55 protein-coding genes, 1 tRNA gene and 1 pseudogene (2 of these 57 running past the window's edge) are annotated in these 57202 nt (G+C 67.8%); 37 read left to right on the top strand and 20 right to left on the bottom strand.

Annotation, left to right across the window (positions count from 1 at the left end; translation table 11 throughout):
• The 6 genes from VN461_05800 to VN461_05775 all read left to right on the top strand — a co-directional run.
• Nucleotides 1-757, top strand: part of the annotated coding region (locus VN461_05800; GenBank protein ID HXB54275.1) for an AMP-binding protein (this coding region is incomplete at its 5' end). The annotated region extends 1608 nt beyond the left edge of the window; 757 of its 2365 annotated nt are in view.
• On the top strand, nt 757-1710 hold the full coding sequence (locus VN461_05795; protein HXB54274.1) for a pyridoxal-phosphate dependent enzyme: 954 nt from the start codon (nt 757-759) through the stop codon (nt 1708-1710). The genes VN461_05800 and VN461_05795, both read left to right, overlap by 1 nt.
• Nucleotides 1707-2603 (top strand): zinc-dependent peptidase, encoded by an 897-nt coding sequence (locus VN461_05790; GenBank protein HXB54273.1) that lies wholly within the window; start codon nt 1707-1709, stop codon nt 2601-2603. Before VN461_05795 ends, VN461_05790 begins: the two co-directional genes overlap by 4 nt.
• 119 nt (nt 2604-2722) lie before the next feature.
• Nucleotides 2723-3628: an RluA family pseudouridine synthase gene (locus VN461_05785; protein HXB54272.1), complete on the top strand. Its 906-nt coding sequence runs from the start codon at nt 2723-2725 to the stop codon at nt 3626-3628.
• A gap of 50 nt (nt 3629-3678) precedes the next feature.
• Nucleotides 3679-5700: a S9 family peptidase gene (locus VN461_05780; protein HXB54271.1), complete on the top strand. Its 2022-nt coding sequence runs from the start codon at nt 3679-3681 to the stop codon at nt 5698-5700.
• A gap of 57 nt (nt 5701-5757) precedes the next feature.
• The gene (locus tag VN461_05775; protein HXB54270.1) at nt 5758-7542 is read left to right on the top strand and encodes a serine/threonine-protein kinase; all 1785 of its coding nucleotides are present in this window, start codon (nt 5758-5760) and stop codon (nt 7540-7542) included.
• A gap of 59 nt (nt 7543-7601) precedes the next feature.
• On the opposite strand, the gene VN461_05770 is transcribed toward VN461_05775, so the two are convergent.
• The gene (locus tag VN461_05770) at nt 7602-7943 is read right to left on the bottom strand and encodes a PilZ domain-containing protein (protein HXB54269.1); all 342 of its coding nucleotides are present in this window, start codon (nt 7941-7943) and stop codon (nt 7602-7604) included.
• A 52-nt stretch (nt 7944-7995) separates the two neighbouring features.
• Between VN461_05770 and VN461_05765 the strand changes: the two genes are divergently transcribed.
• Genes VN461_05765 through VN461_05755 form a run of 3 tightly spaced genes read left to right on the top strand, consistent with a single transcriptional unit; the run spans nt 7996 to nt 9698 of the window.
• On the top strand, nt 7996-9105 hold the full coding sequence (locus VN461_05765) for an SGNH/GDSL hydrolase family protein (protein ID HXB54268.1): 1110 nt from the start codon (nt 7996-7998) through the stop codon (nt 9103-9105).
• 51 nt (nt 9106-9156) lie between these two features.
• The gene (locus VN461_05760; protein ID HXB54267.1) at nt 9157-9375 is read left to right on the top strand and encodes a hypothetical protein; all 219 of its coding nucleotides are present in this window, start codon (nt 9157-9159) and stop codon (nt 9373-9375) included.
• A complete protein-coding gene (locus tag VN461_05755) occupies nt 9372-9698 on the top strand; it encodes a PilZ domain-containing protein (GenBank protein HXB54266.1) in 327 nt (108 codons plus the stop codon). Before VN461_05760 ends, VN461_05755 begins: the two co-directional genes overlap by 4 nt.
• A 2-nt stretch (nt 9699-9700) precedes the next feature.
• Here the strand turns inward: VN461_05755 and VN461_05750 are convergent, their stop codons facing one another.
• On the bottom strand, nt 9701-11035 hold the full coding sequence (locus VN461_05750; protein ID HXB54265.1) for an acetyl ornithine aminotransferase family protein: 1335 nt from the start codon (nt 11033-11035) through the stop codon (nt 9701-9703).
• Nucleotides 11036-11047: 12 nt separating this feature from the next.
• A complete protein-coding gene (locus VN461_05745; protein ID HXB54264.1) occupies nt 11048-12379 on the bottom strand; it encodes an aspartate aminotransferase family protein in 1332 nt (443 codons plus the stop codon).
• A gap of 178 nt (nt 12380-12557) precedes the next feature.
• Between VN461_05745 and VN461_05740 the strand changes: the two genes are divergently transcribed.
• On the top strand, nt 12558-13127 hold the full coding sequence (locus tag VN461_05740) for an HDIG domain-containing protein (GenBank protein HXB54263.1): 570 nt from the start codon (nt 12558-12560) through the stop codon (nt 13125-13127).
• A 31-nt stretch (nt 13128-13158) separates the two neighbouring features.
• Nucleotides 13159-13776 carry an alpha/beta fold hydrolase gene (locus VN461_05735; protein ID HXB54262.1) on the top strand — a complete coding sequence of 206 codons (618 nt, stop codon included), beginning with the start codon at nt 13159-13161 and terminating at the stop codon, nt 13774-13776.
• A 116-nt stretch (nt 13777-13892) separates the two neighbouring features.
• On the opposite strand, the gene VN461_05730 is transcribed toward VN461_05735, so the two are convergent.
• Nucleotides 13893-14642, bottom strand: a complete 750-nt coding sequence (locus VN461_05730; protein ID HXB54261.1) for a YihY/virulence factor BrkB family protein — start codon at nt 14640-14642, stop codon at nt 13893-13895.
• Between the two features lie 43 nt (nt 14643-14685).
• Nucleotides 14686-16083 carry an amino acid permease gene (locus VN461_05725; GenBank protein ID HXB54260.1) on the bottom strand — a complete coding sequence of 466 codons (1398 nt, stop codon included), beginning with the start codon at nt 16081-16083 and terminating at the stop codon, nt 14686-14688.
• 65 nt (nt 16084-16148) lie between these two features.
• Here VN461_05725 and VN461_05720 point away from each other — a divergent pair, with 65 nt between their 5' ends.
• Nucleotides 16149-16982, top strand: coding sequence for a GNAT family N-acetyltransferase (locus VN461_05720; GenBank protein ID HXB54259.1), 834 nt, complete (start codon nt 16149-16151; stop codon nt 16980-16982).
• 2 nt (nt 16983-16984) lie between these two features.
• Complete coding sequence (locus VN461_05715) at nt 16985-19795, top strand: hypothetical protein (protein HXB54258.1); 2811 nt, start codon at nt 16985-16987, stop codon at nt 19793-19795.
• 71 nt (nt 19796-19866) lie between these two features.
• Here VN461_05715 and VN461_05710 read toward each other — a convergent pair whose 3' ends face one another.
• Together VN461_05710 and VN461_05705 are read right to left on the bottom strand one after the other, a co-directional pair.
• Nucleotides 19867-20682, bottom strand: a complete 816-nt coding sequence (locus tag VN461_05710) for a sulfurtransferase (GenBank protein ID HXB54257.1) — start codon at nt 20680-20682, stop codon at nt 19867-19869.
• Between the two features lie 28 nt (nt 20683-20710).
• A complete protein-coding gene (locus tag VN461_05705) occupies nt 20711-21484 on the bottom strand; it encodes a DUF4412 domain-containing protein (GenBank protein ID HXB54256.1) in 774 nt (257 codons plus the stop codon).
• 96 nt (nt 21485-21580) lie between these two features.
• On the opposite strand from VN461_05705, the gene VN461_05700 reads away from it, so the two are divergent.
• A complete protein-coding gene (locus tag VN461_05700) occupies nt 21581-21907 on the top strand; it encodes a (2Fe-2S) ferredoxin domain-containing protein (GenBank protein HXB54255.1) in 327 nt (108 codons plus the stop codon).
• Between the two features lie 7 nt (nt 21908-21914).
• On the opposite strand, the gene VN461_05695 is transcribed toward VN461_05700, so the two are convergent.
• Nucleotides 21915-22274 (bottom strand): MerR family DNA-binding transcriptional regulator, encoded by a 360-nt coding sequence (locus tag VN461_05695; GenBank protein ID HXB54254.1) that lies wholly within the window; start codon nt 22272-22274, stop codon nt 21915-21917.
• Nucleotides 22275-22369: 95 nt separating this feature from the next.
• On the opposite strand from VN461_05695, the gene VN461_05690 reads away from it, so the two are divergent.
• Together VN461_05690 and VN461_05685 are read left to right on the top strand one after the other, a co-directional pair.
• A complete protein-coding gene (locus VN461_05690; protein ID HXB54253.1) occupies nt 22370-22963 on the top strand; it encodes a hypothetical protein in 594 nt (197 codons plus the stop codon).
• 39 nt (nt 22964-23002) lie between these two features.
• Nucleotides 23003-23078: transfer RNA gene (locus VN461_05685), tRNA-Ala, on the top strand.
• A 92-nt stretch (nt 23079-23170) separates the two neighbouring features.
• On the opposite strand, the gene VN461_05680 is transcribed toward VN461_05685, so the two are convergent.
• The 7 genes from VN461_05680 to VN461_05650 all read right to left on the bottom strand — a co-directional run bounded on the left by VN461_05680 (nt 23171) and on the right by VN461_05650 (nt 28682).
• Nucleotides 23171-24259, bottom strand: a complete 1089-nt coding sequence (locus VN461_05680; protein HXB54252.1) for a cytochrome D1 domain-containing protein — start codon at nt 24257-24259, stop codon at nt 23171-23173.
• A 78-nt stretch (nt 24260-24337) separates the two neighbouring features.
• Nucleotides 24338-25237, bottom strand: a complete 900-nt coding sequence (locus tag VN461_05675) for a hypothetical protein (GenBank protein HXB54251.1) — start codon at nt 25235-25237, stop codon at nt 24338-24340.
• Nucleotides 25238-25260: 23 nt separating this feature from the next.
• Nucleotides 25261-25911 carry an NAD(P)-dependent oxidoreductase gene (locus VN461_05670; protein HXB54250.1) on the bottom strand — a complete coding sequence of 217 codons (651 nt, stop codon included), beginning with the start codon at nt 25909-25911 and terminating at the stop codon, nt 25261-25263.
• Between the two features lie 74 nt (nt 25912-25985).
• Nucleotides 25986-26423 (bottom strand): Rrf2 family transcriptional regulator, encoded by a 438-nt coding sequence (locus VN461_05665; protein ID HXB54249.1) that lies wholly within the window; start codon nt 26421-26423, stop codon nt 25986-25988.
• A gap of 317 nt (nt 26424-26740) precedes the next feature.
• Nucleotides 26741-27523, bottom strand: coding sequence for an SDR family oxidoreductase (locus VN461_05660; GenBank protein ID HXB54248.1), 783 nt, complete (start codon nt 27521-27523; stop codon nt 26741-26743).
• Nucleotides 27520-27852, bottom strand: coding sequence for a nuclear transport factor 2 family protein (locus VN461_05655; protein ID HXB54247.1), 333 nt, complete (start codon nt 27850-27852; stop codon nt 27520-27522). Before VN461_05655 ends, VN461_05660 begins: the two co-directional genes overlap by 4 nt.
• The gene (locus tag VN461_05650; GenBank protein ID HXB54246.1) at nt 27849-28682 is read right to left on the bottom strand and encodes an SDR family oxidoreductase; all 834 of its coding nucleotides are present in this window, start codon (nt 28680-28682) and stop codon (nt 27849-27851) included. Before VN461_05650 ends, VN461_05655 begins: the two co-directional genes overlap by 4 nt.
• A gap of 209 nt (nt 28683-28891) precedes the next feature.
• Between VN461_05650 and VN461_05645 the strand changes: the two genes are divergently transcribed.
• The gene (locus VN461_05645) at nt 28892-29809 is read left to right on the top strand and encodes a LysR family transcriptional regulator (GenBank protein HXB54245.1); all 918 of its coding nucleotides are present in this window, start codon (nt 28892-28894) and stop codon (nt 29807-29809) included.
• A gap of 332 nt (nt 29810-30141) precedes the next feature.
• Here the strand turns inward: VN461_05645 and VN461_05640 are convergent, their stop codons facing one another.
• Nucleotides 30142-31167, bottom strand: a complete 1026-nt coding sequence (locus VN461_05640) for an alcohol dehydrogenase catalytic domain-containing protein (protein ID HXB54244.1) — start codon at nt 31165-31167, stop codon at nt 30142-30144.
• Nucleotides 31168-31369: 202 nt separating this feature from the next.
• On the opposite strand from VN461_05640, the pseudogene VN461_05635 reads away from it, so the two are divergent.
• From VN461_05635 to chrA, 17 genes and pseudogenes are all read left to right on the top strand, one after another.
• Nucleotides 31370-31762 (top strand): annotated as a pseudogene (locus VN461_05635) (nuclear transport factor 2 family protein).
• Nucleotides 31739-32200 carry an ester cyclase gene (locus tag VN461_05630; protein HXB54243.1) on the top strand — a complete coding sequence of 154 codons (462 nt, stop codon included), beginning with the start codon at nt 31739-31741 and terminating at the stop codon, nt 32198-32200. Before VN461_05635 ends, VN461_05630 begins: the two are co-directional and overlap by 24 nt.
• 202 nt (nt 32201-32402) lie before the next feature.
• Nucleotides 32403-33029, top strand: a complete 627-nt coding sequence (locus VN461_05625; protein HXB54242.1) for a TetR family transcriptional regulator C-terminal domain-containing protein — start codon at nt 32403-32405, stop codon at nt 33027-33029.
• A 424-nt stretch (nt 33030-33453) separates the two neighbouring features.
• Nucleotides 33454-34539, top strand: a complete 1086-nt coding sequence (locus tag VN461_05620) for a CocE/NonD family hydrolase (GenBank protein ID HXB54241.1) — start codon at nt 33454-33456, stop codon at nt 34537-34539.
• A gap of 1105 nt (nt 34540-35644) precedes the next feature.
• Nucleotides 35645-36643, top strand: coding sequence for a hypothetical protein (locus VN461_05615; protein HXB54240.1), 999 nt, complete (start codon nt 35645-35647; stop codon nt 36641-36643).
• Between the two features lie 490 nt (nt 36644-37133).
• Complete coding sequence (locus VN461_05610; GenBank protein ID HXB54239.1) at nt 37134-37715, top strand: dihydrofolate reductase family protein; 582 nt, start codon at nt 37134-37136, stop codon at nt 37713-37715.
• Nucleotides 37716-37749: 34 nt separating this feature from the next.
• Nucleotides 37750-38103 carry a YciI family protein gene (locus VN461_05605; protein ID HXB54238.1) on the top strand — a complete coding sequence of 118 codons (354 nt, stop codon included), beginning with the start codon at nt 37750-37752 and terminating at the stop codon, nt 38101-38103.
• A gap of 6 nt (nt 38104-38109) precedes the next feature.
• Nucleotides 38110-39330 carry a sigma-70 family RNA polymerase sigma factor gene (locus VN461_05600; protein ID HXB54237.1) on the top strand — a complete coding sequence of 407 codons (1221 nt, stop codon included), beginning with the start codon at nt 38110-38112 and terminating at the stop codon, nt 39328-39330.
• Between the two features lie 142 nt (nt 39331-39472).
• A complete protein-coding gene (locus VN461_05595; protein HXB54236.1) occupies nt 39473-39748 on the top strand; it encodes a DUF2277 domain-containing protein in 276 nt (91 codons plus the stop codon).
• A 174-nt stretch (nt 39749-39922) separates the two neighbouring features.
• A complete protein-coding gene (locus VN461_05590; protein HXB54235.1) occupies nt 39923-40195 on the top strand; it encodes a GIY-YIG nuclease family protein in 273 nt (90 codons plus the stop codon).
• A 135-nt stretch (nt 40196-40330) separates the two neighbouring features.
• A complete protein-coding gene (locus tag VN461_05585) occupies nt 40331-40786 on the top strand; it encodes a chromate resistance protein ChrB domain-containing protein (protein HXB54234.1) in 456 nt (151 codons plus the stop codon).
• Nucleotides 40783-41805, top strand: a complete 1023-nt coding sequence (locus VN461_05580; GenBank protein ID HXB54233.1) for a chromate resistance protein ChrB domain-containing protein — start codon at nt 40783-40785, stop codon at nt 41803-41805. Before VN461_05585 ends, VN461_05580 begins: the two co-directional genes overlap by 4 nt.
• Complete coding sequence (locus VN461_05575; protein ID HXB54232.1) at nt 41802-42698, top strand: DUF1259 domain-containing protein; 897 nt, start codon at nt 41802-41804, stop codon at nt 42696-42698. The genes VN461_05580 and VN461_05575 overlap by 4 nt, the downstream gene beginning before the upstream one ends.
• Before the next feature lie 25 nt (nt 42699-42723).
• The gene (locus tag VN461_05570) at nt 42724-43389 is read left to right on the top strand and encodes a family 16 glycoside hydrolase (protein HXB54231.1); all 666 of its coding nucleotides are present in this window, start codon (nt 42724-42726) and stop codon (nt 43387-43389) included.
• A gap of 156 nt (nt 43390-43545) precedes the next feature.
• A complete protein-coding gene (locus VN461_05565; GenBank protein ID HXB54230.1) occupies nt 43546-44538 on the top strand; it encodes an ornithine cyclodeaminase family protein in 993 nt (330 codons plus the stop codon).
• 101 nt (nt 44539-44639) lie between these two features.
• Entirely contained in the window at nt 44640-46046 is a 1407-nt protein-coding gene (locus VN461_05560; GenBank protein HXB54229.1) for a M20/M25/M40 family metallo-hydrolase, read from the top strand.
• Entirely contained in the window at nt 46043-47242 is a 1200-nt protein-coding gene (gene chrA / locus VN461_05555; GenBank protein ID HXB54228.1) for a chromate efflux transporter, read from the top strand. The genes VN461_05560 and chrA overlap by 4 nt, the downstream gene beginning before the upstream one ends.
• A gap of 51 nt (nt 47243-47293) precedes the next feature.
• Here chrA and VN461_05550 read toward each other — a convergent pair whose 3' ends face one another.
• From VN461_05550 to VN461_05535, 4 genes are read right to left on the bottom strand one after another with little or no spacing between them, the layout of a single operon-like run.
• Complete coding sequence (locus tag VN461_05550) at nt 47294-48163, bottom strand: ABC transporter permease (protein HXB54227.1); 870 nt, start codon at nt 48161-48163, stop codon at nt 47294-47296.
• Entirely contained in the window at nt 48156-49088 is a 933-nt protein-coding gene (locus VN461_05545; GenBank protein HXB54226.1) for an ABC transporter ATP-binding protein, read from the bottom strand. Before VN461_05545 ends, VN461_05550 begins: the two co-directional genes overlap by 8 nt.
• Before the next feature lie 20 nt (nt 49089-49108).
• Complete coding sequence (locus tag VN461_05540) at nt 49109-50095, bottom strand: hypothetical protein (protein HXB54225.1); 987 nt, start codon at nt 50093-50095, stop codon at nt 49109-49111.
• Nucleotides 50092-50628, bottom strand: coding sequence for a sigma-70 family RNA polymerase sigma factor (locus VN461_05535; protein ID HXB54224.1), 537 nt, complete (start codon nt 50626-50628; stop codon nt 50092-50094). The genes VN461_05540 and VN461_05535 overlap by 4 nt, the downstream gene beginning before the upstream one ends.
• Before the next feature lie 207 nt (nt 50629-50835).
• Here VN461_05535 and VN461_05530 point away from each other — a divergent pair, with 207 nt between their 5' ends.
• From VN461_05530 to VN461_05520, 3 genes are all read left to right on the top strand, one after another.
• Nucleotides 50836-53937: a hypothetical protein gene (locus VN461_05530; GenBank protein HXB54223.1), complete on the top strand. Its 3102-nt coding sequence runs from the start codon at nt 50836-50838 to the stop codon at nt 53935-53937.
• A 242-nt stretch (nt 53938-54179) separates the two neighbouring features.
• Nucleotides 54180-55250, top strand: coding sequence for an efflux RND transporter periplasmic adaptor subunit (locus tag VN461_05525; protein ID HXB54222.1), 1071 nt, complete (start codon nt 54180-54182; stop codon nt 55248-55250).
• 18 nt (nt 55251-55268) lie between these two features.
• Nucleotides 55269-57202: the 5' portion of a multidrug efflux RND transporter permease subunit gene (locus VN461_05520; protein HXB54221.1), read on the top strand. It continues 1177 nt past the right edge of the window; the window shows 1934 of its 3111 coding nt (coding positions 1-1934); its start codon is at nt 55269-55271; the stop codon falls past the right edge of the window.

The raw sequence follows: 57202 nt of genomic DNA, 5'->3' as shown, positions 1-57202 counted from the left end.
GCTCCGCCGGGCCGGGCGGGGCCTCTATCTCGCCTGGCTGGCCGTGACCTTCCCACTCGTCATCCTGCCCCTGTGGCTCCTCGTGGCCCTTTTGCCCAGCCGACGCCTGGCCTTCGCCCTCGGGCGCTTCACCGTCCGCGCCTGCCTTCGCCTGGCCGGCTGTCGCCTCTCCACCGAGGGCTTCGAGGCCCTCCGCCAGGAGGGCCCCTTCATCCTGGCCGTGAACCATGCCTCCTACAGCGATGTGCCCGCGCTCATGGCCCTGCTCCCCTTAGACTTTGTCTTCGTGGCCAAGCGGGAGGTGCTCTCCTATCCCGTGGTGGGGACGTACGTGAGGAAGGCCCGACACCCCACGGTGGACCGCTGGGACGTCCAGCAGAGCCTGGCCGACGCGGGCCAGGTGGCGGGCGCGCTGGCCGCGGGCGAGTCCGTGCTGTTCTTCCCGGAGGGAACGTTCGCGGCCGCCACCGGGTTGCGCCCGTTCCGCCTGGGTGCCTTCAAGGCGGCGGTGGAGGGCGGGGTGCCCGTGCTGCCCATGGCCCTGCGCGGGACCCGCCGCGTCATGCGCGGCAGCTCGTGGCTCCCCCGGCCCGGACCCATCCACCTTTGGGTGGGGACGCCCCTACGCCCCGAAGGAGAAGGGTGGGGGGCGGTGGTAGACCTGCGCGACCGCGCGGCGAGCGAGATCGCGGCCCATTGCGGGGAGCCGCGGCTCGACCTGGTGGCGGGCGGCCCCGTGCGCCCTCCCCCGTCCTGATGCTGACCCTCGAGGATGTGCTGCGGGCGCGCGACGTGCTGCGTCCGCATCTCAAGCCCACGCCCCTCCGCCGCGCGCTCTGCGCCCCCGCGACGCCCGTGTGGCTGAAGCTGGAGTGCTGGCAGCCCACCGGCTCGTTCAAAGTGCGCGGGGCCACGAACGTGCTGGCCTCCCTGAGCCGAGAGGAGCGGGCGCGGGGGGTGGTGGCGGCCTCCGCGGGCAACCACGCTCTGGGGGTGGCCTTCGCCGCTCAGGCCCTGGGCGGGGTGCCGGCCGCCCTCTTCGTGCCGGAGACCGCCCCCCGGGCCAAGCTGGAGAAACTTCGGCGCTTCCCGGTGGTCCTTCACGAGGTGGGGCGGACCTACGACGACGCGGCCGCCGCCGCCCTCGCCCACCAGGAGCGCACGGGGGCCACCTACGTCCACGCCTTCGACGATTCCCGAACGGCCGCCGGTCAGGGCACCTTGGGCCTGGAGATTCTTGAGGAGCTGCCCGAAGTGGGCACGATCGTCGTGCCCGTGGGTGGGGGCGGCCTCGTGGCCGGGATCGCGGTCGCGGTGAAGGCCTCGCGGCCGGGCATCCGTATCGTGGCCGTACAGCCCGAGGCCTCCCCCGCCTTGCGCGAGTCCCTCCGGCGTGGACAAGCCCTTCTCACCTATCCGGCCGCACCCACGCTGGCGGACGCCCTCGCGGGGGGAATCGGGGAGATTGTCTTCGTCCACCGCCATCTCCTCGACGATGTGGTCACCGTCTCCGAGGCAGAGATCGAGGACGCGATCGTGGCCCTCCTCGCAGAGGACCAGGTGGTGGGCGAGGGCGGGGGCGTGGTCGGGGTGGCGGCGGTGCGCGCGGGGCGGGTGCGGGGCCTCGACTCCCGCCCCCTGGCCGTGGTCGTGACCGGAGGCAACATCGACGTTCACGTCCTGGCCCGGCTGCTCGCGGCAAGGGCTTGAGGATCGACCGCCCCCCCGAGCGCACCTTCGTGCGCGTGGTGGGCGGGGTCGTGGTGCTGGCCGCGGCCGGCCTGGGTGCGGCGGCGGGGGGGACCACGGCCGCCCTGGCGGGCGGCGTCCTGGGCCTGGCCGCGGCCCTCGTCCTCGCCCACGCGGGGCGGCGGCGGGAGCGGCGGCGCCGCGACCTCCTCCACCGGCCCTTCCCCGGGCCCTGGCGGGAGATCCTCCGGACGCGGTACGACCACTATTGCCGGCTCCCCGAGGACTGGCGGGCCCGCTTCGAAGACGACCTTCGGATCTTCCTGGCCGAGAAGCGCATCACCGGAATCGAGGTCGCCGTCACCGAGGAACTGCGGCTGCTGGTGGGCTCCTCCGCCGTCACCCTGAGCGTGGGCTGGCCGGATTACGAATGGGACCAGCTCGCGGAGGTCCTTCTCTATCCGCAGGACTTCGATCGCGACTACACCTTCGGGAAAGACGACTTGGCCGGCCAGACCCACCCCTGGGGAACGGTCATCCTCTCCGTCCCCGCCCTCAAGGAGAGCTTCGAAGACCCCAGCGACGGCTACCACGTGGGGATCCACGAGTTCGCGCACCTTCTGGACGTCGACCAAACCCGCTTCGACGGGATCCCGGGGGGGCTGGACGAAGCCCGGAGCCGGCGTTGGCTGCAGATCCGCGAGAAGGAGATGGAGCGGCTGCGGCGCGGCAAATCCGCGCTCGACCCCTACGGTGCCCACGACCCCGTCGAGTTTCTGGCCGTAGCCGTGGAGGCCTTCTTCGAGACGCCCCTCGCCCTGCGCGACCGTCACCGTGAGCTATATGCGATGCTTTGCTCGTACTTCGGCCAGGACCCGGCGGCCTGGGACGACGCCCGCGGCTTCCTGGAGTAGGGGAGGGTCGAGACCGGCGGCTCGGGAGGCGGCGGGCCCTTAGCCCCTCCTCCCGAGGCTCCCCCTGCGGTAGGCTCAGGGTCGCGGTCGCGCGCTACCCGCCCGACCCGCCCAAAGGCATGCGCTTGGACGTCGCCCTCATCCTCCGGTACCCCGGGCTCTCGCGCCGCAGGGCCCGGGAGGCAATTGAAAAGGGGCAGGTGTCCCTCGCGGGCCAGATTGTGCGCGCGGCGGGCCATCGCGTGGAGGAGGCCGCGGCCATCCATTGGGACCCGAACCGACGGGCCCTGCCGCGCGCGCGGCTCTCGTTGCCCCTTCTCTACGCGGACGAGGCCCTCTTGGTGGTGGACAAGCCGGCGGGGCTGCTCACCGTCCCCACCGCCCCGGGGGCGGAGGGGGAGGATACGGTCTTCGCCCGGGTCCGGGACTACGTGCGCCATCTCCGCCCACGGCGCCCCTACGTCGGCGTCGTCCACCGGATCGACCGTGACACCTCCGGGGCCGTGGCCTTCGCCCTCTCCCCCGTCGTCCGCGAGGCTCTGCGCGTCCTCTTCCGCGCGCACCGGATCGAGCGGCGCTACCTCGCCCTCGTTGCGGGCCGGCCCCCCGCCGACCTGGGCGTGGTGGACCTTCCCCTGCATCACGCCTACGAGGGGGGCAAGCGCCGTGTGGCTCGCGCGGGCGAACCGTCGCGGCCGGCCCTGACCCGTTGGGCGGTGACCGAGCGCTTTCCGGGGGCGGCCCTCTTGGAGGTAGAGCTGGAGACGGGCCGCCAGCACCAGATCCGCGTCCACCTCGCCCATGTTGGCCTGCCCATCCTCGGCGACCCCGTGTATGGAGGAGGCGCCGCCTCCGCTCCGGTGGCCGTCCCGCGCCAGATGCTCCACGCCCGCCTTCTGGCCTTCGATCACCCCCTCGGGGGTGCGCCCGTGCGAGCGGAGAGCGCTCCGCCCGCGGACTTCCAGAAGGCGGTCCTCGCCCTGCGTCGCGCCGCGCGCAGGGCGGAGCGGACGTCGCCGAAGTAACCATTCGAGCCCCGAAGTAGTATTCCGGGATTGTCCAAAGGGAGGACGGGATGCGCGTGCGCTTGTTTCTGACCCTGACCCTCACGGCTTCGACGGTCGCCGCCAGCGACCCCAAGCCCATGACCGTCGACGACCTCTGGGCCGTCCGGAGGGTGGGAGCCCCGGTGCTCTCTCCCGACGGTCGGTTCGTCGCCTACACGGTCACGGGCTACGACATGGAGGAGGACCGCGGCAACGCGGACATCTGGATCTCGCCTTTGGCGGGGGGGCCCGCACGCCAGCTCACCACCAACCGGGCCTCGGACACTTCGCCCGCCTGGAGCCCGGATGGGACGCGCATCGTCTTCGTCTCCCGTCGAGAGGGAGATGGGGCCAAGCAGCTCTACGTCATCCGCGTGGACGGGGGCGAGGCGGAGCGGGCCACGGACATGCCGCTCTCCGTCTCCGACCCCAAATGGCTTCCCGACGGCAAGCGCATCGCCTTCGTCTCCCCCGTCATCGCAGGGGCGGAGGCCCCGGAAGCCACCAAGAAGGCGCTCGCGGCCCGGGACAAGAGCAAGGTGAGGGCGCACGTCACCGACAACCGGCTCTACCGCTTCTGGGACCGCTGGCTCACGGAGGGCGAGTACCCCCACGTCTTCGTCCTCGATCTGGAGACGCGGAAGGTGACGGACCTGCTGCCGGGGTCGAAGCGCTACTTCGAGCTCATGGACGGTTCGGGCGCCTTCGACGTCAGCCCCGACGGAAGCACGATCGTTTTCTCCGCCAACCGCACCCCCGAGCCTTACCCCACCCTCGACTACGACATCTTCTCGGTCCCGGCCGGGGGGGGCGAGGTCAAGGATCTCACCCCCACCAACCCCGGGGATGACGTGCGGCCGGTGTTCAGCCCCGACGGCAAGCGCGTCGCCTACGGCCTCCAGCGGCGGGGCGACGGCTGGCCGGACTACACGCGCCTAGCCGTCCTGGACATGACCACCGGGAAGACCACGGTCCTGACCGAGGGCTGGGAGAACTCGGTCGCGGACTGGGCCTGGACCGCGGACGGGGAGAACCTGGTCTTCCACGCCGAGGTCCGCGCCCGCGCGAACCTCTATCGGATCCCCGCCCGCGGCGGTTCTCCCCAGGAGGTTCACCACGGAGGCACCACCTCGGGGGCGGCGCCCACGCGCGACAGGCAAGTCGTCTTCTCGGAAACCACGCTGAGCCGGCCCCCGGAGCTGGCGGTGGTGGGCCTGGACGGAAGCCGCTTCCGCAGCCTCACCACCCTCAACGATGCCCTCCTCGCGCGGATGAGCCTAGGACGGGTCGAAGAAGTGACGTTCGCGGGCGCGAACCGCGACGAGGTGCAGATGTTCCTGGTCTATCCCCCGGGGTACGAGCCGGGCCGGAAGTACCCCCTGCTCCAACTGATCCACGGCGGGCCCGTGGGCACCTTCGGCGACGCCTTCCACCTCCGCTGGAACGCCCACGCCTTCGCCGCCCCCGGCTACATGGTGGCCCTGGTCAACTTCCACGGCTCCTCGAGCTTCGGCCAGCCGTTCGTGGAATCGATCCTGGGGGCGCATCCCGACAAGCCCTTCACGGACGTGATGATGGCCACGGACTTCCTGATCGCGCGCGGCCAGGTGGACCCCGACCGCATGGCAGCGGCGGGGGGCTCCTACGGCGGCTTTCTCGTGAACTGGATCGCCGGTCATACAGATCGCTTCCAGGCCTTGGTGAGCCACGCGGGCGTGTACAGCCTCCTGGGACAGTCGGCCTCGGACACGAGCTACGGTCGCCAGCATTCCTACGGGGGCTACCCGTTCACCGACCTCGCCAACGTGGAGCGGTGGAGCCCCAACCGCTTCGCCGCCGCTTTCCGAACGCCCATGCTGATCACCCACGGGGAACGCGACTTTCGGGTCCCCGTCACCCAGGGCCTGGAGCTCTACGGCGTTCTCACCGCCAAGGGTGTTCCCGCCCGACTCGTGGTCTATCCGGACGAGAACCACTGGGTCTTGAAGGGGCAGAACTCGCGCCACTGGTACGGAGAGGTCCTGGCCTGGCTCGCCCACTACCTGAAGTGATGGGATCGCCCGGCCGTGAGAACATAGGCCGCCTCCGCCGCCGCCCCGGGAGAGAAAGTGACAACGGAGAAGATCCCCAGCAAGATCGGCCGCTACGAGATCCGCCGGGAGCTCGGCCGCGGAATGATGGGCGTGGTCTACGAGGCCGCTGACCCCTCCCTCAACCGCACCATCGCCCTCAAGGTCATCCGGCTGATCTTCGCTGTCTCCGACGAAGAGCAGCAGAGCTTCGAGCGGCGCTTCCTCTCCGAGGCCCGCATCGCGGCCCGTCTCACCCACCCCGGGATCGTGGTCGTCCACGACGTGGGTCGCGATCCCGACACCGGGGTCCTCTACATCGCCCTCGAGCGTCTGGCCGGCCACACCCTGGCCGAGAGCACCGCCGACGGGCGCCAGCTCCCCTGGCGGGAGGCCCTGCGGATCGTGGCCCGGGTGGCGGAGGCCCTCCACTATGCGCACGCCCAGGGCATCGTCCACCGCGACATCAAGCCCGCCAACATCATGGTGCTACCCGGGGGCGAGCCCAAGATCATGGACTTCGGCCTGGCCAAGCACGAGGCCGGGCACGAGCTCACGGCCAGCGGCCAATTCGTGGGAACGCCCCTGTTCATGGCCCCCGAGCAGGTTCTGGGCCTGCCCGTGGATGGGCGCACCGACCTCTTCTCCCTGGGTTCCGTGGCCTACACGATCCTGACCGGGACCCGGCCCTTTGCGGCGGAGAGCGTCCCCCGCATCATGACCCGGGTGGCACACCAGGACCCGCTGCCTCCCTCGCGGTCCGTCCCTGACCTGCCCCCGGACATCGATTACTTGGTGGCCCGGGCCATGGCCAAGGCTCCCTCCGACCGCTACCCCGACGGCAAGGCCATGGCCGAGGATGCGGAGGACATCCTGGCGGGCCGGACGCCCCGCCACCGGGCCGGCTGGACGCTGCCCCCGGCCGCGGAGGGCACCCTCGTGGCCGCGCGTCCCAACGGCGAGGCCTCGGCGGTGCTGGACTTTGAGCCTATCGGGGAGGATGGCGCCGGGCGGCCCCCCGCCGCGTCGTCCAGCGGCGCCGGAGCGGCCTCCGCACCCGTGCGCCGCCGCGGCCACCGCGGCCTCCGTATCCTGGCCCTGGGCATGCTGCTGGTGGGTCTCGGCGTCTACTACTCGGCGTTCTACGAATCCGACCGCCTGGCCGACGCCCTGCGCCCCCTGGTCGAGGTGCTGGGCCCCTGGCTCGAGCCCCCCGCGCTCCCCGCCGGGCCCGCCCCGGGAACACCGCCCCGGCCCGGAAGCGACCCGGTCCGGCCGAGTTCGGCACCTCCCGAGGGCCCTGACCCGAGCAAGCCGTCGCCGGCCGCGGACGCGGCCGCGGCCCCGACCGCACCCCCAGAAAGTCCGCTTCCCTCGCCGCCGTCAACGGAGCCGTCGGCACCGCCCCCGACCCCCTCCCGGCCCTCTCCCGAACCCTCGGCCCCCTCGCCTTCCCCCTCGCCCTCTCCGGAGTCGGGCAAGAAGACCCCTCCCGCCGCCAAGCCCCCGGGCCAACTCGCCGTCCACATGGAGCACCACCTCAAGAGCGGGACGGTCCGGGTCTGGCTGGACGAGAAGCTGGTGGTGGAGGAGGTGCTCGACGCCCGCGTCACCAAGAAGATCCTCTTCTTCAACCTTCGCAAGGGCGTGGTCCAGGAGGTGCTGAAGGTCAGCCCCGGGAAGCACGACCTGAAGGTCCAAGTGAAATGGGACGACAACGCGGAGACGCGCCGGATCTCGGGGACCTTCAGGTCCGGCGCCACCCGGCACCTGGAGATCTCCATCAGCCGTCTGGGGGGGGACGTCGCGGTGGCCTGGAGGTGAATCCTGGCGTCCGGGCCCCGGCGGGTCGCGGCGGCCTCCCCACCCAAGCCCTGGACGTCTCAGGCCAGAGCGGCTAGGACCTCCTCGAGCTCGACGGGAGCCACGTCGAAATGGACCCCGGCCTGGTAGGACAGCCCCTCGTGGCGCGACCAGGTCACCACCCCCGGTACCTCGACGGAAAGAGCACGGGCCCCGTCCCGGAGGGGGGCCTCGAAGAGCACGCTCAGATGGGTCTCCCGCGGCAGGTCTTCGCCCACCCGCAGGCGACAGCCGTTCGGGGAGAGGTCCATGGCGGTGGCGGGATGCCACTCGCTCTTCGACTTGTACCTCACGGTGAGACGGCAGGCTTTGCGGGCCGTGATCCGGCGGTTGCCGCCGCTCGAGACCGCACCGTTTGTCATGGGTTCAGGCCCTGAGGGTAGCAGAGTCCGGGCCGGGGAAGAAGCCGCATCCGTGCTAGAGTTGCCCCCTGTGACCAGCCGCCGTGCCCTCCCCATGCTTTTGCTCGCCGCCCTGGCCGCGTCCTGCGGAGGCGGAAGCACCCCCGCCGGCCCCAGCCCGCCCGCCGTGACCTACCCGGTCCCGGTCGTGGTCTTCTACGACGAGAACGCCAACGGCGTTCTGGACCCGGGCGAGGGGGCCCGCGTACCGGGGGTGGAGGCGAACATCGGGGGCCACACCGCGCGGTCGGACAAGGTCTCCGGACTCGCGGTCGTGCCGGGGGTCCCGGCGGGGGCAGGGACGGTCACGGTACGTCCCGATACCCTTCCCCCCTTCTATCGGCCTCCGGCCGCCGCGGTCTCGGTCCAGGTACCTCCGAGCAGCAACACCAACGTCCCCCTCACCCTGCCCATCGGCTCCAACACACCAAATCTCTACATGGGCTTTGGGGATAGCATCACGGTGGGAGACGGCTCCAGCGACGGGACCGGCTACCGGGACCAGTTGCAAGGCCTCCTGCAGGGTTACTTCGGTCGCGGGGTGTTGAATGACCAGGGCATCTCGGGGACCCGTAGCAACTTTGGCGCGGAGCGTATCGCGGACCTCTTGCGCCATGTGCGGCCCGCTTACACGCTGATCATCTACGGCACCAACGACTGGAACACCCCCGCGTGCAAGCAGTCCGCCCCCTGCTTCACGGTTGACAGCCTGCGCAGCATCGTACTGGACGTGAAGGCGGCGGGCAGCCTCCCCGTGCTCGCCACCATCCCTCCCGCCAACCCCGGCTGGCCCAGTTTCGTTGCGGAGCGAAACGCGTGGGTGAGCCAGGAGGACGTTCTCATCCGCGCCCTGGCCCGCGAGCAGGGCGCCGCGCTCGCCGACATCGAAGGGGCCTTCCAAAGCGCCGCCGGCAGCGACCTGAGCCAGCTCTTCTCCGACCACATCCACCCTAACGATCGCGGCTATGCCATCATCGCCACCACTTTCTTCGCGGCCATCAGCCAGCCAGGGGGGACCGCCGCGAGCGGGGCCTACCCAACGCCCTCCCTCCTGAGAGAGCCCGTGCGCGGCCCCGCGCCCCTCCCCCACCCCCACGCCTCCCACGGCGGCGGAGGGTGGTGATCCCGGCCACGCTCGCCGCCCACCCGCTCGTCGTATGATCTCCCCCGCGCCATGAAGACGGGAAGGCTTCTGAAGTTCAATCGCCCGGGGGGGGAGATCCACGCCTACTTCTATCGGGAAGGGAGCCTGGTGCGGGCTGCGGTCTACGCGATGTCGGCCGGACGCGATGAGGGGGCCGAGCCCATGCACGCCATCACCGGACCCAGCGAGGCTCACGTGGAGGCAGAGGTGCGGGCCTGGGTGGAGGCTCACTACCCGAAGCTCCGGTGAAAGCCAGCGATCGCTATGCCGTGGAGGGCGTGACCTGCCGCCTCGACGGCCGGGTCCTGCACGTGACCAACCTGAGCGTGAGCGGACTGTTCGTGGCCAGCGACCGCCCTCCCCTGCCCGGGCAGGCCGTGTCGTTGGAGCTGGTCTTCGACGGAAGGCCCTGGTTTCCCATCGTGGGGACGGTCACCTGGATCAACACCCCCGTCGAGCCCAAGGCCCCCGAGCTGCCGCCTGGCTTCGGGGTGAAGATCGCGAGCATTCCCCTTCCCGCCAAACTCGCCATCCTGGACGCGCTGCGCCGGGCCCGACCGGACAAGCCCTAAGCTCAGCCCCCCGCCCTCGCGACGGCGCGGATCGACTCCTCGAGGATGGTGACGGCGATGTCCGCGTCCTCCCCGTCGATGACGAGGGGAGGGGCCAGCCGAATCGTGCTCTTCCCGCAGCCGAGCAGGAGCAGGCCCCGCCGGAAGGCCTCCTTCAGGATGCGCTCGCGCAGCTCGGGCGCGGGCTCCCGGCCCCCCTCCACGATCTCCACCCCGATCATGAGGCCGAGGCCGCGGATGTCCCCGACCGCGGGGTGGGAGGCGAGCCGGTCGCGCAGGCGACCCATGAGGTGAGCCCCCACCGCATCCGCGTTCGCCACCAGCCCGCCCTCGAGCAGCTTGAGGGTGGCCAGGGCGGCGGCCACGGAGACGGGGTTGCCGCCGAATGTGGAGCCGTGGCCCCCGCTCTCCCACTGCATCACGTCCGCGCGCGCGATCAGGGCTCCGAGGGGCATCCCGGAGGCGATACCCTTGGCCACCGCGACGAGGTCGGGCTCCAGCCCGAAGTGCTGGCTCGCGAAGAAGCGACCCGTGCGCCCCATCCCGCACTGCACTTCGTCCGCGATGAGCAGGATGCCGTGCTCGCGCGTGACCTCGCGCAGCCGCTTCAGGAAGCCGGGATGCGGCACCACGTAACCGCCCTCGCCCTGGATTGGCTCCACGATCACCGCCGCCACCTCCCGGGGGTCGACGGTGCTGCCGAACATGGTCTGGGTCAGGAGATCCAGGCACTCTACGCGGCAGGTCTTGGGTTCGCGGTTCACCGGACAGCGGTAGCAATAGGCGTAGTGGGAATGCAGCACCTCGGGCAGGAGGGGCCCGTAACCTTTCCGCTGCACGGGCTTACTGGCGGTGAGGCTCAGTGCTCCGTACGTGCGGCCGTGGAAGGCCCCGTAGAAGGCCACGATCTTGGCCCGCCCCGTGCGCAAGCGGGCCAGCTTGATCGCCGCCTCCACCACCTCCGCCCCTGAGTTGGCGAAGAAGACCCGCCAGGGGCCGGGGCCGGGCGCCTGCCGGGCGAGGCCCTCGGCCAGGGCCACCAGGTTCTCGTAGTAGAAGTCGGTGGCGCAGATGTGGAGCAGGCGCTCGGCCTGGGCCTTGATCGCGGCCACCACCTCGGGGTGGCAGTGGCCGGTGGCCACCACCGCGATCCCGGCCGCGAAGTCCAAATAGCGGTTTCCGTCCGCGTCCTCCACCACCGGCCCCCGTCCCCGCGCCGCCACCAGGGGGTAGTCCTTGCGGTAGTTCTGGGACATGACCCCGGCGTCGCGGTCAATGACGGCCCGGGCCCGCGGGCCCGGGGGCGGGATCGTGATCGACGGGTAATCCTTGGCCATTGCCGGCCCTCCCTAGAGCCCGAGCTCCGTCAGCGCACGCTCCAGAATCTCCACCATCTCCTCGAGTTCCGCCTCGCTCACCACCAGGGGCGGGGCGAGCATGACCGCGTCTCCATCGGTGCCGGTCGCGCAGCCCCCGCTCGGGTAGAGCAGAAGGCCGGACGCGAAGGCGGCGGCGGCCAGGGCCTCGGCCCTGCCCTCCGCACGGGGGAAGGGTCGGCGCGTGGCCTTGTCCGCCACCAGTTCGATCCCGAGCATGAGGCCGCGACCCCGCACGTCCCCCACGTGGGGGTGATCCCGGAGGGGCCGAAGGAGGGCGAGCGCTCGCTCGCCCAGCCCGCGGGAGCGCTCGACCAGGCCTTCCGCTTCCAGGATCTCCAGCGTCTTCAGGCAAGCCGCGGCCGTGACCGGGTTGTGCGAGTAGGTAAAGCCGTGGGTGAAGCCACCCGCGCGGGCCAGAACCTCAACGATCCGATCGCCGGCCAGCACCCCCCCCACCGGCATGTACCCGCCGCTCATCCCCTTGCCGCAGGTCACGATGTCCGGCTCTACCCCGCTCCATTCGATGCCGAACCACTTCCCGGTGCGGCCAAAGCCGGTCATGATCTCGTCGTCAACGAAGAGGACGCCGTAGCGGGTGCAGATTTGGCGCGCCCGCCGGGCATGGTCCTCAGGGGGGACGGCCGCTCCCGCGGAGGCCCCCAGGATCGGCTCCGCGATGTAGGCGGCCACGCTCTCCGGACCCTCGCGCCGGATCACCGCCTCCAAGTCGTCGACGCAGGCCACCCCGCAGTCGGGATACGCCTTGTCCAGCGGGCAGTGGTAGCAGAAGGGCGCGATCGCCTCCGGCGACGCGGACAGGAGCGGGCGGTAGGGAGCCTGCAGGTTGGGACGGCCGGAGAGGGAGAGCATGGACAGGGTGTTGCCGTGGTAGGAGACGGCGCGCCTCACGACCTTGTGGCGTCCGGGCTGGCCCGTGGCCAGGTGATAGGCACGGGCCAGCTTCACCGCCGTCTCGTTCGCTTCCGAGCCTCCGGACACCAAGTAGAGGCGGTGGCAGTCGCCGGGCGCATGCGCGGCCAAGCGACGGGCGTATTCCTCGAGGACGTCGCTCGTGAAATGCGTGCCGTGGACGTAGGCCGCGGCCCGGGCCTGTCGACCCATGGCCTCCGCCACCTCCTCGCGTCCGTGCCCGATGTTCACGACCACCGCCCCCCCCGAGCCGTCCAGGTAGCGCTTTCCGTCGCGGTCCCAGAGGACCGCCCCCTGGCCGCGCGCGATCGCGGGGAGCTCCCGGCCGAGCGAGCGATGAAAGACGTAAGAGGATGGGTAGCGGTAGGCCAAGAGCTCAGGTCGCGATCGTCCGCGACCGCTCGCGAGAATCGGGACGACCGTGGGCGTGCTTCCGATCGGACTCCAGCGGGGGAGCGGCGACGGGGTCGGCTCCGCTCGGTCGCCTCACGCCTCCGCCCATGGCCCCCCCACCCGACCGATCCCGCCGATTGTAGGCTATCCTTCGGCCATGAGCGTAGACCGGGCGACGGCCGAGGCCCTGCTCTTCGAGTTCACGCAATCGGAGGCCTTGCGCAAGCACGGCCGGGCGGTCGAGGAAGCCATGCGGGCCTACGCGCGCTGGTTCGGCGTCACCGACCCGCCAGAGATGGAGATGTGGGGGATCGTGGGCTTGCTCCACGATTTCGACTACGAGCAGAACCCCACCGAGGACACTCATCTGCACGTGGGCGGTCGTATCCTGCGCGAGCGGGGCTACCCGGAGGTGGTGGTGGAGGCTATCTGCTCGCACGCCGACTACATGAAGATTCCCCGCGACACGTCGCTCAAGAAGGCCATCTACGCCTGCGACGAGCTGGTGGGCTTCATCGGGGCCTGCGTAAAGGTGCGGCCCAGCAAGAAGCTGGCCGACCTCCCGGTGGAATCGGTGATCAAGAAGCTCAAGGACAAGGCCTTCGCCCGCTCCGTGGACCGCTCCTACGTCTATGGGGGAGCCGAGGCCATAGGCCGGCCCCTGGCCGAGCACGTGGCCTTCATCATCGAAGCGCTCAAGCCAATCGCGGAGGAGATCGGGCTCTAGGGGTCGGGTTAAGATTCCGCGGAGCGGAATCATGGCCAGCCTGTTCCAGGACGTTTGGCTGGGAGCCACGCCCCGCCTGCGGGGGCGGCGGCTCGCCCCCTACGAGGACGCCCGCGTACGGGTCGTCTTCCAGCCCGACCTCGGAAACACCCTGGACGACCCGGACCTGGCGGGCTTCCTGGAGGCCCTGGCCAGCCGCGTGGACGTGGTCGCCTTCGAGCCCCGGGGCCAGGGCGGGAGCGGGGGCCACTTCGGGCCGGAGGCCCTCGACGACTTTGTGGAGCTCCTGGCTTCGGCGCCGCGCCGCTGGCCGGACGGCCTCCCCCTCATCGTGGCCGGGCACGGCCTGGGAGGGACCCTGGCCCTCGCCGCGGCCGGGAGGGCCACCGCGGCCGCCGCCCTCGCCCCCTCGCTGGGAGGCTTCCTCGGTCCCACGGAGCTGGCGCGGGAGCTCGAGGTCGTTCGGGTCCCGCTCTTGGCCCTCATCCCGCGCAGAGACGCGGCCTCCGCCCCCGTGGCCAAGATCCTGGAGGGGGTCGAAAGCGCGGCCATCCTCGCCGTTCCCGGCGACGGGCGCGCCGTCCTCCGCCCTCCCTGGGCCGAGGTCCTGGCCGCGTGGGCGCGGCGCCCGCCCGCGGCCCCGCCTTGAGGATCAACCGGTTCCTGCTCGCCCTCTGCGTGCCCGTCCCCCTGGTGGCGGCGGGCACGACGGGTTACCAGCAGCTGGACCAGCTAGAGGCGATGGCCGGGCCCTGAAGACGGGGCCTATTTCTTGACCGGCGCCCCCGCGTTGACGGGCGCCATCAGCGCCCCGAAGACCAAGACCAGGCTCGACACGTAGGCCCAGAGGACGAGGGAGACCGAGAAGGCCAGGGGGCCGTAGAAGGCCTGCAGGTTGACCCGACCCAGGTTGAACACGAAGAGATACTTCGCCGCCTCCCAGGCCGAACCCGCCCACAGCGAGGCCCTCAGCGCCACCGCCGTTCCCACCGCGGCATCGGGGATCACGCGGTAGATGATGAAGAAAAGGAGGCAGGTCAGCAGGAGGGCGCTGACCTTGACTCCATAGCCGCCCAGGCCCGGCCAGGCCTTGCTGTAGCCCCGGGCGGCCACGGTCAGAGCTACGGAGAACAGCGCGATCACGCCGCCCGCCATGGTCATGAGAAAGGCCAGGCCGCGGCTCTTCCAGAAGTTTCGGTGCGGCCGTCCCCCCCAGGCCTTGTTCAGGGCCATCTCCACGGGCATGAAGATCCCCGAGGAGCCCCAGACGATCAAGACCAGGGACATCGCCTCCAGGCCCCGAGCCAAGCGGCTGAGGCTGCGCACCGACTCCGCCATGGCTTCTCGCCCGAAGGGAATCAACTCCTGGAGGACGAGCACGAGAGCGCCCCCCGCCCCCCGCCCGGGGAGCTGCTGAGTGGCCGCCGTCACCACCAGCAGCAGGGGGAAGAGGCAGAGCAAGAAGTTGAAGGCGATGGCGTTGGTGAGCACGGCCATCTCACGCGAGATCAGCATGCCCCCCACAAAGCGCAGGCGCTCCAGCCAGTCGGGGAGTCCTTTACGCGGCGCGATGGGACCTCTCCTTGCCCTGCCTCCGCCACCAGAGGTAAGCGGGCAGGCCGAGGCCCAGTATACCGAGCCCGATGAACGATTCGACGGGCCTTTCCAGGAGCGTGTTCGCGGCCAAGGCGAGGGAGAAGAGAACGAAAAGGAGGGGGACGATGGGATAGCCCCAGGTCCGGTAGGGGCGGGGCGCATCCGGGCGCGTGATCCGCAGCACGATCACGGCCGCCCCCGTGGCCGCATGAAAGAGCACAACCGCGAAAACCACGTAGGTATAGAGCTGCTCGTAGGTGCCGGAGAAGGTGAGGAGGGAGGCCCACGCCCCCTGGGCCACGATGCACGTCGAGGGCGTGAGGTAGCGGGGATGGACTCGGGCCAGGGCCGGAAAGAAGACCCCGTCCCGGGCCATGGGTAGGTAGATGCGGGCCGCGTAGAGGATTGTGGAAGAGATGCAGCCGAACGTCGAGAGAAGCACGGCCGCCGTGATCAGGCGCCCCCCAGAGGGACCGAAGAGGACGCGGGCCGTGGCCTCGCCAATGCGGCCGGTCAGCCCCATGGCCTCCACGGGCAAGGCCCGGACGTAAACGAAGTTGACGGCGGTGTAAAGGAGGGTCAGGACCAGCGTCCCCCCGATGAGGCCGATGGGCAGGTCCCGCTGGGGCCGTCGCATCTCTCCCCCCAGGTTGGTGACGGCGTACCAGCCGTCGTAGCTCCAGGCGACGGCGATCATGGCCACCCCGAAGGCGGCGATGACGCCCCCCGAGGGGAGGGGAGCGGTCAAATGCGGGGCGACGGGGCCCGAAACCGCGAGGCCGAAGCCGATAAGGCCGAGGATGGATCCAATCTTGACGACCGTGATCACGTTCTGCACCGCCGCGCCCTCCTTGACGCCCACATAGTTAATGGCGCTGAGAAGGAGGATGGCCAGGCAGCCCGCGAGCTGACCGCCGCTCACGACCCAAGTCCAGGGGCCCAAGGGGACCTGGAAGAGGACATGGCCGGTGGAGAAAAAAGGCAGGAATGCGCCCAGGTACTCCCCGAAGCCGACGGCCAGGGTCGCGATTCCGCCCGACATGATGACGAGGAAAGCGGCCCAACCGAAGAGAAAGCCCCAGAACGGACCGTAGGTCTCGCGCAGGAAATGGTACTGGCCTCCGGCCCGCGGATAGAGCGCGCCCAGTTCGGCGTAAGTGAGGGCCCCCGCCAAAGTGAAGAGCCCGCCCCCGATCCAGGCGAGCAGGATCAGGCCGGCGTGGGGCAGGCTGCGGGCGATGTCGCCGGTGGTGATGAAGATCCCCGTCCCGAGGACGGACCCGATGGTGACGAGGGCCGCATCCCCGGCGCCCAGGCCGCGGACTAGTTCCGGCTCTGCCCTATCCGGCCTCTCGTTCATGGGGCGTCGGCCCGGATTCTAGCGGACTTGGGGGTCCGCCTCCACGTGGTAGACTCCCGCCCGAAATGACGGAGGACCTCCGCATCCGAGCGGCGCGGGAGCGCGCCGACTACGACCTCTGCGTGCTCCTCCAGCGCTCGGTCTGGGCGCTCGAAGACGTCGAGATCACCTCCGCCATACAGATGATCGCGAGCTGTCACGCGGGGGGCTTGGTGCAAATCGCGGAGGCGGGCGCAGGCCAGGCCGTGGGCTTCGTCTACGCGTTCCCTGCCCTCCGCGGCGGCGGTTCTTACTGGCACTCCGACATGCTGGCCGTGCTCCCCGACCACCAGAAGCGCGGGGTGGGGGCGCGGCTCAAATGGGCCCAGCGCGAGGAGGCTCTCCGCCGCGGCATTTCCCTGATCACTTGGACCTACGACCCCCTCCAGGCCCGAAACGCGAACCTCAACCACCGTCGCCTGGGCGCGACGGCGGTCGAATACCTGACCAACTTCTACGGCATCACGACCTCCGCCCTCCATCACGGCCTGCCCACAGACCGCCTGTTCGTGCGCTGGGACCTGAACGGGGAGGGCGTGCGGGAGCGGGCGGGCTCTGCCGAACCGCCGCCGACCGTGCCCACACCCAACCTGCCCCGGATCAACGATGTGAAGTGGCAGGCGGGCTGGCCCGTATCCTCGGAACCCCGGCTCGACCTCGAGGCCCCCGAGCTCCTGCTCGAGATTCCCCCCGACTGGGACGTGCTCTGCCAAGCCGCCCCCCGCGTCGCCGAGGGATGGCAGGGCCGGGTCGCCCGCGCCTTCCAAGCCTACCTCGGCCGCGGTTATGTCGTGGATGATTTCGCGCCGACCGAGGAAGGCGGCCGGCGCCGCCCGCTCTACCAGCTCCGCAAGGGATAGGAGTGGCCCGGACCCGAGCCGCCCTCGTCCTCGCCCTCCTCCTTCCCGCGCCCGCCTTTCCCCAGGCCGCCACCGCGTCCCTCGAGATCAGGATCGAGGGAGAAGAGTCATCGGGGCGGACCGTACGCCTCCACGGCTCCGGCGGGGAGCGCGAGCAGGTCACGAGTGCCCGCGGACGCGCCGTCTTCTTCAACCTGCGCCCCGGCCTCTACCGGGTGTCGGTTGCCCTGCCCCTCTGCACCGCCGCCCGCGAAGTACGGGTCGAAGCGGGAGATGACGTCCTCGCCGCCGTTTCCTGCGAGGACGGGGAGCGGCCGCCGGCGCCGGTCCACCGGCGCTCCCTGGACCGCAGCACGTCCGTCTCCGCGGAGGACCTGGGAACCGTTCCCCGCCCTTCCGACCCCTGGTCAGTCCTGCGTGACGTGCCCGGCATCGTCACCGACCGCGTGAACGTGGGTGGTTCGGACACCGCGCAGCAGTCGCTCATCCTCTCGCGGGGCGACCCCGGAGCGGGCGCGGTCTGGACGTTGGACGGGGTGGACATCACCGACCCCGCCGCCCTCGGCTTCAGTTCTTTCTACCCGGACATGGACGCGCTCGAGGAGATGCGGGTCCGCACGGGCGCGGTCGACGTGCGCGTGCGCACACCCGGCGCCCAAGTGGGTTTGTTCCTCCGCGAACCGGGCGAGGCCTTCGCGGGCGCCGTCCACATGCGGGGCACGGGCGACCCCCTCCAGTCCGACAACACCCCCTCCGCCCTCCGGGCCCGGAACTTCCTGCAGAACCGCACCGACCAAGTGCTGGAGTTGGGGGCGGAGGCGGGGGGTCCGCTACGGGAAGGCCGCCTCTGGCTCTGGGGGGCGGTCTCCTGGAACAGCCTCCGCCAGCAGACCTTCACCGAGCATTCCGAGACGCTCCGCGTGGGATCCGTCTCCACCAAGGCCCGGCTGCGCCTGGGAGGGGGGACGCTTTCGCTCCTCGGCCTGAGGAGCGAGAAAACCGACGAGGACCGCGACACCGGCTTCGATGCCGCGCCCGCCGCCCGCTGGAAACAATCGGGACCAGCGACCCTGGTGGCCCTGGAGGATCAGCGTAGTGTGGGCGGGGTGTCCCTCCTGGCCCGGGCCTCTTACATGGCGGCAGGCCTACGGCTGGACCCCCAGGGTGGCACCGCCCGCAACGCCTACGAGGACCTCCAGGGAGTGGCCCAAGGGTCCTACTACACGCTCCGCACCGACCGGCCTCGATTCCAGGCGGGCATAGAGGCCTCCGCCCGCCACCCGCTCTTCGGCCGAGACCACGACCTCCTCCTGGGCCTGGGATACCAGCGGACGCCGGTCACGACCGTCGAAGCCTGGCCCGGCAACAGCGTGCTCGGACTCGAGCGGCAGAGCGTTTTCTTCCGCACCTTCCAGCTGACCGGCTTCGCCCAACCCATCCGCGACCTCTCTGCGAGCTCTGTCCAGGACCAGCTCGATGCCTACTTTCAAGACACCGTCCGCTGGGGGCGGCTGAGCCTCATCCTGGGGGCACGGCTCGACCGCCTGGCCGGCCACAACCGTCCCTCGTCCGTACCCGCCAACCCCGTCTTCCCCGACTTGCTGCCGGGCGTCGACTATCCCGGCGGGGAGAGCCGATTCCGCTGGCTGGATCTACTGCCGCGGGCGGGTTTGGCCTGGGAAGTGGACGCCCGCGGCACCCTGGTGGCCCGGATGAGCTACTCCGCCTACGCCGCGGCCCTCGGCACCGCGGACGTGACCTTCGACAACCCGATCGGGCGGGAGTTCGGGGTTCTCAGCTACTACTGGATCGACCGCAATGGCGACAACGTCGTCCAGCCGGGGGAACTGGACGCCGTGCACGGGTTGCTCGGGGCCGCGGGGTTGAACCCGCAGGACCCCGCCTCCACCCGGAGCCCGAATCGCATAGACCCCAACTTGCGTTCCCCGCGCACGCACGAGGTGGCGGCCTCGCTCGAGAAGCTCTTCGGCCCCGCCCTGCAAGCGGGGGCCCATGTATCCTTCCGCCGCCTCCTGCGACCGCTCTGGCAACCGCTCCTCGGGCTCACCCTCGCCGACTACATTCTGCGGGGTGGGGTCAGCGGGCAGCTCTTCGGCCAGCCCTATAACGTGGCCTACTTTGCCCCCGTCTCGGAATCGCAGATCGTGCCCGGGAGCGGGCGCCTGCTCACGAACCGCGACGGCTACTCCCAGGACACGATCACGCTCGAGGTCACGGCGGGCGGCCGGGCAGGCGCGCATCTCGAGTGGCAGGCCTGGGGATCCTTCATCGATTGGCGCGAGCGCTTCCCCGACCGCAACCTCGCGGTCCAGGATCCGACCCCCCTCGACACCGGCCCCCAACAGGATCTCGGGGTCTTGGCCGTGCAGCCGGGCGGGTTGGGGCGAGAGGACATATTCGTCAACGCCCGCTGGACCGCCGGGGCCACCCTGCGCGGCCACCTGCCCGGACGCGTGGAGGCGACGGCCCGGGTCTGGGCCCGGGACGGCTTCCCCATCCCCTACTTTCAAGTCGCCAACACGGGGGATCCCACGGGCGGGGCCAAGAACGTCTTGATCGCGCCCCAGCTCGACAGCTACCGGCTGCCGAGCCTCGCTCTGGTCGACGCCCGGATCAGCCATGGCTTCCCCCTGGGCCGGGGCACCCTTACCGCCAGCGTCGACGCCTTCAACCTGTTCAACAGCGCTCCCGTCCTCCAGGTCGTCCGCGACATCGAGCTACCGAACTTCAACCGCCCGCGCGAGATCGCGCGCCCGCGCATCATCCGCTTCGGCCTCGAATATCGCTTCTGAGCGGTGGCCGCAGTCCGGCGGGTCGCTCTGGGCCGGCGGGACTTGCCCGGTGGTCGATAGGATAGGCGGGCCTAGACCCCCGTCTCCGCGGGCAGGGAGGGGTCGGCGCTCCACTCGCTCCAGGAACCCGCGTACAAGCTCCCCCGGAGCCCCGCCAAGTGCAGGGCCAGCAGATCGTGGCAAGCGGTGACGCCGGAACCGCAGTAGACGATGGCCTCCTGACGATCGGCGCCCAGGGCCGCGTATCGCGCGCGCAATGCGGCGGGAGGAAGGAAGAGGGGAACCGGATCGGACGTGAGGTTCGCGCGATAGGGCGCGTTCCGGGCGCCCGGTATGTGGCCGGGGCGGGGATCGATGGGCTCTAGCTCTCCGGAGAACCGCTCGGGGGCGCGGGCGTCCAGAACCAGGCCGGCCCCCCGCCGCGCGGCCATCTCCGCCTTATCGACCACGAAACCGGGAAGCCGTCGCGCGGGAAAGACGGCGGGGCTCGGCGAAGGTAAGTCCGTCTCCGTGGGTCCGCCCTCCGCCTGCCACTTCCCCAGCCCTCCGTCGAGAACCGCGACCTCGTCGTGACCGTGCGCGCGGAGCAGGTACCAAAGGCGGGCCGCCACCGCTCCCGACTGGTCATCGTAGGCCACGACGCGCGTGGAGGCGCCGATACCGGCCTCCCCCATCACACGCGCCACCTGTTGCTCGGGAGGCCAGGGGTGGCGGCCCGAAGGCCGGCCCCTGCCCCCGCCGGGCGCGGAGAGGTCGACCTCCATGTCCATGAACACCGCCCCCGGAATGTGGCCGGCCTCGTAGGCAGCACGTCCCTTGCGTGCCGGATCCAGGTACCAGCGGACGTCGGCCACCCGCAGGTCGCGATCACGGAGGTGGGCGGCCAGCCAAGCCGAGGTGACGAGGGCGTCCAGGCTACTTCTTCCCGGCGGCCATCCGCGCGAAGGGCGATTCCACCTTGGTGTAGCCGGCGGGGATCGCGAAGACCGAAGGGTCGATGGGCCCTTTCTTGACTTCGGTGGCTTCGCGGGAGGTCTCGCCCCCTACGCCGGGGAGCCCCTTGATGGTGGTCGTCTCCCCGAGGGGGAACCCCTTGATCTTCTTCATCTCGTCGGCCATGCGGGCGAAGTTCTTCAGCATGGGGTTGCCGGCAAACGAGGCCTTCTGGGCGTCGAAGAGGGTCAAGGGCATCTGCAGGTCTTGCGTGACCCATTTCTCGATCTTGATCGTGTCGCCCATGGAGATGAGGTACTGCTCGCAGTCGTAGCCCGCGATCTTCTTCGTCCCCGTGCCCTTCTGGACCGTGATCGAAGCCCCCGGCGCCCCCGTCGCCCCTGCCATCTTCTCGCGCACGGCCGGGGGCAGGTTGGCGAACTGCTCCTGCATCTTCTTCATCTGCTCTTCCACCTGCCGGAAGCCAGCTTCGCGTTCCTCTGCGCTCGACTCCCAATACTCCTTCTTCTGGGGGTCGATCACGGCCATCTTGCCGCTGGCCCCGTCGTAGATGGTGTCGTGACGGGGGTCGGAGAGCCGAATCTTGGTCGCCGAGATGTACAGAGTCGAAGTGGTGCCCCCCCGCGAGCTAGTCTCCTTGGAAACGACGGTCAGTTCTTCGGCGGCGGTGGTCCGGGCGGCGATCAGTACGGAGAGGCCAGCGACGGCGACGACGACGGCTTTGAGAGCGCTCATGATAGGAGACTCCTCCTCCCCTGGGATTGCGACGTGGCCCGACCCGCTGGGCCTCGGAGGTCCAGAATATCACGAGGTGTATACTCGCCTAGAGCCATGCCCCGACCCGAGCGTCAGGTCCTCGTCTGCGTGAACACGCGTCCCCCCGGTAATCCTAAGGGTTCTTGTGGCGAGAAAGGGTCGGAGGGCCTTTTCGATCGGCTCAAGGCCAGGGTCAAGGAATGCGGTCTAGGCACGCGCGTGATCGTGAGCCGCACGAGCTGTCTTAAGCACTGCAGCCGGGGGATCACCATGGCCGTGTATCCCGAGAACGTCTGGTACGGGGGGGTAGCGCCGGAGGACCTCGAGGAGATCGTCGCCTCCCACTTGGAGGGGGGCCGGCCCCTTCCGCGCCTCTTCATGCCCGACATCCCCTGGGAGTGAGCGCGCGTCAGCTTCGGCGCCGGGGAGAACGCGCCGCCCGGCGCATCCCGGGATGGAGCCGCGACAGCTCACGCAGGAAGGATTCCGGGGCGATCTTGCCGTCGCGCAGGAACTGGCTCACCTCACGCGCGAGTTCCGTCACGATCTCCGGCCGGTTTGAAGGTTCCTTGTGGACAACGGTGCGACGGTGGATGCGCCCATCGCCGATCAGACCCTTCACCAGGCTGACCCGCGACGCGCTCCATAGCCGGTAGCCGTTGCGGTTGCGCGGTGGCTCCGGGACCTTACCCGTGTAAAGCCAGTTGAGCAGAGTCTGTTTGCTGACCTTGAGCTCGTGCGCGACCTCGATGGTCGTGAGGTACTTCATGCAGGGGAGGACGCCTCGCTGGCGATCCGGCCCGATTCTACCCGCTCCCCACCCTCAGTCAACGACGCCCCGCCTCGTGGCACAATGAGCAGGTCATGACCGATGACCTCGGGCGCGTCCGCCACCCGGAGAGCTCGTCGGACTCCCCGCGCTGGACTTGGGGCCCCCGGCGGGGACTGCGGCGGACTTTGCTCCTGGCCGCGTCTCTGACTCTCCTCGTGCTCTGGGGACGGGGAGCCGCTCCCTTCCTGGCCTGGGAGCTGGCCCGCGATCACGGCCGCTGTTTCGCCAAGGGGCAACTGCCCGCAAAGATCTGGACCAGCGAGCCGACCGAGGCCACCGCTTGGTTCGAGGCTCAAGGGACGCCCTTCCCCGTCATCCCCTCGGGGGCGGGGGGCCTGGAGCTGGTGGGGGGTCGCTACTGCTCGCTCGGGGACCGTCTGGCCGCGCACCTCTACTATTCCGGGGACCAACACCACCTGTCGCTCTACGTGATCTCGGGCCCGGCCCGGTTTGCGGACTCTGTCGAGGTTATGAGCGGAGGAAAGACCGTGCGCCTGCTGCGCACGGCCGGCACCACGGTCGCCCTCGTGGCGGAGCGGGCCGAAGACGTGGAGGCCTTCCAAAACACGTTCACCACCTCGATTGCGCAGGGGGCGCGGAAGGAGCCGGATCCCGCCCACTATTGACCCCGTGTTGAGGAGTTGGTACGATTTAGGTTCCTCGGTGGGGCTGTGGCGCAGCTGGGAGCGCGCGTGAATGGCATTCACGAGGTCATGGGTTCGATCCCCATCAGCTCCACCAACTCCAGCAACAAGTTAGCGAAGCGACCCGCGGGCTAAGGGCGTTTCGTGTCTTGTTTGTGTCTTCTCTGGACGGAGATGGTCCGCCTCCGGCTATGGTCGGATCGCCCAGGCCAAGCCGTCCGGCTCGCCGCCAACGTCGATGTGGCCCGTGACCTCCAGGGTCTTCAGGTCCAGTACCGCGACGTAGTTATCGGGCCCACAGGCGATGAAGGCACGATTGCCATCCCGGTCCATCAGAATGCCCGCCGCTCCGTGGCCAATCTTCACGCGCTTGGATTCCTTACGCGCCGCCGCATCGTAGATTACGAGATCGCCATCGCGCAGGCTCGAGATCAGCACGAGCCTTCCATCCGGAGTGAACTTCAGCCGGTTGGCGCCGAACGTCCTCGCGTCCAACGTAGCCGCCACGGTCCGGGTCGTGAGGTCGACCACCGAGAGGGTGCCGTCCTGTGCATTCGCCGTCCAGAGCTCACCCCCATCCGGCGATACGTCGAATCCTTCGTCGCCTTTGCCGACCGGAATGACGGTCTCGTTCCAATCCGTGCGGATGGGAGTTCCCCCCGGTGGAGGCGGCGGAGGAAGCGCGCCCTGAGGCGGCCGCATTCCCGGAGGAGGTCCCATCGGGGGAAGAGCGATTTTCTCCAGGATGCTGACCGTCGCCGAGCTCACGTTGGTCGTGTAGATCTGCTTCTCGTCCAGGGTGACGTAGATCATGTGCGTCCGGTTTTGATCGGTGCCCATGATCCAATCGATCCTGGCGGATGCGGGATCGTACGTGGCGACGGCTTTGGCGCCTTCGGCCGTGAACCAGACCTTTCCTCCAACGAAGGCGAGTCCGTGTGGGCCGTTCAAGGCTCCGGTATCGATGTCGGGCAGCGCTTTGTGCCCGACCAGGTCGATGACCGAGAGTGCATGGTAGCGGCCGCCGCCGTAGATCGAGACATACGCCGTCTTCCCGTCGGAAGATGCAATCACCTCGTGGGGATCCGGACCCACGGGAGCGCGTGCGACGACCTGCAGCGTGTTCGGGTCCACGATGGCGAGTGTGTGGTCGTGTTTCGAGAGCGCCAGCAGGGACCGAGTCGGTGGCGACTGAGCGACAACTCCCGTCGCGGTCGAGAGGGACATTGCCAACGCGGCTACGGCAAACAGCACTCTGGGAGTTCTCGATCGCATCATTTCTCCTTGCTCACGCTGGTAAGAGCACCCTGCCCACTGCCGCTGGCCGCGTAGAGGTCAGCGCTATGAACCGTTCCTTTACTTGTGCGTTCCGAAGCCGGTCGTATGCTCGAGACCGGGCTTGACCAGGCCGATGTTGTCGATGTGGGTGATCCTGCCCTGTTCGACCTTGAAGACCTCGGAAACGTACATCACCTGATCGGGGAACATCAGTAGCGTCATCCCGTTCACGATCCCGTGCTCGACGTCGATCACCGGGAAGCGCTGCTCCAGCGCGGGACCCCAGGGTTTGTTCCCGGCGTTGCTGGTCACACAGGTGCGGGCACCCTCACCCTCGACCATGTTGCGGCTGACGTTCGTGATCTGGTTGCCGCTGTGAAAGCGATTGCAGTGGGCCTCGTCGTAGTCGGCCGCGACCGGCTTGTGGTCGGTCAGCGTCTGGAAGTACCGGTGAGCCAGGGCGTCGAGTGCCTCGCGGGTCATGCGCTCACCTTCAGGCACGGTGGCCGTCAGGACCGGAGGCAGATTCCAGACGTAGGCGGGATTGGCGCGGGCGAGATCCGAGCTCAGCTCGACTTCCGTGATCGTGCCGGCCTCGACCTTCAGGCGGGTGGAGATGTAGGCGGCCTTGCCGTCGCTCATCTCCACGCCGTCGCGAGAGACGACGTTGCCGGTCAGGGCATCCGAGATCACTGCGCTCGACTTGACGGCCTTGACATCCTTCCAGGCCGACTTCTCGACCGTCGTGAGTTCCATGTTCTCGCGGACTTCGGCGGTTGCTGTGAGTCGAACCGGTCTCTTGGCAAGGACGCTCGCCTTGAACTCGGCCATCAACTCGACCAGACACGCCTGGGAGCAGGGCTCAGTCTTTCCCGCCCCTTCCCGCGCCGGCATCGCCGCGGAGGCCCCGGGGCGAATTCCGATCAGCAGCGCAAAGAGGGTCACGGTCACGACTGCGGGCAGGCTTGTTGCCTTCATGGTGCGGTTCTTGCCTCCTGTATTCAGTAGGCGACGCCAAAGCGCCGGCCCACGTGCCGCGGGCGCTCGAGCTCGTCGAGGACGGCGACGGCATAATCCTCGAACGTAATGATGCTTTTGCCGGACGCATCGACCAGGAACTGATCGCCCGTCGTCCGGTAGCGTCCCGTCCGCTCGCCCGGCGCGATCTCGGCCGCTGGACTGAGGAACGTCCAGTCGAGTCCCCTCGCCTCCGTGCGCCAGACCTGGAGCGCCTCGCGTCCTTCCAGGGCTTCGGCCCGGTGGGCCGCCGGGAATCCGGGCTGATCGACGAGCTGTTGTCCGGGCGCGACCTCGAGGCTGCCTGCGCCTCCGACGAAGAGGACGCGCTTCACTCCCGCGCGCCGGAGGCCGGCGATGATGGCGCGCGCGTTCTCGACAAGAGACGGTGCCCCCAGGCCGCGCGCGTTCGGCCGCGGCGAGATGGCGCTCACGACCGCGTCCGCCCCACGCACCAGCTCGGCAACGCTGTCCGCCTTCGTGGCGTCACCCCCCACCAGCGGGACGCGCGAGTCGGGCGCCGCGACCGCCGCCGGGTCTCGAACGACTCCGACGACCTCGTGACCACGACTCAGCGCCTCGGCGGCCACGCGCCTCCCGACGTTACCCGTCGCACCGAACAGCACGATTCTCATGACGTCACCTCCAACCATGGATCAGGACCAGGGTCATGTAACCGATGAGATTACAACAGTGGCCAAAGGGGGGCTCAGGCACCACGGCGGGCCCGGGCCGACGTGTCGAGCTGCCGCACGACCTGTTCCAGCGTGATCCTTGCGAGCTTGGTGTACATCGCACTCTCGGCTTCGGCGAAGATCTCGCTGAGCGTCTGCTCTATCCGCGCACCGACCGGGCACTTCGGGTTGGGACGAGGATGAACAGAGAAGAGGCTCGCTTCGTCCTCGACCGCTCGAAAGACCTCCAGTAGGGTCACCTCGGAGAGCGGTCGCGCCAGCCAGGTGCCAGCGACGCCCTGCCGGGTCCGGACGAGCCCCGCTCGCCTCAGCATCCCCGTGACGTTCCGTACGACCACGGGGTTGACGCCAATGCTTCCAGCCATCCACTCCGACGTGTGCTCCGCGTCTCGCAGCGCACCGAGCAGCGAGAGGATGTGGACGCCGATCGAGAACCTATTGGCAATACGCACGCTTCTGTGACCTGTATTTATGGCAGTTACAAGTTGACTGGCTGTCAAGGGTGAACTCAGGATCCGGCGCCTCGTGGGGGGTCATAGTGTCGTGGCGCAGCCCGGAGGCCTCAGTGATGGCATTCACGTGGTCATGGGGTCGATCCCCATCAGCTCCACCAACTCCGGCAACAAGCTAGCGAGATGGCCATGATACCCAGGCCGTTTCGTGTCTTGTTTGTGTCTTGTTTGGAGCATCGTCGGCCGCCGCAGGCTCGTAACCGGCGGACAGGGGCAGCCTGCTTCCCTGGTTCAGGTCATCCGCGCCCGGATGCGACCTAGGAAGTCGGCACGGTTCCCCCGTCGATGACGTACTCGGTGCCTGTGATCGAGGCAGCCTGAGGCGATACCAGGAAGGCGATCAGGTCGGCTACCTCTCCCGGCTTCGCCGGCCGTCCGATGGGGATTCCCCCGAGCGATTGCATCAAGCCTTGACGGGCCGCCCCGTAGTCGACGCCATCCTTGCGCGCAAGCTCCTGTACGAGGCTCACTGCCGCTTCCGTCTCGACCCAGCCGGGCGAAACACGCACCACGCGGACTCCCTTGGGCCCGACCTCCTTCGAGAGGCCCTTGCTGTAGTTCGAGAGCGCGGCTTTCGCAGCGGCGTACGCGAGGGTCGCGTCGTGCAGCGGCAACTGGCTCTGGATGGACGTCACGTGAACGATGACGCCGGAACCGCGAGCGAGCATTATGGGCAGGAGCGCGCGATCCAGCCGCACGGCCGGGAACAGGTTGAAGTCGAGCGCACGCCACCACTCGTCGTCGTCGAGGGCCGCGAATCCGCCCGCGGGCGCCGACGATCCGCCGACCACGTGGACGACGATGTCCACTTCGCCCAGGCGGTCGCGGGTGGCGGCCGCCACGGTCGCACAACCCTCGGCGGTGGTCACGTCGGCGGCTACGAAGAGGACACCGTCCACGGCTTCGGCAGGAGCCGTGCGCGCGGTTGCGAGAACCAGGGCTCCCGCTTGTTGCAGCCGCGCCGACACAGCCGCGCCGATGCCCTTGGTCCCACCCGTCACCAGGGCCTTACGGCCCCGGAGGTCGCGGGCGCTGCTCACCGAATCTCCAGCGAGGCGATCTTCCCGCCCTCAACCGCGAAAACATGCTGAAGATCCAGCGGGCTGTTCGGGAATGTCCCCGCAACGCGTGCCGTCACGACCGTCAGGCCGTCGCGATGGGAGACCGCGAGCGGCTGGACCGTGTGGTGGTACTTGGCCTTGGCCTCTTTCATCCAGCGCTTGATGGCGTCGGGGCCCTCGATGGTCCGGCCCTCGTCTCGGACGGTTGCGTGCTCACTGAAACAGCGGATGAGGGCCTCGACGTCCTGGGTTCTCTCGGCCTCGAAGAAGGCCGACACCGGGCCGGTCAGGGCGATCGTCATGTTCATGCTCCCTCCTGGGTTCCTGCTCCGAAGAAACGCTGCCGCATCGTCTTGCGAAAGGCCTCGTCGCCCAGCTCCAGGCGCGTCGCATAGGTCGCCTTGGCGTCCGCGCCGGCGACGTAGCGGAGCTGATCTTTCCCGTCGGTCGCCGCCTCGTAGACGACCTCGGCAATCTGTTCGGGCGTGGAGTACGTCTCCATTTGCTTCGGATCCCTCACCGTGCTCATCACCTTCTCGACGAGTGCGTCATAGGCGGGGTGACGGCCGGCGTCGAAGGATCGGGTGAAGAAGTCGGTCTTCATTCCGCCCGGCGAAACCGTCTTCATGCCGATCCCGAGTTGGTTCAGCTCGAAGGCCATGCTCTCGCTCCAGCCCTCGAGAGCCCACTTGGTCGCGTGATAGATCGAGTTGTAAGGGACCGTGATCAGGCCGCCGATCGAGGTCGTGTTGATGAACAGCCCCGATCGCTTCTCGCGAAAGTGAGGAATGAATGCCTTCGTGGTTCGGATGGCTCCCATCAGGTTGGTATTCACGATGCGGAGGATCTGTTCGTCGCTCACCCCCTCGAGCGGCCCCGCCATCCCGTAGCCGGCATTGTTGAAGACCACGTCGACGCCGCCGCTGCTGATGGCAGTGGCGGCCGCGCGTTCGATCTGCGCCGGCTGGGTGATGTCCAAGGGAAGCAGCACGACTCCTCCCAAGTTGGCGAGCTCCTGTTCCTTCTCGAGGTTTCGCATGGTGGCAAGCACCTTCCATCCCCGAGCGGCAAACAGCTTGGCCGCGGCGCGTCCAAGGCCCGACGAGCTGCCGGTGATGAAGACCGCTCTCTGTGTCATCGATCGCTCCTTCTCACTCCCAAGCCGCAGGCAGCGGGATCATCGGCGCGGGCTTGCGGCCCTTGGCGGCAACTCGGGGCTTGCGCCTTGGCTTCGGCTTTCGCTTTCGGCTCGGCCGGTCGCCGCGCTTCATACCACCAATATCGCGCGGCGAGACCAATGCGTCCAGGACATCTTTAGTATTGAAGCGATGCTCGTATGATATCGGTATGGAACTACGGCACCTGCGCTACTTCGTTGCGGTTGGAGAGGAGCAACACTACGGACGCGCCGCCGAGCGGCTGCGTGTGGCCCAACCCGCCCTGTCCCGCCAGATCCAGGACCTCGAGGGCGAGGTCGGGTTCCAACTGTTCGATCGCCTTCCCCGGGGCGTCCGGCTGAGCGCCGCGGGGAAGACCTTCCTGGAAGAGGCCCGGCTGATTCTTCAGCAGGTAAACGAGGCGACGATCCGCGCCGGGCGCGTGGCGCGCGGCCTCGCCGGGACGCTGCGGGTGGGATTCACGGAGAGCGCGTCGTGGCACGGCGTCGTTCCCGCCTCATTCTTGCGGTTCCGCCGGGGGCAACCCGACGCTGAGCTGCAGCTTCAACCGCTGAGCTCCCTGGAGCAGGTCGACGCCGTTCGCTCTGGCCGGCTCGATGCGGGTTTCGTCTTCAACATGCCGAAGACCGACCCGGAACTCGACCAAATCCAGGTGGCCTCGCAGAGGCTCGTACTGGCTGCGCCCAAGCGGCATCCTTTGGCGAAGCCGAAGACCCTCCGCCTGCGCGACCTGACCGATGCCGTCTTCGTCTGGTTTCCGCGGCGCCAAAGCCCCGCTTACTACGACCGTCTCATGCAGGCGTGTTCCCGCGGCGGCCTGAAGGCCCCACGCATCGTGCAAGAGGCCGTGGATCAGGCCACCTTGCTGAGCCTCGTTGCCTGCGGTCTCGGAGTCGCGTTCGTCAGCGACGCGACGCGCTGGCGGTGTCCGAAGGACGTCGCGCTGCGACCGGTCGTGGACATGCACCTGCCGATCGCCTTCTCTCTCGTCTGGCGGAAGGACAGTGCGTCACCGTTGCTGGCGAGATTCGTGGCTGAGGTGCGGCAACTGCCGGAGGTGCGGGCTCTAGAGAGAAGCGCTGAGTAGCACGGAGCGCATCCCGCTGGAGCGCTTCGGCCGGCCTAGCGCAGCGGGGGCTCTCTGGCTCGCGGCACAGCGCGGAACCCAAGAGAATGGCATTCACGAGGTCATGGGTTCGATCCCCATCAGCTCCACCAGTTCCAGCAACAAGCAGGATGCCGAATCCGCTGAAGGGCGGACTTGTCTATTTCTTGTCTATTTTGGCGGGGACCAATGACATGCCTACGCCGGGCACGCGAGCGCTGCCAGCACCCGAAGGACGCGTGCTTGTATGCGGGGCCAATAGCCTGGAGATGCGCCGGTGAGGAAGCCTGCTGGGCGTGGGCGCCCAACGAGCCTCATGGCGCGTCCTTAGTGACCAGCACCATGCGGAAGCGCGCCTGTCCCCGGATCATTCGCGCATACGCATCGGCCGCGCGCTCGAGAGGAGCCGCCTCGACCATCGGACGGATGTTTTCCAGGACGCTGAAGGCCAGCGTGTCTTCCTCGTCGATGGCCGTGCCGGTCAGCGTCCCGTAGATCGCGCGTCCGCCGAAGACCAACGGGACTGCGCTCACCTGGATCGGGTCCTGCGGTACGCCCACGACGATGAGCTTGCCGCCGGCAGCGAGAGCCGATACGAGTGGCCCCATGGCCTGACCACTCGGAGAGGTCGCGATGATCGCTCGGGCGCCCCCCATGCCCTGCAGGACGGCGACCGCGTCATCGACGGCGCTGTCGATGTAAACCTGGGCGCCCAGTTGCCGGGCCAGCTCTCGCTTGTCGCCTCCCTTCCCGATGGCAACGGTACGGAATCCCATGCGCCGCGCGAACTGGATGCCAAGATGCCCGAGGCCGCCGATGCCCTGGACGGCGACGAGGTCTCCACCGCGCAGGCCGGCATTGCGAACAGCGTTGTAGGTCGTCACGCCCGCACACAGAAGAGGCGCGGCTTCCACGGACCCGAGCTCGTTGGGGATGGCTGCGATGCCGCGCGCTTCCGCGATCACCATCTCGGCATATCCCCCATCCACTGTGATGCCCGGAATGACAGGGTTCTGGCAATTCACCATGTTTCCGCGGCGGCACGGCTCGCAGACTCCATCCTCGCCGCCGAAGAAGCCGACGCCGACTCGTTGACCGACCTTCCAGCGGGACACCCCGCTGCCCAAGGCGTGGATGCGGCCCACGATTTCGTGCCCGGGAACGCGCGGAAGCGTCAAGCCGGGGTACATCCCGGTCACCGTCGCCGCATCACTGTGACAGACTCCGCAGGCTTCGACGCGGATCCTGACCTGGCCCGCTCCCGGCTCACGGATCGGCCGCTCCACGACTCGAAGCACGCCCGGTGCGGAAACTTCGACTGCCTGGTATGTGTCAGCCATTTCTCTGTGCCTCTCGTCTTGACGCGGAAGGTGCACCATCCTGAGCTTGGCCTGATCGGACTAACGGTCTTGACAGTCAATACGGACGTACGTATTGTATCGACATGTCACCACACAAGGCAACGTTGCTCTCAGGGGCCCGTCCTCTGGGCAAACCCACACCGAGACCTTGCGCGATTGTGAGTCAAAGGCAGGTTCCACGATGACGACTCTCTCCGAGAACAAGGCCCTTGTCCTCGAGGCGTTTGATACGCTTTTCAATAAACGAGATTACGAGACCGCCGCGGGGTTCTGGTCCCCAAGGTACATCCAACACAGCGCGCATATCGCTCCGGGGAGAGAGGGACTATTCAACCTCGTAAGAGCGGCACCACCCGAACTGCGGTACGAGAACGCTGTGGCCGTCGCTGACGCCGAATATGTCCTGCTTCACGGACGCTTTACCGGCAGCGGGAGGCCGCGCGCATGGATCGCCGCGGACATCGTCAGAGTTGAGAACGGCGTTCTTGCCGAGCACTGGGATGTGCTGCAAGACGAAGCAAGCCGGGAGGAGTCGAAGAGCGGGCTGCCGATGTTTGGAGACCGCTTCCCGGCCGCAAGCGCCGCGGCAGCGCAATCAGAGTTGACGGTGGAGGTGGCGGAAAGAATCGTCGGTCCGCTCTACGATGCCCTGAACCAGCCCCAGAAGAAGGACGTCGCCGCCCTTCTCGCCCAAGCCTGCCATGCGGACTACAAGTCCTATTCGACCAATGAACAATGGCTTACGCGCGATCAACTTGCCGACGTCTTCAAAACGCTCGGCGCGAGCATTCCCGACCTGAGCTGGAGCATCAAGGACATTTGGACCTCTGGCGATCGCATCGTCGTGCGAGGGCAGGCGACAGGAACTCCCGTGGCCGAGTTCTTCGGTGCTCGCCCCACCGGCCGAAGCTTCACGACGATGGCCCTCGATGTGTTTACCGTGAGAGGTGACAAGCTCGCATCTGCATACCACGTCGAGAACTGGGCCGACGCGATGCGGCAGATCCGGTAGCGTCGACGATTCCAAGTCGCAGGTCGCGGAGGTACCCCGCCTACCTTGCCGACTCGGGCCCTCGCGCTCCCACGCCGCCGGAGTCATCCGCACGTGCTCGTCGACGCTGGCTAGAGCTGTCGGATCGCCGTATTCGACTGAGTGAGAGGGGGCGCGGTCACTCGCCTTGACAACCACTACCGACGTGCGCGTTGATGGGGACATGTCACGTCCCTCGAACAAGGGCAAGTTGCTCACAGACGGGCTGCGATTGGTGCACCAGCGCGGGTTTGGGGCGTCCAGCGTGCGCGACATCGCCCAGGCTGCCGGCGTGCCGCAGGGGTCGTTCACGAACCATTTCGCTTCGAAGGAAGCATTTGGACTCGAGATCCTTGAGCGCTATCGAGAGATGACGAGCGCCGCGGTCAGGGCGACGCTGCGAAACGACCGGCTGCCGCCACTTCGTCGGTTGCGAGCCTGGATCGATGGGCAGCTCGAGTACCTCCGCAAGGAAGACATGCGTCGAGGGTGTCTGTACGGAAACCTCAGTGCGGAGGCGAGCGAGGCAAGCGACGCGATTCGCTTTCGTGTCGCCTCAGTGTTCGCGGAGAACCAGGCATCGGTGGCCTACTGCCTGGAAGCAGCAATCGAGGCAGGCGAGCTGGCGCCCAAAACCGACGTACAGGAGCTCGCCGGCTTCATCGTCAGCTCGCTGCAAGGCGCCATTCTCGTGGCGAAGTCGCAGCGTAGTCCCATCCCGGTGGAACGCTTCACGCGCGTCCTCTTTCAGCACCTCCTTCCCCAGCGCGACCCGGCATCGAAGCGCCGTGGCCGCCGGGTTGCTCGCTGAATCGATCTCTCGTCGTCGAGCCGGCTTGGGTTGACGCTTGCAGCGACTGGGAAGGGGGTCACGCGCGGGACTCGGCCGCCCTGCCCTTGATCACCGTGTAGTCAATCGCGCGAACAGGGAGATGCACTCGTGAGCAAGCACGTAGCCATCAGCCCGAACGAAGGCGCCGATCGCCTCGCGATCCGGGAGCTCGACTCCTCCATCAACGCTGGGAGAAGGAACTTCTGGAGCGCCTTCACTGAGGTGATCCCGGGGGAGGGTGGCGCCTCATCAAGCCACGCTTCTTCTTCACACCCCGGTCTTGTTGCAGATCTGTTCGTCGCCACTTATCTACCTAGCGACGGGCCGCCGCACGAGGGGCGCGGGTCCGGCACCACAACAGCTGACCTGGCCGGTCGGGCCAGAACCACTGGAGGAGGAGCACATGAACGCGAGGAGCCTGCCCGCCGCCATCGGTCTGACTCTGCTGTCGTGCCAGCTCTACGCTGCGGAGCCGATGAAGACCGAGAGCCTCGATTTCCAGTTCGACGGCAAGCGGCTGAGCGGTACCCTGGATCAGCCGGCGGATCGCCCTCCCTCGGCGATCGTGGTCTTTGTACTGGGCCACGGCAAGACGGACGTGGTCGCCGGGAGGTGGTACTACGACCTGCGCTCCCGCTTCGTGGAGGCCGGCCTGGGTTGCTACCTGTGGGACAAGTCGGGTTGCGGCAAGAGCGAGGGTGAGTATGACCGCGATCAAACGGTTCAGAGTAGCGCGCAAGAGACGTTGGCGGCCATCGCCGAGTTGAAGCGTCGCGGCATCGCTGGGTCCGACCGCATCGGCCTGTGGGGCATCAGCCGCGCCGGCTGGATCTGTCCGCTCGTGATCGAGCAGCTCCCCGACGTCGCCTTCTGGATCTCTGTCAGCGGAACGGACGACAAGGAGAGCTTCGGCTACATGCTCGAGACTAATCTCCGGATCGAAGGCCGCAGCGAGTCCGTCGTCCGGTCGCTGATCACGGAGTGGCGGCGCGGCAACGAGATCTTCCAAGAGGGCGGTTCGTTCGAGGAAAATCAGCGGGCGACCGAGAACCTGCGACAGGACCCCTTCTTCAAGTCCTTCTTCGGCGAGGAGAAGACCAAGGCGGCCTATCTGCTGGAGCAGAAGACGTTCATCGCCGAGCATCATTCGTTCGACGAGGCGTCGGGCCTGATGGTCTACGTGCCGGGTTTCCGACAGATCCTCAAGGAAATCCGGTGTCCGGTTCTAGCACTCTTCGGTGAGAAGGACTCCGTCGTCGACTGGCGCAGCACGATGGCGTTGTACAAAGAGACGATCGGCAGAGGTGTGGACGCGGATCTGGCCATCAAGACGTTCCCGAGCTGCAACCACAACATGCTGCAGTGCCGGACCTGTGGAGTCCGCGAGGACCGGGAGACTACCGGCCCGCGTCAGCCCTGCGACGGCTACCAGGGCGCGATCATCACCTGGGTCAAGGAGAAGGGCTCCTTTCGGCCGCGCCGCCTGTAACCGGCAGCGCGTTCGGACCCTGCCGCCAGCGGGGCGGGGCGAGTGGCTGGCCCCTAACTAGACCAACTCCATGGGCGGATACGGAGCCTCGCAGCGCCGCGACTCGTCGGTACCAATCGATCACCACCCCCCAGGACGGAAGCGCGCTGTGTCTATTCTTGGACTCGCCGCTCCAACAATTCTAAGATCAGGCCGCCAAGAGTGGTCGTCGTCCCGGCGTCGGAGCGCTTTAGCCCGTCTTTACCCCAGTCCACGCCGCCCATCCACGCGCACTGGTGCGTGATGCCGCGGTTGGGGAGTTCCCTGTCTCCAGCACCGATTGTCGACCCACGCTTGCCCATCGTGTCGGAGGGACTCGATTGCGTGGCCGGGAGGCCACGACACCGCCTTAGGCAGAGACCCCCACGTTTTCCCAAACGACCTGCCAACATCGCGAATTGGCTCACATCCTGGTCTCAACCGTCTGGCATGCGCTGTGCACAGCGGCTCCATCGATGATCCAGCAAGAAACACGATCCGGCCCCGAGTTTTCTTGCTTTGTTGTTGAGCCATGGGACCACGTCCTGCGCAGGGTGATTGAGAATCGCGCAGCCTCTCTTGTTTCCCTCTCGGTTATGAAGACCCCCATCGCCATGAGCGACGAGGCCACATCTCTACTGGCGTCGGCATCTTGTGCCACCTGCGAAAGTGTCACACGCACTCGGCTGGCTGAGCGCTTTGCGGAGATGCTCAGGTGGATGAAAGCGAGCGAAGGCAAGGAAGAGCCACTTTTCCGCGCCTCGCGACTTGTTGGGTCACGGCTGTACCGTCTGGTGGAATCCCGAACGTAGCAATGCCGGAAAGGAGCGATCCCATGCTGAATGTCTCGAGTCCCGACGTTTCCAGCAAGGTCTATGCGCCCGAACAGCCCGAGCTTTTTCCTCAGGCAGAAAGGCACGTCGAGAGCGGCGGGCACCCTCGGGGTAGGGTCGCGGACCATTACCCCGCTCTCGGGGGCTTGGGAGCCCACGCCCGACCGGGCTTGCGACTTAGCACCCTGGCCTGCTTCGGGTTACCCCTACTCGCGCTCGCGTTGACGATAGTGCTGGCAAGGCTTCGCCTGCCAATGGGAATCGTCGGGCTGGTGGGGATAGGAGGAGTGGTTCTCTTTGGTTTCTGCATCCTAGTCGCGTTGTTAAGAGCAACGCGTGGTGTTGTTGACCTGATGCATCCAATCCATGAGCGGACCCCGGTCGAGACCCGCAATGCGATCGCTGCCATTCTCGGCAATTTCTTCATGGCCGGCCTTGGCATGTTCGTCGCTTATTTCGCGACCGCGGGATTTTCTCGAGGGCGTCAACTGAGACGCTACGGCCGAGTGTTACTCCCTGGTCTCCGCTCGAGCTCCGAGTGGACGACATCCATGGTCGTGGTGGATGGCCTGGAAGGCCTGCCGACTGGGGTTGCCGATCAGTGGCGGGAGAACGGGAAGACAGAGCATGCCTCGGTGGCAGCATTCGCAAGGCTCACCTTGGACCTGATGGCCCTCGGGGCACCTCCGACCCTGATCGCGGCAGCCAATCAAGACGCCCTTGACGAGATCCGCCATACCGAGTTGTGCTTTTCTCTGGCCTGCGAACTCGACAAGAAGAGCGTAAGCCCCGGTCCCTTCCCCCAGGCGCAACGTGTCAGGACCCTGCCGCGTTCGCGAAAGCTCGCCTTGGCGAAACTGGCCGTCGACTCCCTCGTAGACGGTGCCCTCCACGAAGGCGTTTCGGCCCGCATCATCGCTAAGTTGGCCCGACGCTGCGACGTTCCCGGTATTAGTGCTGTTCTCAAGGAGATCGCGGCTGATGAAGGGCGTCACAGCGCACACGGCTGGGCGGTCGTGGGATGGTGCCTTCAGGAGGGGGGCAGGCCAGTGCAGGACGCACTGCTCGGTGCGGTCCGCGCTTTGCCAAAGCAGATGAACTCCCCGCTCCCGAAGCCGGCGGCCGAGGGTCGGTGGGAGCGATGGGGGATCCACGGACACGCCCTCGAGGCAGTCGAGCATGACGCTGCCCTGGCAAACTTGATCCGACGAGTGCATGCCATGGTAGCCGTACCATCGACCGAGGTCGCCTGACGACGCTCGGCTTATGGCGCCCGCGCATGTAACCTGCATCCCAGCCGTCGATGTGTCCGTTACGCTTTACTTGCCGGGGATGCCGGAGAGTGCGCTCTTTGTCCACAAGAACCCCCAAGGTCCCCCGCCGGAGCAGTTTGTCACCGCTCGTCGGGCACCAGACTCCTGCGCCATCCGGCGTGGTCGACAGCGGCGCCAGGCCGCTTCGCCTCGACGGCTAGGGCGGGTCGGGCGCGAGGCGACTCGTAGTGTCTCGCGGGGGCAGATGCGAGACCAGGAAATGGCGTTCACTCGGTTGGCGGCTCGATCCCTGTCAGTTCCGCCAATCCTGACAACAACTTAGGGAGTCCCCGGCAACCGGCAACCCGCCGCAAATGCAGAAGTAAATTCTTGAGGGGCGGGCGTCTGATGTCGATTCGGCCGATGGCGATTCGTGTAGGGGGTGAGGGCCCGGCAAGAGGGCCGGCCCCACCTCGGAAAGGAACCACGAATGCGCAAGATCGTCGCCACCATCAGTCTGACGCTCGACGGCGTGATGCAGGCCCCGGGGCAGGCCGACGAGGATCCGCGGGGCGGCTTCCAGCACGGCGGCTGGGCCCGGGCCTACAACGACCCGGTCATGATGAAGGCCATGGGCGAGGGTATGAGCCAGGGCGGGCCGCTGCTGTTCGGGCGACGCACATACGAGAACTTCGCCGCCGTGTGGCCGGGACGCAAGGACAACCCGTTCACGGAGGTGCTCGACAACGCCCAGAAGTACGTGGCATCGAGGACACTCCGGGAGCCGTTGCCGTGGCGGAACTCGACGCTGCTCTCCGGAGACGCGGCGGAAACGGTGGCCCGCCTGAAGGAGGAGCCGGGCAAGGACATAGTGGTTCTGGGCAGCGGGGACTTGCTGCAGACGCTGATGCGGCACCGCCTCGTGGATCGCTACGTGCTGCTGATCCACCCTCTGGCGCTGGGGCGAGGCCGCCGGCTATTCAATGACGACGCCCCTGCCTCGGTGCTCCGGCTGCTGAATAGCGTGACCACGAGCACCGGAGTGATAATCGCGACCTACCAGCCATCCTGACCATGGCCGCAGCGACCCAAAGGAGGGACCCAGAATGACGCAGTACATGCTCACCATCCACCAGCCCGATGGTCCGGCCCCGCCCGCGGAGTTCCTGGAGTCGGTTGGGCGCGAGCTGCACGCGTTGAACCAGGACATCAAGGCGGCCGGAGGATGGGTCTTCAGTCGAGGGCTTCATCCCCCGAGCACGGCCACGGTCGTTCGGGTCCGCGATCGGGACCTCATGATCACGGACGGCCCCTACGTCGAGGGCAAGGAGCACATCGGCGGCTTCTGGATCGTCGAGGCACCCGATCTCGATGCCGCACTGGGCTGGGCGGGCCGAGCGGCCCGCGCGACGACGCTGCCGATCGAGGTGCGTCCGTTCCAGGACGTCCCCGAGTACTGACCCCGGTTGGATTCCTCGGGGGCGTCCGAGATCGAGCGCGTTTTCCGCGCGGAGCACGGCCGTGCGGTGGCCGTCCTGGTCCGCGCCTTCGGCGACATCGACATCGCCGAGGAAGCGGTGGCGGATGCATTCACCGTGGCCGTGCAACGATGGCTGACGGACGGGCTGCCGCCGAGCCCAGCGGGCTGGATCATCACCACTGCCCGCAACCGGGCGATCGACCGGCTGCGCCGGGAGGCGTCCCGCTCCGACCGGCACGCGCAGGCGGCCCTGCTGCACGTCCAGGACGAACCGATGGAGGAGGGGCCGGTGCACGACGAGCGGCTGCGGTTGATCTTTACCTGCTGCCACCCCGCGCTCAGCCGCAGCGCACAGGTCGCCCTCACCTTGCGGCTGCTGGGCGGGCTCACCACCGCGGAGATCGCGCGGGCATTTCTGATGCCGGAGCCGACCATGGCCCAGCGGCTGGTCCGGGCCAAGAGCAAGATCCGCGACGCGAAGATCCCCTACCGAGTGCCCACGTCCGCCGAGCTCCCCGGCCGGCTACAGTCCGTACTGGCTGTGGTTTATCTCGTCTTCAACGAGGGTTACGCGGCCAGCGCGGGAGAGAAGCTGATCCGCGCCGACTTGTGCGCCGAAGCCCTCCGTCTCGGCCGACTCCTCGCCGAGCTCATGCCCGACGAGCCGGAGGTCCTGGGTCTGCTCGCACTGATGCTGCTCGTAGAGTCGCATCGGGCGGCGCGGACGACCGCCAGCGGCGGCCTGGTGCCCCTCCCCGACCAGGATCGGGAACGCTGGGACCGCGACCTCATCGCCGAGGGCCAGGCGATCGTCCGTGACTGCCTGCGGCGCAACCACCCGGGCGCTTACCAGATCCAGGCCGCAATCAATGCCGTGCACAGCGACGCGCGCTCCGCGGCGACCACCGACTGGTCGCAGATCGTGCGCCTCTACGACCAGCTGCTCGCCTACGACCCGAGCCCGGTCGTGGCCTTGAACCGCGCCGTCGCGGTGGCCGAGATCGACGGGCCGGCGACCGCGCTCGCCCTCGTCGACGCGCTGGACCTTGGCACCTATCACATTTTCCATGCCATCCGCGCCGACCTGTTGCGCCGCCTGGGCCGTGACGTCGAGGCAGCGATGGCCTACGAGACCGCGATCAGGCTCACCGACAACGCCGCCGAGCGCGACTTCCTGCGCCGCCGTCGGCAGTCGCTCACCGAGTAGCCACCGTGTGTCGGTATGAACGGCGCGCGTCCCCTCGGGTGGCCCCACGCGGCGGAGACCTTTGCCTCGAGATCGGCCCCATAGGCGCTCAAGTCCCGCGGTGGGTACTCGACTCCGGCCCGCCTCTGGACCACAATCGTGCATGTGCCGAAACATCCGAACCTTGTTCAATTTCGCGCCCCCCGCGACCGACGAGGAGGTCCGCGCAGCTTCGCTCCAGTTCGTTCGCAAGGTAAGCGGCTTCAATGCGCCCTCGCGCGCCAACGAGGCCGCCTTCAACCGCGCGGTGGCGGAGGTCACGCGGGTGGCACGGCGACTGGTGGATGAGCTAGTGACGACGTCTCCCCCGCGGAACCGCGAGGAGGTCGCGGCCGCTGCTCGCGCCCGCTACGCGCAGCGCTTCGGCAGCAGCTCCTGAGGCACGGTTCCTCGGGGAGGGCATCTGCTCCCGGCGGACCCTGCAGAGACCGAGGTCCGGCGCCATCCCCTCCCGCCCCTCACCTCCTTGGGGGCCGCGGGGGTAGTGGCCCGAGCCAGGGTCCCTAGGCCTGCGAAACGCTCGAGTCCGCCCGTCGCTGCCGCCGGTGCAAACATGCCCTTTGTCTATATCCTTCGTTGCCGCGATGGGTCGCTGTACACCGGAGCGGCCAAGGACATCGTCCGGCGTCTCGATGCGCACCGAGCGGGCACGGCATCAAAATTCACCCGTTCTCGCCGCCCCGTGAGCCTCGCCTGGTCTCGCCGGGTGAGAACTTGGCGCCGCGCCCTTGAGCTGGAACGGCGGATCAAGCGACTGACCCGCGCGGAAAAGCTCCTGCTCGTCACGGGCTCCGGGCCTGGACATCGGGGGCTCCCTCCTAGATGACGGGCGGGACCCTTCCCGGGACCTCGACAGCGCTCCCGAGTCACCGGGCAGCGCAGCCCTCTGAGCTGTGGGGGGCCGGGGTCAGCTATACACTAGCATCTGACATATCCATGCCTCACCTGATATGATCTCAGTGTGAAATGGGTCACCCGCAAGAGGGTTCACGTGAACCGTACGGCCACGGCCTGGCTAATCCGGCGTTTCCTTGACCCGACCGCGGAGTTACTGTTCGTGGAGCCCGGAGAGGTCGCGGCCGTCCAACAGCGGGAAGGAGCGATCGGCTTCGATGCGCCCGGAGCCCATTATCCACACAGAGACCAGCGGGGCCGCTGCTCCTTCGAGCAGCTCGTCGACGAGCGCCTGTCCGGCGACCTTAGCCTGCGCAGCCTGGCGGAGATCGTGCACGGCGCCGACTTCCCCGACGAGCCAGCGAAAACGCCGGAAGCGGCCGGACTCTGGGCCATCAGCCAGGGCTTCACGGACGTAGCGCAAGACGATGGGGAGATCGTCGCCCGGGCCGCGTTTCTCTATGACTCCCTGCTCGCCCACCTCAAGCATCGAACTGACAGGATGACCCGGGACCGCGCGTGAGCGAGCCCGCCTGGTACCTGCTGATCCACCAGATCCCGGCCAAGCCCTTGTATCTGCGGGCAAAGATCCGGAAGCGTCTGGCCAGCTTGGGGGCGGTAGCGCTCAAGGACGCCGTTTACGTCATGCCCGCCCGAAAGCCGCTGCTGCCCCGCCTGCAGCAGATCGCGGAGGAGGCGCGCTCCGGAGGAGCGGACGCCTACATCCTGCTCGCCAGCTTCGTCGACGCCGGGACCAGAGATGCGCTCATCGACGCCTTCCAGGGGCAGCGGACGGCGGACTACGAAGCGCTGGCCCAGGACGTACGCGCGTGGACCGCTGAGTTCAAGAGACGGAGCCACGTCGCTCCCCCCGAAGGGGCGTTTCGCGCCCGTCTCGCGCGGACCAAGAAGCGCCTGCGCGCGATCGGGGAGATCGATTTCTTCGCCTCCCCCGCCCGCGGGGAAGCGGAGGCCTCGCTCGCCGCCTTCGAGAGTCAGCTGCGCCCCGAGCCCGCGGCCGCGCCCGCGGCCCGCCACCAGGAGCTCGTCGGGAGAACCTGGGTGACGCGACGGGGAATCCAGGTGGATCGCATAGCGTCGGCCTGGTTCATCAGACGCTTTCTGGATCCAAAGGCGCGCCTTCGATTCATCGTTCCGGGGGTAGACGATGTGCAAGCGGAGGAGATCCGCTTCGACATGGTTGACGGGGAATTCACCCACGAGGGAGACCGCTGCACCTTCGAGACCCTCGTGCTTCGGACGGGCATCACGGACCCGGCGCTCACCCGCCTGGCGGAGGTCGTCCACGACATGGACATCAAGGATGGCAAGTTCGGCCACCCGGAGACGAGCGGCGTCCAGCAGCTTTTGCTGGGGATGCTCATGGCGAACCACGACGATGAGGCCCGCCTCGATCGAGGCTTCGCCCTCTTCGACGACCTCTACCAGTCGTTTCGCGGTCGGCTCCGATCCCCACCGCCCGGATCGGGCGTTGATGCCCCTTCTGGAAAGGGGCGTCCGTTCAAAGGAGGCCGCACATGAGGCTCCGCTTCGACTCCCTCGTCTTGCCGGGCACCGTCTTCGCGCTGCTCTCGATCGCCCGGATTGCAGGCTCGGAAGGGACCTGGGACGTCGTAGACAAGGCGCTCGGGCAGGCGGGCAAAGGGCTTCCCGGTGATGTCCAAAAGTACGCTTGGCCGCGCCGCGATCTGGAGGTGACCGTGGGGCCGGTACGCGTCGAGGCGACGCTCGCCCTTGGCTCGTGGGCCGGCTTCAAGACGATGGCCGATGGCCAGGCCATGGCCATGGGCGATCTCGTTCTGCTCGCCTCCGAGGTGAACCCGGTGATCCGGGCCCTGCAGGCAGGGGCCCTCGACGTGCTCGCGGTGCACAACCACCTGACCGGTGAGACACCGGAGATCGTGTACGTCCACTTCGGTGGCCACGGACAGCCGGGAACCTTGGCCCGGGCGCTGAGGAGTGCGCTGGAAGCGACGAAAACGCCCCTCTCCGCTCCCGGCGGAGCGCCGGCCGGACCCTCGTTGGCGGAGAGAGCGGCGCTGGATAAGATCCAGGAGGTTCTGGGTCGCAAGGGCTCCATGGCGGGGCGCGTTCTCCAGGTCGGCGTTCCGAGGGCGGCCAAGATCGAGGAGGCCGGCGTCGAGGTGCCCGCGAGCTTGGGCATGGCGATCGCGCTGAACTTCCAGGTGGTCGACGATCGAGTGGCGACGACCGGAGACTTCGTCCTCATCGCGGACGAGGTCAACCCCGTGATCCGAGAGCTCGAAGCCCACGGCCTCCAAGTCACGGCCCTGCACTCCCACATGCTGCGCGAGTCCCCCCGTCTCTTCTTCATGCACTTCTGGGGGTGCGACGATCCCGCCCGGATCGCCGCCGGTCTGAAGGCTGCTCTGGGCAGAGTGGCGGTTCCGTAACGGCCGCACCGCCGAAGGAGGCAACATGAAAGGCTCTCTCCCCCGCCTCGTCGCGCTGCTCTTTTCGGCATCGCCCTCCCCGCTCGCCCCTCCGGTGCTGGCGGCCAAACTGGACCGGGTCACGATGGACTTCGAGGCGAATGCCGTGGGCGCAGAGCCACCGGGCTTCGAGTTCGCGCGGACGGGCGGGGGCGCGGAGGGAAGGTGGCTCGTTCGGGTTGAGAAGGGGGCGGAGAAGAACCACGTGCTCGTCCAGGAGAGCGCCGACCCGACCGACTACCGGTTCCCGGTGGCCGTGCTGAAGGAGGGCATTTACAAGGACGTCACACTGACCGTCAGAGCCCGGCCGCTGTCCGGCAAGGTCGACCAAGGCTTCGGCCTCGTCTGGCGATACAAGGACGCCAACAACTACTACGTCACCCGTTGCAACGCCAACGAGAACAACTGCACGATCTATCACACCGTGGACGGGCGGCGGCGCGCCTTCCTGAACCACGACGTCAAGGTCTCCACCAACACCTGGCACACCCTCAAGGCGGAGGCCTTGGGGGATCACTTCACGGTCTGGTTCGATGGCAAGAGGGTTCTGGACGCGCGCGACGGCACCTTCAAGGACGGGGGGAAGGTCGGGCTTTGGACCAAGGCCGACTCCGTGATCGAGTTCGACGACTTGATAGTCGAGGGGCAATAGAACCTGGGGGGGTACGGTGTCCATCGGTGCCCCGCTGGCCCCCTCCCCGGCCAGGAGTCGCTACTCGAGGCTCGACCCGACCCAACACGGAGGAAGCCGTTAGCATCTTATACATATCAGTTGACTTATCCATATATCACTTGCTAGTATTCGTGAATGATCCTGGGCACACTCGTGCTGACCGGCCGCGTGGTGAGGGCTCTCCTCGGCCTCGACGAGTGCATGGCCGCCGTCGAGGCGGCTTTCCGAGACCAGGCCGAGGGCCGCACCTGGCCCGCGGGGATGATGACCGTGCACGCGGGCGAGGGCGGCTTCCACGTCAAGACGGCGGGTCTCGTCCGTGAACGCCCCTACTTTGCCGCGAAATTGAACTCGAACTTTCCCGGCAACCCCGAGCGCTCCGGCCTGCCCACGATCCAAGGGGTCGTCGCCCTCTGCGACGGAGAAAACGGCCGCCTGCTCGCTCTTTTGGACTCGATCGAGATCACGCTCCTCCGAACGGGCGCGGCCACCGCCGTGGCGGCCAAATACCTGGCGCGGCGGGACGCGCACGTGGCCACGATCTGCGGCTGCGGAGTCCAGGGCCGGGTCCAGCTTCGGGCACTGAAGAGCGTGCTGCCCCTCGAAAGCGTGCGCGTCCACGACGCCGACCGGGCTCGCGCCCTGCGTTTTGCGGAGGAGATGGGCAAGGAGCTGTGCCTCGACGTCCGAAGCGCGCCCAGCCTCGAGGACGCGGTTCGCGGGACCGAGGTCTGCGTAACGTGCACGCCCTCCCGGCAGGCCTTCCTCATGAAGGACCACGTGGCCCCGGGAACGTTCGTGGCCGCGGTGGGCGCGGACAACCCGAGCAAGCAAGAGCTGGACCCGCAGCTCATGTCGTCGGCGACGGTGGTTGTCGATGTGCTTGACCAATGCGCTTCGAGCGGCGATCTCCATCACGCGCTGGACGCGGGCGCGATGCGCCGGGAAGACGTGCACGCCGAGCTGGCCGATGTCATCGTCGGACGAAAGCGGGGACGGGGCTCCAGAGACGAGATCACGGTCTTCGACTCCACGGGCACCGCGCTCGAGGATGTGGCGGCGGCGGTCGCGGTTTATGAGCGGGCCCTAAGCGCCGGGGTTGGACTGGCGGTGGCCCTGGGGGACTGAGGAGTGGAGCCCTACCTTGACACCTTCGGGATCTTCGCGCCGGCTGACCCTCCAACCGGGTCGGATCGGGCTGGGGCTCGTCTTCGGGGGACCCCGACCAGATGAAGCCCTCCCCCGCCAACCTCCGGGAGGCCCTTCGTCGGATCGACGCTCAGTTCGACGAGTTCAAGGGCATCCTCGTCGATCTCGCCCGGATCCCGAGCGTTTCCGCGGACGGCTTCCCGAAGGCGGAAGTGCGGCGCTCGGCCGATGCGTTCGCGGACCTCCTCCGGAGGGTCGGAATCCAAAACGTCCGGATTCTCGAAGTGCCGGGCGTCCATCCGTACGTGTACGGCGACTGGCAGGAGCGGCCGGGCGCACCGACCCTGCTGCTCTACGGACATCACGACGTGGTGCCCCCCGGCCGCACGGCGGAGTGGCGGTCGCCTCCCTTTGAACCGGTCGAGCGAAACGGCCGGCTGTTCGGGCGGGGCACCGCCGACGACAAGGGCGGCATATTGGTCCATATCGCAGCCGTAGCCGCCTATCTCCGCTCCGGCGGCTCCCTTCCCTGCAACGTCAGGTTCCTCATCGAGGGTGAGGAGGAGATCGGATCGGGGAACCTGGGTACGTTCCTCAAGATCTACAAGGAAATGATGTCGGCGGACACGGTTGTGCTTTCGGACACATCGAACTTCGACACCGGGGTGCCAGCCCTGACGTACCGGCTCCGCGGGATGTGTCAGGTGGACGTGGAGGTCCGCTCCCTGGAGAAGCCAGTCCACAGCGGCCAGAAGGGCGGGCCCATCCCAGATCCGGTGCAGGTTCTCTGCCGTCTGATCGCGGATCTCGCGGGGAAGGACGGTTCCCTTAACGTCCCCGGGCTCTATAGACGCGTGGCCCGCCCCACCCCCCGTGAGCAGGCACGCTTGCGGCGGCTTCCCTTCGACGAGCGCCGGTTCAGACGCGACGCCGGCTTGCTGAAGGGCGTGAGGCTCGCGGGAGAGAAGAGCTACTCGGTCTACGAAAGGCTTTGGACGCGCCCCTCGCTCACGGTGATCGCCTTCGAGGCTCAGTCAATCGTGGGCTCCTCCAACCAGATCCTCGACTCGGCCCGCGCCCGTCTCTCCATGCGCACGGTTCCCAACATGGACTCGCGAGAGGCCGCGGAGCAGCTCATCCGAAAGCTTACAGGCAGGCCTCCCTTCGGCGCCCGGGTCGAGGCCCGGGTCGTGAGGAGCGGCCCCTGGTGGAGGACGGACCCCGAGGGGCCTGCATTCGAGGCCGCGCGGCGAGCTCTCAAGGCCGGCTTCGGTCGCGAGCCAGCGCTGATGGGGGCGGGGGGCTCGATCGGGTTTGTCCAGCCCTTCTCCGATTTTCTGCGCGGGGCGCCGTGCCTGTTGACCGGTGTCGAAGACCCGACTTGTAACGCCCACTCGGAGAACGAGAGCCTCCATCTGGGAGACTGGAGGAAGTGCATGCGCGCGGCCGCTCACCTCTACGACGAGCTCTCGAAGGGGAGGGCGTGAGAGACGACCCTCTCCTCCCAACCCAGACCTCTCTCGTCATTTATTTCCTGCGCCTGGGAGCGGTCGGTTTCGGGGGCCCCGTCGCCCTCGCCAACTACATCCGCCGGGATCTCGTCGAGAGGCAGGGCTGGATCACGGAGGCGGAGTACGATGCGGGCTTGGCCATCGCCGCCGCCTGCCCAGGCCCCCTGGCCTACCAGCTTGGCGTCTACTGCGGTTACATCCGATTCGGGATCCCGGGTGGGCTCCTGGTAGCGGTAGCCTTCGGCCTCGCACCCTTTGTGATTGTGGTCGCCGCCGCCGCCGCCTACACCCACTTCGCGCAAGACTGGCAGCTCCGCGCGCTCTTCTACGGGGTCGGTCCCGTCGTGTTGGCCCTGATCCTCAAGGCGTGCTGGAGCCTGGGGACGAAGACCCTGCGCCGGGATGTCACGGCTTGGGCCTTTGCCGTCATCGCCTGTGGCGTGACGGTGGTAGCTCAGAGGGAGCTGACCGCAATTTTCATCATCGCGGGACTGCTGGGCATGTTTCTCTTCGCGGACCCCCGGGAGGCCGGGTCCCCGCATGACCCGGGGCCCGCGCTCCCCGCACCGCCAAGGGCGGGGCGCTCGGCGCTGGCGGTGGCCGTCCCGATCGCCTTGACGAAGGGCACGGCATGGAAGCTCTTCTTCTTCTTCTTCAAAACGGGATGCCTCGTCTTCGGCAGCGGGCTTGTGATTGTCCCCTTCCTTAAGACGTACGTCGTGGATCAGTTTCACTGGCTTGGGAGGCGAGAGTTTCTTGACGCGGTCGCGATCGGAATGATCTCCCCCGGCCCAGTGGTCATCACGGCCACCTTCGTGGGGTTCGTCGTGGCGGGGTTCCCCGGAGCCCTCGCCGCCACGATGGGGATATTCTCCCCCGCTGTCCTTTTCACCGTCCTCGCGACACCCCTGCTCCTCCGGCACGGTCGCAACCGGAGGCTCCGGGGCTTCATACGTGGCGTCACCGTGACCGTAGTCGGAGTGCTCGTGGGCACAACTTACTTCGTGGGGCAGGCGGCGGTGGGGGACCTCCTGACCGCCGCCGTCGCCGTGCTGAGTCTCGCCGCTCTCGCCTTGTTCAAGAAGTGTCCGGACTCGCTCCTCGTGGCGCTGGGGGGGGTCATCGGGCTGGCCATGTATCCGGTCCTTCGCCCCGATTGGCTCCTTCGTTAGGGAGCAAAGGATCCGTTGGTGACGGGCTCTCGGCCCGGGTGATGGACGGGCTCAAAGGTCCCGGGTTTGGAAGAGGCGCAGACCGGTCAGGAGGACGACGAGCACGTAGCTGCCCGCCCAGGCCACCATGGCGGGGCTGGGCACGGAAGCTGGCGAAAAGGGCGTGAGGTTGAGATCCCGGGCCAGCGGGGGCTGCATGTAGTGGGCAGCCAGCTGCCAGAGCGACTCGCTGGGGACGACGAGGCTGGCGGCGATCCCCAGGTAGCGCGCGGTCGGGTTGCCGAGAAGGGTACCGATCTGCTCCATCCAGCCTCCGATGAAGGCGAGGCCGTAGAGGCCCAGGACCGTCACCCCGTTCGTCAGGCTGGCCAGCCGGGTACCCCCCGCGACGGCCAGGGTCAGGAGTACCGTGCCTTCCAGAAGCATGAGCCCGCCTCCCCGCGCGGCGTGGGGCGGCGTATACCCGGCCAAGAGGCGGCTCACCAAGAACACTCCTCCCACCAGTAGCCCCTCGTAGAGGGCGAGGAGGAACCAGCAGCCGAGCCACTTCCCGAGGACGATGGCGCTCCGGGCCACGGGCTTGCTGCACAGCGTCTCGACCACGCCGGAGGCGATCTCCCCGGCTACGGTATCGACGGCCACGAGAATCGACGTGACCACGATGAGGAAGTTGGCGGCGTAGAGCCCAGCCATCACCACGAAGCTGATCATCAAGCGCTGTTGCCCCGGCGGCACCCGGGCCCGCAGATCTCGCAGGATGAAGAATAGTCCGGTCGCGAAGAGGGCGAGGAAGGCGGTTCCCAGGAGAAGCGCGGCGGCCAGGATTCGGCGCCGCCGGGCCTCCGCGAAGGTAAGGTGAGCCACGATGAGGACCGCACGCACCGCTCCCGGGCCCTTCGGGGAGGGAAGGGGGCTATCCATCTCCCGCGTCCCTTCCTCCCTGGTCCTCCCCGATCACCTCGAGGAAAACCGCCTCCAGGGACCGCCGCTGCGCGGCTAGGCGGTAGAGGCCGGCGCCCTGGCTCACGAGCCAGCGCGAGATCTCGGGCAAGCGATCCTCGCTCTCCACCCGGAGCCGCACCACGCCCCCCTCTTCACGGACGTCACGACCGAAGCGGCCGAGGCCCTCGAGCAGGGCAGGAAGCGAGCGGTCGACACGAATCTCCACCTCGAGGCCTTCCTCCGGCGTCGAGAGGGCCATGTCCCGCACGACGCGACCGTTGCTGACGAAGGCCACACGGTCGCAGGTGACCTCCACCTCTCCCAGCAGATGAGAGTTCAGGAACACGGTCGTTCCGCGGGAACGCAGGTCACGAATGAGATCCCGCACCAAGAGGCGGCCAAAAGGATCGAGCCCGGAGGTGGGCTCATCGAGGAACACAAGCTCGGGTTCTCCGAGCAGGGCTTGAGCGAGACCGATCCGCTGACACATTCCCTTGCTGTATTCGCGCAGGCGCCGGTGTCCGGCATCCCCCAGCTCCAGCCGGCGGAGGAGGTCGTCGATCCGTGTCTCCAGGACCCGTGAACGAAGGCCGAGGAGCCGCCCGTGGAAGCGGAGCAGTTCTCGCCCCTCCAACCACTCGTGGAAGCGGAAATGCTCGGGCAGGAAGCCGATCCGAGCCCGCGCGGTCGTGTCCCCCAGGGGGCGCCCCAGAAGCCGCCCAGAGCCCGCGGTCGGACGCACCAGCCCCAGCAGAAGCTTCACGGCCGTGGTTTTCCCCGCCCCGTTCGGCCCCAGGAAGCCGAAGACTTCCCCCCGGGGCACGCTCAGGGTGAGGTCCCGGACGGCGGCCTTGGGGCCGAACTCCTTCCGAAGGCCGCGGGTCTCGAGGGCGGGTTCGTTCACGGCAGGGTTCCGAGCGCCCTTTAGTGGACGGACTGGGCCATCTCAAGGATCTCCATGCCGTTGCCGGGCCCCTCGACGGCAAAGACCCGGTCCCCCTCCGACCACAGGACCACCGACTGCGAGCGGCCGCCGGGGCGTGTTCCGTCCTTCGGCCGGCGGTAGGAAGTCACGAGAAGGCCTCGTCCACCGGGCACCTCCACCTCGCGGAAGTTGGCTCCCTCTGCGGGCACGGGTACCAGGACCGTGCTCCGCCAATCGATTGTGCGGGCAAAGATGCGCGCCTCCTCCGCGGACATGCCGGCCATCTCGAGGCCGATCTCCCCCAGCCGCACCAGGTCCACCCCCTCCGGGAGCTTCACCACCGGGCTCCGGGCCTGGAGGAACACGAACTCGTCTGTACCCCTGCGGTAGGCCATCGCCACCACGGAAGGCGCTTGCACCTCGACCGTCGCTCGGTCCCACTCCGGCGGGATCGCGACATCCGTCACCCCCAGCGCCCGGGCGAGCTCCTCCAGCTTGGCGGCGTCGAGGGTGATTCGAAAGGCCCCGGGATGTTGCAGCCGGACTTCGGCCAGGGTGGCGTCCCGGGGGAGGGTGGCCGGCCGCTTGAGGACGAGGCCGGTGAGCTGCGCCGCTACTTCGGGAGTCTCCACGACCTCGGGCCCCGCGGCGGGGGTGAGAACCTCTACCTGCTCGCCAACCAGGGTCTTGAGGTCGAGCTTGCCCTCCCGCAACCGGGCCAGCCGCTCGGGATCCACGGGGACAGCCGCGAAACGCTTCACCCGAAAGAGGTCGAGGAAGCCGCGGGCGGCCGCGCGCACGGGCGGAAGGCCCACCAGCGAGACGATCAGGGCCAGGAGGGTGGCCCCGACTAGGAGAGGCCCCCCCGGCCACCACGCCCGCCGGGCCTTTTTTTCCGCGTCGATCGTCTGTAGACGATCCCAGAGCTTGTGGGTGAACTCCGGAGGGGGATCCTCACGAAAGCCGGAGAGAAAGTCGTCGTTCACGGTTTTCCTCCAATCTCTTCCCATCGTGACCGCAGCGAAGTCACCACCCGATGAAGGATGGTCCCCACGTTGGACTCGCTGAGGCCGGTCAGCTTGGCGATGGCGCGGTTGGTGGCGCCCGCCCCGTATTTCAAGGCCAGCAGGCTTCGGTTTCGCTCGGGCAGTTCGTCCAGCAGGGCCGAGAGCCGCGCGAAGTCGTCCCGGCGGAGGACAGCCGCCTCCGGAGAGTCGTGGGCGGCGTCCCCCTCGCCGATCGGGACCTCCGGGCGGCTCTTGCGGAAGTGATCCCGGGCGACGTTGCGGGCGATCGCGAGCAGCCAGGTCGCGGTGCGGGCTCGGTCCCGGCGGTAGCGATCGCGGGCACGCCAGGCCTTCTCGAAGGTGAGCGATGTGAGGTCTTCGGCGGTGGGCCGGTCGCCGACCCGGTAGCGGAAGAAGTTGAAGACTCGCGGCAACTCCTCGCGGTAGACCGCCTCCCAATCCAACTCGCCCCGGCGCGCGGCCTGGGGAAGGAGCCATTCCAACGGTCTCACGCCTGCCATTCCCTTGTATATACGGACAGAGCGCGAAGGTATCACAGGCCGCGATGGGGACACTCCCCGGCGAGGCGGGAGCAAGGCCGAGCCCGGGACCAGATTCCAAACTGGTCCGCGGCGTAAATGATCCAATGACTTGGAGGGGCCGTCGGGCGGCAGAGGTCGTTGCTATTGGATATACTCGGGCCCCGCGGAGAGATTCAAATGCGCCATTTGCTTGTCCCCGTCTGTGCCCTCTGCCTCGGAGCCGCCCTGGGGCAAACGCTTCCCGCCGAACCCTTGCCGCCGGCAGTCTTCTCCGATCTGCGCTGGCGCAACATCGGCCCGTTTCGTGGAGGGTGGTCAACCTGTGTGGAGGGCGTCCCTGGGCGGCCGGACGTCTTTTACTTCGGGGCCGCGGTGGGAGGCGTGTGGGAGAGCGACGACGCGGGTCGCACCTGGGAGCCCCTCTTCCAAAACGAGGCAAGCGCGAGCGTGGGAGCCCTCGCCATCGCACCCTCGAACCCGAGGATCCTCTATGTCGGGACCGGCCAGACCGATACCCGCTACGACATCGCCTCCGGCCGCGGCATCTATCGCTCCGACGACGGGGGCAAAACGTGGCAGCCGCGCGGCCTTGCCGACACGCGCGCTATCGGTCGCATCGTGGTCGATCCCCGAAGCCCGGACGTCGTTCTCGTCGCCGCCCTTGGTCACATCTTCGGTCCCAACCCGGAGCGCGGGGTGTTCCGATCGGAAGATGGTGGCAAGACCTGGCAGAGGGTTCTCTTCGTGGATGAGAACACGGGGGCCGTCGATCTGGCCGCGGATCCGACCGACCCCTCCGTCGTCTATGCGGCGACGTGGCAGGTACGGAACTACCCATGGCTTTCCTACTTCCATGCGGAGAGGGGGCCCGGGAGTGGTGTCTTCAAGTCGGCCGACGGCGGCAAGACCTGGAGGCGGCTCTCTGGAGGCGAATGGCCGACGGAGCCACTGGGCCGGATCGGCCTCGCCGCCGCGGCCGGAGGCCGCATCTACGCCGTGGTCGTCATGCGAACCCGCGCGGGAACGCTCCTGCATGCGGGCGAGACAAACGCGGGGGGCGGGCTCTACCGCTCGGACGACGGCGGCACTACGTGGAAGCGGGTCAGCCAGGCGGATTGGCTCGAGAGCGATTATTTCGCCCGCCTTACCGTTGATCCCAGTAACCCCGATCGCATCTACGCCATGGGCCGGTCGGTACGGCGGTCAGATGATGGGGGCCGGACTTTTCAGATCGTCAAGGGCGCTCCCGGCGGGGACGACTACCACTACCTGTGGATCAATCCGAAGCAAGCAGATCACATGGCGGTGGCCAGCGACCAGGGCACCAGCGTCTCCGTCAACGGCGGGCGGACCTGGAGCACCTGGTATAACCAGCCCACGGGCCAGTTCTACCACCTGGCGACCGACGAGCGCTTCCCCTACTGGATCTACAGCGGACAGCAAGACAGCGGCACAGTGGGGATCGCGAGCCGCAGCGAGTACGGTGCCCTGAGTTACCGCGAATGGCATCCCGTCGGCGGGGAGGAGCGGGGGTACGAGATCCCTGATCCCGGCGATCCCGAGACCGTCTACGGAAGCGGACTCGGCGGAGATCTCACCCGCTTCGACGCACGGACCGGACAGGTCGCCGCCATATCTCCTCACCTCGAGAGCACTTACGGAAGGCGTCCCACCGACGTGAAGTATCGCTACACCTGGATCGCGCCCCTCGCCGTATCGCCGCGCCCCCCCTACGCTCTCTTCGCCGCGTCACAGTACCTCTGGCGGTCAGCAGACCGCGGCCACTCCTGGGCGATGATGAGCCCGGATCTGACGGGCGCGGTGCCCGACGCCAAGGGGTGCGGGGGCGAGATCGGCCTAGGGAATGCTCGCCCCTGCGGCTTCGGCGTGATCTTCACCATCGCGCTGTCGCCTTCTGGCGACGACGAGATCTGGATCGGCACCGACGACGGCCGCATTCAGACCACACGCGACGGGGGCAAAAGCTGGAGCGACGTCACTCCGGGGGGCCTTTCCCCCTGGAGCAAGGTGAGTACGCTCGACATCCCGCCTTTCGATGCCGGAACCGTCTACGCCGCCATCGACCGCCAGCGCCTCGACGACTTCACCCCCCACGTTTATCGCACCCACGACCGAGGCCGGACCTGGACCGAGATCGGGGCCGGCCTGCCGAAGGACAGTGTCGTCAGCGTCGTGCGCGCGGACCCCGTGCGGCGTGGACTCCTCTACGCGGGCACCGACACGGGGGTGTTCGTTTCCTTCACCGATGGTGAGGGATGGCAGCCCCTGCAGCTGAATCTGCCCACGACCTGGGTGCGCGACCTGCTCGTGCACGGCAACGACCTGATCGCCGCCACCCAGGGGCGTGCGCTCTGGATACTCGACGATGTGGCGCCCCTGCGGCAGGTGACGCCGGAGACCGCGAGTAAGGGCGCGCTCCTGTTCCCACCTGCGGACGCATGGCGTCGGAGACGGAGCCAGAGCCGGGACACGCCCCTCCCGCCGGAAACCCCTCTGGGGAAGAACCCGCCGGAGGGTGCGGTTCTCGACTACTTCTTGGGAGCAAGCGCGCGGGGGCCTGTGACCATCGAGATCATCGATGCAAAGGGGAATCCCATCCGCCGGTTCTCGAGCGAGGACTCACCCCCGCAGCTGAACGCCGTGCCCTACTTTGTCGAGGGATGGTTGAAGCCGGAGGCGACCCCCGCCGCCAGTGCTGGCCATCATCGCTTCCTTTGGGACCTGCGCTACCCCCGTCCCCGAGCGGCTCGCTACGAGTACTCGATCGGCGCCATCTGGGGCGAAGGTATCCCCCTCCAACCGGAAGGTGCGCTCGCCATGCCCGGACAGTACTCGGTGCGCCTTTCCGTGGACGGCCAAAGCTTTACGCAGCCGCTGACGCTCCGGATTGACCCGCGAGTCCGCGTCACGCCGGAAGCGATCGCCGAGCAGTTCGGGGCGGCCCGCCGCGCCTGCTCTCTACTCGACCGCTCGTCCGCCGCGCTTGAAGAGACCCGGGCGTTCCGTAAGCGGCTGCTTGCCGCCGGGAGGCGCCCCCCGGCAACCTCCCTCGAGAAGGAAGCGGCGGAGCTGGAAGAGGGAGAGGGTGGCTTCGCGCGTCTCAGCGCGAGGCTGGACGCGGTGTGGCAAGCGATCGACAGTTCCGACGGAGCCCCGACCGCGCAGGCGATGATCGAGCTCGATGCCGCCGGGAAGGATTTCGACGCCCTGCTCGTTCGCCAGAGGAAGCTGGGTTCCGTCGACGATCGATCACGATGACGCGGGTGGAGCCCACTCCTGGGATGGCGCTGGCGGTTTCGGGCCTCCGGCTGTCGAACCCAGGGGGCCCGAGGGCTCCTTATACCGCAACTCGGGGTTGGCCGCTCGAGTGCGTTCCCGCGTTCACGTGCTCGCGGCCAGGAGCTGTTGGCCAGCCGCCGGACCGCATGCTAGTTTACTGGGCTATGCTGCCAAGGGTATCGCCTACCCGGAGTCTCCCGCGGGGACGCTTCGCTCACGCGGTGACTCTGCCCGCCCTGAGTCTGGGCCTTCTCGCCATGGGCTGCTCCGGAGATGCCGCCAAGAAGGTTCAGGCCCAGGCTCCTCCCGGGATTCCCGTCAAGATTGAAGTGGCGCAGTCCGTGCCCGTCGACGACAGCACGGAATATGTGGCCACCCTCAAATCCCGCGACTCGGCCGTGATCATGCCCCAAGTAGAGGGGCCGATTACCCAGATCTTCGTCCGGTCGGGCGACCATGTTTCACCCGGATCGCCGATACTGCAGATCGACCCCGCGAAGCAGGAGGCCGCCGTCAAGAGCCAACTCGATACGCGCAGCGCCAAGCTGGCCAGCGTGGAGTTCGCCAAGCAGCAATATGAGCGGGTCAGCCGGCTCCATGCCGAGGGCGTCACCAGCGGGCAGGACCTGGATCAAGCGAAGTCGGCTCTCGACACGGCCGGGGCCGAGTTGCAGTCCCTCGATGCGCAGGTGCACGAGCAGCAGGTGCTGCTCCAGTACTATCGCGTGGCCGCTCCGCGCGGCGGCATCATCGGGGACATCCCCGTGCGGGTAGGCGACCGGGTTACCGTTTCCACCATCCTCACGACCCTGGACGAGCCGGGGAGCCTGGAAGCATACGTCTCGGTGCCGGTGGAGCGTTCCCCGCAACTGCGCCTGGGCATGCCCATACAGATCGTGGACAGCACGGGCAGGGTCCTGGCCGACAGCCGGCTCCGCTTCCTCTCCCCGGAGGTGGACAACCAGACCCAGACCGTGCTCGTGAAAACCATAATCGACAACAAAACAGGCGCGCTCCGCACGGCTCAGTTTGTCCGAGCCCGGGTCATCTGGGACACGCACCCGCGGCCCGTGATCCCGGTCCTGGCGGTTTCACGCAACAGCGGTCAGTACTTCGCTTTTGTGGCGGAAGGCAAAGATGGCTCGCTGGTGGCGCGGCAGAGGCCGCTCCGCATCGGCGAGATCGTCGGCAACGACTACGTGGTCATCGAAGGAATCAAGCCCGGGGATCGGGTCATCGTCTCCGGAACCCAGCTCCTGCTGGATGGAGCCCCCATAACCCCCCAGAGTTAAGAGGGTCGGGCCTGCCCCATGTTCGTCGACTTCTTCATAGGACGACCGATCTTCGCGACCGTCTGCGCCCTGCTCATCATCCTGGCGGGGGCGGTGGCCATCCCAACCCTGCCCATTGCCCAATTCCCCAACCTGGCCCCTCCCCAGGTCATCGTGCAGAGCAACTACATCGGCGCCAGCGCCCAGGTGGTGGAGACGGCCGTGACCACGCCCCTCGAGCAACAGATCAACGGTGCGGAGGGGATGAAGTATCTCACCTCCACCAGCGGCAACGACGGCACCACCGCCATCACCGCCACCTTCGATCTGGCGCGGGACCCGGACCTGGCCGCGGTCGACCTCAACAACCGGGTAAACATCGCAATGGGTCGGCTCCCCAACGAGGTCAAGCAGACCGGTGTGGTCGTCACCAAGACCTCCAGCAACTTCGTTTTCGGCGCTGCCGTCTACTCGGAGGATAGCCGCTACGACACCTCCTTCATGAGCAACTACCTCGACGTGAACGTCAAGGACGCTCTGAAGCGGGTAAAGGGCGTGGCCGACGTCTTCATCTTCGGCGAACGCAAATACTCGATGCGGCTGTGGCTCGACCCCGTGCGCGTGGCCAGCCGCAAGCTCACCGCCTCCGACGTGGTGAGTGCCTTGCGCGAGCAGAACGTCCAGGTGGCGGCGGGACAAGTGGGCCAACCCCCGGCGCGACCGGGACAGGCGTTCCAGATCAGCGTGCGCGCGGTGGGCCGGCTGACCGAGCCCTCCGAGTTCGAGAACATCATCCTGAAAACGGCCGAAGATGGAACCCTCGTGCGCATGAAGGATGTGGGCCGCGCGGAACTCGGAGCGGAGGACTACTCTTCTGACCTGCAGTTCAACGGCCACGACGCGGTAGGGATCGGCATCACCCAGCTCTCCAACGCCAATGCCCTGGCCGTGGACCGCGCGGCCTTGGCCGTGCTGGACCGCCTGTCCAAGCGCTTCCCTCCCGGCATGCGGTACCGAGTCGCCTTCGACACCACCGACGTCGTTAACGAATCCATCCAGGACGTGCTCTTCACGCTGGGGGCGGCGATTGGGCTCGTAATCTTGGTGATCTTTGTCTTCTTGGAGGACTGGCGCAGCACGGTGATTCCCGCCGCCGCCATCCCCGTCTCCCTGGTCGGGACTTTCGCCTTCGTGAAGCTATTGGGCTTCTCTATCAACACCTTGACCTTGTTCGGCATTACCTTGGCGACGGGACTGGTCGTGGACGACGCCATCGTGGTGATCGAGAACATCCAACGACACATCAGCGAGGGACAGAGGGATCCCCGCCGGGCGTCGTCGGCCGCCATGAAGGAGGTGACGGGTGCGGTGATCGCGACCTCTCTGGTCCTGGTGGCGGTGTTCCTGCCCGTGGCCTTGTTTCCGGGTACGACCGGGATCCTGTTCCGCCAGTTCGCGCTCACCATCGCCTTTTCCATCTCGATCTCCGCCTTCAATGCCCTCACCCTGACCCCCGCCCTCTCCGCCCTCCTCCTCGGGCGTGCCCCGAGCGAGAAAGGATGGTTTTTCACCCGCGTGGACAGGATCATCAAGAGCGTCACCGATGGCTATCGGGTCTTCCTGCAGCGCTTCCTGGGCCGTCCGCGGCTAGCCGTCGGGATGTTCCTGGCGGGGCTGGGTCTCACCGGGCTGGTCTACATGAGAGTGCCCAGGGGCTTCGTACCGGACGAGGACCAGGGCTGGGGCATCGTGATCGTGCAGGCGCCGGAAGGGGCCTCGCTGGAGTACACGAAGAAGATCGACGGGCAGGTGCGGGCCGTCCTGGAGCAGATGCCGGAGCTGGACACTGTTTTTGCCATCTCCGGCTTCAGCCTCAACGGCACCGCCCCGAACCGCGGGTCGGTGTTTTTCGGTTTGAAGCCCTACTCACAGCGGCGCGGAGCCGCCCATTCGGCGGAGGCCGTGATCAACCG

It is taken from the genome of Vicinamibacteria bacterium (genome assembly GCA_035570235.1).
Taxonomy (GTDB): domain Bacteria; phylum Acidobacteriota; class Vicinamibacteria; order Fen-336; family Fen-336; genus DATMML01.
Note: the sequence above shows the minus strand (reverse complement) of the source record. Positions and strands in the feature narration are given on the sequence as shown.

What these genes read in the sequence shown, in the direction of transcription:
- VN461_05795 (HXB54274.1), top strand. Translation starts at nt 757, where the DNA reads ATGCTGACCCTCGAGGATGTGCTGCGGGCGCGCGACGTGCTGCGTCCG.
- VN461_05785 (HXB54272.1), top strand. Translation starts at nt 2,723, where the DNA reads ATGCGCTTGGACGTCGCCCTCATCCTCCGGTACCCCGGGCTCTCGCGC.
- VN461_05780 (HXB54271.1), top strand. Translation starts at nt 3,679, where the DNA reads ATGCGCGTGCGCTTGTTTCTGACCCTGACCCTCACGGCTTCGACGGTC.
- VN461_05770 (HXB54269.1), bottom strand. Translation starts at nt 7,943, where the DNA reads ATGACAAACGGTGCGGTCTCGAGCGGCGGCAACCGCCGGATCACGGCC.
- VN461_05760 (HXB54267.1), top strand. Translation starts at nt 9,157, where the DNA reads ATGAAGACGGGAAGGCTTCTGAAGTTCAATCGCCCGGGGGGGGAGATC.
- VN461_05750 (HXB54265.1), bottom strand. Translation starts at nt 11,035, where the DNA reads ATGGCCAAGGATTACCCGTCGATCACGATCCCGCCCCCGGGCCCGCGG.
- VN461_05740 (HXB54263.1), top strand. Translation starts at nt 12,558, where the DNA reads ATGAGCGTAGACCGGGCGACGGCCGAGGCCCTGCTCTTCGAGTTCACG.
- VN461_05735 (HXB54262.1), top strand. Translation starts at nt 13,159, where the DNA reads ATGGCCAGCCTGTTCCAGGACGTTTGGCTGGGAGCCACGCCCCGCCTG.
- VN461_05730 (HXB54261.1), bottom strand. Translation starts at nt 14,642, where the DNA reads ATGCTGATCTCGCGTGAGATGGCCGTGCTCACCAACGCCATCGCCTTC.
- VN461_05725 (HXB54260.1), bottom strand. Translation starts at nt 16,083, where the DNA reads ATGAACGAGAGGCCGGATAGGGCAGAGCCGGAACTAGTCCGCGGCCTG.
- VN461_05720 (HXB54259.1), top strand. Translation starts at nt 16,149, where the DNA reads ATGACGGAGGACCTCCGCATCCGAGCGGCGCGGGAGCGCGCCGACTAC.
- VN461_05705 (HXB54256.1), bottom strand. Translation starts at nt 21,484, where the DNA reads ATGAGCGCTCTCAAAGCCGTCGTCGTCGCCGTCGCTGGCCTCTCCGTA.
- VN461_05700 (HXB54255.1), top strand. Translation starts at nt 21,581, where the DNA reads ATGCCCCGACCCGAGCGTCAGGTCCTCGTCTGCGTGAACACGCGTCCC.
- VN461_05695 (HXB54254.1), bottom strand. Translation starts at nt 22,274, where the DNA reads ATGAAGTACCTCACGACCATCGAGGTCGCGCACGAGCTCAAGGTCAGC.
- VN461_05690 (HXB54253.1), top strand. Translation starts at nt 22,370, where the DNA reads ATGACCGATGACCTCGGGCGCGTCCGCCACCCGGAGAGCTCGTCGGAC.
- VN461_05680 (HXB54252.1), bottom strand. Translation starts at nt 24,259, where the DNA reads ATGATGCGATCGAGAACTCCCAGAGTGCTGTTTGCCGTAGCCGCGTTG.
- VN461_05675 (HXB54251.1), bottom strand. Translation starts at nt 25,237, where the DNA reads ATGAAGGCAACAAGCCTGCCCGCAGTCGTGACCGTGACCCTCTTTGCG.
- VN461_05670 (HXB54250.1), bottom strand. Translation starts at nt 25,911, where the DNA reads ATGAGAATCGTGCTGTTCGGTGCGACGGGTAACGTCGGGAGGCGCGTG.
- VN461_05655 (HXB54247.1), bottom strand. Translation starts at nt 27,852, where the DNA reads ATGAACATGACGATCGCCCTGACCGGCCCGGTGTCGGCCTTCTTCGAG.
- VN461_05650 (HXB54246.1), bottom strand. Translation starts at nt 28,682, where the DNA reads ATGACACAGAGAGCGGTCTTCATCACCGGCAGCTCGTCGGGCCTTGGA.
- VN461_05645 (HXB54245.1), top strand. Translation starts at nt 28,892, where the DNA reads ATGGAACTACGGCACCTGCGCTACTTCGTTGCGGTTGGAGAGGAGCAA.
- VN461_05640 (HXB54244.1), bottom strand. Translation starts at nt 31,167, where the DNA reads ATGGCTGACACATACCAGGCAGTCGAAGTTTCCGCACCGGGCGTGCTT.
- VN461_05630 (HXB54243.1), top strand. Translation starts at nt 31,739, where the DNA reads ATGTTTGGAGACCGCTTCCCGGCCGCAAGCGCCGCGGCAGCGCAATCA.
- VN461_05625 (HXB54242.1), top strand. Translation starts at nt 32,403, where the DNA reads ATGTCACGTCCCTCGAACAAGGGCAAGTTGCTCACAGACGGGCTGCGA.
- VN461_05620 (HXB54241.1), top strand. Translation starts at nt 33,454, where the DNA reads ATGAACGCGAGGAGCCTGCCCGCCGCCATCGGTCTGACTCTGCTGTCG.
- VN461_05615 (HXB54240.1), top strand. Translation starts at nt 35,645, where the DNA reads ATGGGAATCGTCGGGCTGGTGGGGATAGGAGGAGTGGTTCTCTTTGGT.
- VN461_05610 (HXB54239.1), top strand. Translation starts at nt 37,134, where the DNA reads ATGCGCAAGATCGTCGCCACCATCAGTCTGACGCTCGACGGCGTGATG.
- VN461_05605 (HXB54238.1), top strand. Translation starts at nt 37,750, where the DNA reads ATGACGCAGTACATGCTCACCATCCACCAGCCCGATGGTCCGGCCCCG.
- VN461_05595 (HXB54236.1), top strand. Translation starts at nt 39,473, where the DNA reads ATGTGCCGAAACATCCGAACCTTGTTCAATTTCGCGCCCCCCGCGACC.
- VN461_05590 (HXB54235.1), top strand. Translation starts at nt 39,923, where the DNA reads ATGCCCTTTGTCTATATCCTTCGTTGCCGCGATGGGTCGCTGTACACC.
- VN461_05575 (HXB54232.1), top strand. Translation starts at nt 41,802, where the DNA reads ATGAGGCTCCGCTTCGACTCCCTCGTCTTGCCGGGCACCGTCTTCGCG.
- VN461_05570 (HXB54231.1), top strand. Translation starts at nt 42,724, where the DNA reads ATGAAAGGCTCTCTCCCCCGCCTCGTCGCGCTGCTCTTTTCGGCATCG.
- VN461_05565 (HXB54230.1), top strand. Translation starts at nt 43,546, where the DNA reads ATGATCCTGGGCACACTCGTGCTGACCGGCCGCGTGGTGAGGGCTCTC.
- VN461_05560 (HXB54229.1), top strand. Translation starts at nt 44,640, where the DNA reads ATGAAGCCCTCCCCCGCCAACCTCCGGGAGGCCCTTCGTCGGATCGAC.
- VN461_05550 (HXB54227.1), bottom strand. Translation starts at nt 48,163, where the DNA reads ATGGATAGCCCCCTTCCCTCCCCGAAGGGCCCGGGAGCGGTGCGTGCG.
- VN461_05530 (HXB54223.1), top strand. Translation starts at nt 50,836, where the DNA reads ATGCGCCATTTGCTTGTCCCCGTCTGTGCCCTCTGCCTCGGAGCCGCC.